The sequence below is a fragment of the Bradyrhizobium sp. sGM-13 genome (assembly GCF_018398875.1).
GTDB lineage: Bacteria > Pseudomonadota > Alphaproteobacteria > Rhizobiales > Xanthobacteraceae > Bradyrhizobium.
Map to the genome: position 1 here is coordinate 111,959 of NZ_JAGWDK010000006.1, position 57,671 is coordinate 169,629.

A 57,671-nucleotide genomic window follows, 5' to 3' on the forward strand; every position below is an offset into this window, starting at 1 on the left:
GCTTTCGGGCTTTTGATCTTGGTGGCGATGTCGGAATAACAGACCGCGCGGCCCATCGGGATCTTCAATAGCGTCTCCCACACCCGCACCTCGAAATCGGTGCCGATCAGCACCACGCGCAGCGGCTGGTCCGGCCGCCACAGCCGCGTGTCGAAGATGCGTTGCGCGAGGCCGACGGTGCCGTCATGGTCCTCGACATAGGTCGCATTCGGCCAGCGCCGCTTCATGTCGGCGAACGCTGTCGGCTCGTCGCCGGGGTCGGCGAAGGCGAGCCCCGCAAGGCCTCGCTCGCTCGCGATCACGATGGCCGTGCCGAATGGCGAAGCATGGAACCCGTAACTCAGCGTCATGCCGGCGCCGCCGTTCTTCCATTCGCCCGGCGACATCGCTTCATGGGTGACGAAGAGATCATGTAGCCGGCCCGGGCCGGACAGCCCCGAGTCGAGCGCGGCATCGAGCACGCTCGCGGAATCGCGCAACAAGCCCTTCGCATGGTCCAGAGTGAGCGCCTGCATAAACGCCTTCGGCGTCAGCCCCGCCCAGCGGCGGAATAGATGGTGCAGTTCGTCCGGCGTCACGGCGGCGGCATCCGCCATCGCCTCGATGGTCGGCTGCGTCCGCCACTGTTCCGAAATGAACGCGATGGCCCGGCGCACCGAGTCATAGTCGCGCAGCGCGGCGCTCTGGTGGCCCGGCTTGGCCAGGCGCTGGTCATGTATGGCTGATATCATCATGGGGTCTGATTTAGGGCGCATGCGGCCTCCAAAACCACCCGATTTCTGACAAGCACCTCAAGCCACCGGATTATAGGTCGGCCCGCGCTTGGCGACCTGTAGTGCGGCCAATAAGGCTTTGGCAAAGCTGGCTTTTTCGTCGGGTCCCAGAACTTGGCCGATCGACACCCGGTGGCCGCGGGTGACCAGGTAAAGCCGCTCGATGCCGAATTCCGGGTCGCCGGTCTGCTCTAATTGCACCCAGAGCGGATTGCACGACCATTCCATCAGATGGCCGCGATGGCTGACCCGCCGGACGCGCAACTCCGTTGGCGTCACCATGATGTCCTCGGTGGCATCAGCGCTGCGAAAATTGACCCGGAACGCCCAGTAGATCACCAGCACATCAAGGCCGAAAAAGCCGACCACTGGCCAGGCGCCCATCAGCATAAATGCGATGCCGGCGACAAAGCTCACGCCGCCGATGAAAATCATCAGCACCAAAAAGCCGGTGCGGTTCAGCGAGCGATGCGGCGTCACCCGCGCCGAAAACAGCGTCGGCTGATCAAGCGTCGGATCAAAGTCGTTGCTTGCGGTCATCGCGTATCAGTATATCCCCGATCATGGCCAAAATCATCCGCGCTTCCAACGCCAAGACCAATGTTCCGTCCGTGCCGAAGAAGCCGACGAAGAGGGGCGCCAAAGCGGTGCCCAAGGCGAAGAAATCGCCGAAGCCAAAACCCTGGACACCGGCCGAGATCCACGAGGCCTTCAGCCGATTTCGCAAGGCCAATCCGGAGCCGAAGGGCGAGCTCGAACATCTCAACCCTTACACGCTGCTGGTGGCGGTGGTGCTGTCGGCGCAGGCGACCGACGCCGGCGTCAACAAGGCGACGCGCGCGCTGTTTGCGGTGGCCGATACGCCGGAGAAGATGCTGGCGCTCGGCGAAGACAAGGTACGCGACTACATCAGGACCATCGGGCTCTATCGCAACAAGGCGAAAAACGTCATCGCGCTATCGCAAAAGCTGATTGATGAATTCGGCGGCGAGGTGCCGCGCACCCGCGCGGAAATCGAATCGCTGCCCGGCGCCGGGCGCAAGACCGCTAACGTCGTGCTTAACATGGCCTATGGCGAACACACCATGGCAGTCGATACGCATGTGTTCCGCGTCGGCAACCGTACTGGTCTCGCATCCGGCAACTCGCCGCTCGCGGTGGAGCTAGGGCTGGAAAAGGTGATCCCGCCGGAATTCATGCGGCACGCCCATCACTGGCTGATCCTGCACGGGCGCTATACCTGCCTCGCCCGCAAGCCGCGCTGCGAAGTATGCTTGATCAACGATCTGTGCCGGTGGCCGGAAAAGACGGTGTGAGTCCCTTCTCCCTCTCCCGCGAAGAGCGGGAGAGGGAGGAGATTACACCACCGGCATGCCCGGCTTGCGCGCGGGCTCGATCAACTCCGGCCGCGGGCCCGATAACCGCTTGTGCATGTGGACCATGAAGGCCATGCCGAATAGCGGCGTCGCCAGATTGACGATCGGGATCGACACAAACGCCGCGATGAATAGGCCCGCGGTGAACACGGTCGCCGCGTGGTCCTTGCGCATCGCCTTGGCTTCCGTCGGCGGGCGAAAGCGCATCGCGGCAAGTTCGAAATACTCGCGGCCCAAAAGCCACGCCGTTGCGATGAAGAAGATCAGGAAGCCCGCGCCTGCGAACAGCACGAAGGGCAACGCAATCAGGTAGACCAGAATGGTGAGCAGCGCCGTCTTGATGCCCTCGGGAATGGCGATGCCGAGCGGCAGCGCGTCGCCGGGACGCTCGGCTGGATAGTGCTCGCGCTCGACATGCTCGGCGACGTCATCGACGAACACGCTCGCAACCAGCGAGGTGACCGCCGGCATCAGGAAGATCCCGCCGAGCACGACGCCAAGGCCGGCCGCGATCGAGATGATCCAGGAAAGGATATTGAGCGACGTGTGGAAGCCCGGGCCGAGCATCGCCTCGGCCCAGACTTCGCCGTACTCAGCGAACCAGCTCAATGCGCGCTGCAAGCCGACGGCCAGCACCGTAATCAGCACCAGCGCCAGCCCGATCGAGCGCCACAGGATGGTGCGCATCGGCGGCGACAGGATCTGCGAAAGCGCCTTGACGGCGGCGTCCAACATGGCGGTTCTGCCTCTTGTGAAAAAGCCCTCGCGAGAGGTAGATAGCCGCAAGGGCTTCGGCAAGAGCCTGCCGGTGCCTGGGGGAGAGACTGCCATCAAAAACAGCGCCGCAAGAGGCTGCCATGACTCGTGTTGAGGAAATCTATCCCGACAACAAGATCGTGCTGCGCGAGGTCGGCTTGCGCGATGGGCTGCAGCTCGTGAAGACATTTCCGTCCACATCCGCCAAGCAGCGCTGGATTCGCGATGAGTATGCCGCGGGTGTGCGCCATTTCGAGGTCGGCTCGTTCCTGCCGGCAAAGACGTTTCCGCAATTCGCCGATGTGCGCGACATCATCGGGACCGTGGCGTCGCTGCCCGGCGCCTACGGCATCGCGCTGACGCTGAACGAGCGCGGCGTCAACGAGGCGCTGGCGTCTGGCGTGGCCGAAGTCGCTTCGGTGGTTCGGCTACTGAAGAACACAGCCAGGCCAACGCCAACCGGTCGCGGGTGTCAGCGATCGCCAACGTCAGGCGGCTCTGCGAATTGCGCGACGCCAGCGCGCACAGACCGGTGGTGAACGCCGCGATTTCGATGGCGCTGGGCTGTTCGATCGTAGGTCCCGTAGACCCTGCCGAAGTGCTGCGGCTGACGGAAAAGCTGTTCGAGGCCGGCGTCGACATGGTCGCGATCGCTGACACGGTCGGCTATGCCGGGCCGAATCAGGTCGGCGAACTGGTCGCGGGCGCGGTGAAGATCGCCGGAGGAAAGCCGATCTGTATTCACCTGCATGACACGCGCGGCATGGGAATCGCCAACGCTTCCGCCGCGCTCGATGCCGGCGCGCGCGTGCTCGATGGATCGCTCGGCGGCCTCGGTGGTTGCCCGTTCGCGCCGGGCGCGACCGGCAACGTGGTGTTCGAGGATCTGGTGTTTCTGTGCGAGAGCAAGGGATTTGCCACAGGCATCGATATTGAAAGGTTGATCGCGGTGCGCGGCATTCTGAAATCGGAAATGCCGGATGAGACGCTGTATGGCGGTCTGGCACGCGCCGGATTGCCGCGCGGGAAGGCGGCGTGATCTAGCGCCCACCCGCCGCAAGTATGGACCCCGGAACAGCATCGCATCCTGGGAAACGCATGACGCAGCTACAGCCGCGTCAACCGCAATCGCAGCGCGTTGCCGACGACGCTGACCGACGATAGCGCCATCGCCGCCGCCGCGATGATCGGTGACAGCAAGAGGCCGAACGCCGGATAGAGAATGCCGGCGGCGATCGGGATGCCGGCGGCGTTGTAGATGAAGGCGAAGAACAGGTTCTGCCTGATATTGCGCATGGTCGCCTGCGACAGCCGGCGGGCGCGGACAATGCCGCCGAGGTCGCCCTTCAGCAACGTGACGCCGGCGCTTTCCATCGCAACATCCGTTCCCGTGCCCATCGCAATGCCGACTTCGGCTGCGGCGAGCGCCGGCGCGTCGTTGACGCCGTCGCCGGCCATCGCAACGATCTTGCCGGCCTTCTGCAGTTTTGCGACCACCGCGCTCTTTTGATCGGGCAGTACTTCCGCCTCGACCTCGGTGATACCAAGGCTGCGTGCGACGGCGTTCGCCGTGGTTTTGTTGTCGCCGGTCAGCATGATGACCTTGATGCCGTCCGCCGCCAGTGCCTTCAGGGCGTCAGGTGTCGACGCCTTCACGGGATCGGCGATCGCTAACAATCCCGCAAGCTTGCCATCAACCGCCATGTTGATCACCGTCGCGCCGTCGCCGCGCAGACGTTCGCCCTGTTCGTTCAACGCGCTGGCATCGATGTCGAGGGACCGCAGGAAGTTGGCGTTGCCGAGCACGATGGTCTTGCCGTCGACCTTGCCGGTGGCGCCCTTGCCGGTCGGCGAATCGAATGCCTCGACCGTGCCGAGATCGAGATTGCGTTCTTTGGCCGCCCGCACGATGGCGTCGGCAAGCGGGTGTTCGCTGGCCCGCTCGACGCTCGCCGCCAGCCGCAGAATTTCTGCCTCTTCAAATCCCACGGCCGTCACGATGGTGACCACCTTCGGCTTGCCCTCGGTCAGCGTGCCCGTTTTGTCGACAACCAGCGTGTCGACCTTTTCCATGCGCTCCAGCGCCTCGGCGTTCTTGATCAGAACGCCGGCCTGGGCGCCGTGACCGACACCGACCATGATCGACATCGGCGTGGCGAGGCCGAGCGCGCAGGGGCAGGCGATGATGAGGACGCTGACGGCCGCGACTAGGCCAAATGCCATGCGCGGCTCCGGTCCGAACCAAGCCCAGGCGCCGAATGCGATCAGCGCCACGGCGATGACAACGGGCACGAACCAGCCGGAAACCTGATCGGCCAGCCGCTGGATCGGCGCACGGGAGCGCTGCGCATCCGCCACCATTTTCACGATCTGGGACAGCAGCGTATCGCGGCCAACCTTGTCGGCGCGCATGACGAAGCCGCCGGACTGGTTCAGCGTGCCGGCGATGACCTTGCTGCCAGGCTCCTTGGTGACCGGCATGGATTCGCCCGTCACTAGCGCTTCGTCGAGCGAGGAGCGGCCTTCGAGGATGATGCCGTCGACCGGCACCTTCTCGCCCGGCCGGACCCGCAGCTTGTCGCCCACCGCCAACGCGTCGATCTCGACCTCATGATCGGTGCCGTCGTCGCCGATGCGGCGCGCGGTCTTCGGCGCAAGCTGCAGCAGCGCCTTGATTGCGCCTGACGTCGCTTCGCGGGCGCGGAGTTCGAGCACCTGGCCCAGCAGCACCAGCACGGTGATAACCGCCGCCGCTTCGAAATAGATCGCGACCGCACCGCCATGGCCGCGGAAGGTGGCCGGGAAAATGCCGGGCGCAACGGTGCCGACCACGCTGTAGGCATAGGCTACGCCGGTGCCCATCGCGATCAGCGTGAACATATTGAGATGGCGCGTCACCAGCGACTGCCAGCCGCGTACGAAGAATGGCCAGCCGGCCCAGAGCACGACCGGGGTGGCGAATGCTAGCTGAATCCAGTTCGACAGCGTCTGGTCGACCCAGCCATGTCCGCCGACGAGGTGGCCGCCCATTTCGAGGACGACGGCCGGCAGGGAAAGCACGAGGCCGATCCAGAAGCGGCGCGTCATGTCGGCGAGTTCCGGATTGGGCGCCGTATCGAGGCTTGCTACCTCCGGCTCCAGCGCCATGCCGCAGATCGGGCAGCTTCCGGGGCCGACTTGGCGGATCTCCGGGTGCATCGGGCAGGTGTAGATCGTGCCCTCCGGCACGGCGGCCTTCGGTGCCTTGTCCTTCTCGAGATAAGCGATCGGATCGGCGACGAATTTGGTGCGGCAGCCGGCCGAGCAGAAATGAAAGGTCTCGCCGTAATGGTCGAAGCGGTGCTTGCTGATCGCGGGGTCGACGGTCATGCCGCAGACGGGATCGCGAACGGTAGCCGTACCGGCGGCTTGATGGCCGTGGTGGCTGTGACTGGCGTGGCCATGCCCGCCGCAGCAGGCGCGCCTGGAAGCGCCGTTTCGATCGGCGTTTTCATTGTTGTTCATCATCATCTCCGGCTTGAAACCTATACCCTGTAGGGGTATATAGGCCGCATGCGAAAAGACATCAAGGCATCCTGTCAGAAGCGTCTCAGCCGGATCGAGGGCCAGGTCCGCGGCCTGTCACGAATGGTTGATGAGGACCGTTACTGCATCGACATCGTCACCCAGATCTCCGCCGTCCGGGCCGCGCTGCGGCGTGTCGAGGAGGAGGTCTTGCGGGATCACGTGGCGCACTGCGTCGAGCACGCCATCACCAGCGGCAACAAGGCCGACCAGCGCGAAAAGATCGCTGAACTGATGGACGTGATCGGGCGCTCCGACCGGTAGCATCGTGGCAATGGTCTCGTGAGATGGGTCGGCGAGTATTGCTTCCGAGCCAACCGCGCGCCCTGATCCAGATCAGTGTCAGTCGTGCCGGTGCGTGTGCCTGCGCGCCCGCGGCTTCTTGTTCGAACCAGTCGGGATCATCACCACGCGGCCATAGCGTACGCCGCGTTCGGCGATGATGTGATCGGCCAGGTGCCGGACCTCGCCGCTTGCACCCTTGAGCGCCGTCACCTCCATGCAAGAAGCGTCGTCGAGATGCACATGCAGCGTCGCCAGCGACAGATCGTGATGGCCGTGGAAATTCTGCACCAGCCGCTTTGAGAGGTCGCGCGCGGCGTGATCGTAGACGTAGACCAGTGCGGCGACGCATTGGCCCGCCGGCGTGGCGTTCTCGGCGCTTTGCTGCAGGCCAGCGCGGGCGAGATCGCGGATGATCTCGGAACGGTTCTGATAGCCGCGCGCTTCCGCGGCCGCGTCGATCTCGGCGAGCAGTTCGTCTTCGATCGTGATCGTAATCCGTTGCATGGAAAATTCCGTTCTTGCTCCAGTATGACATTCCTATTGTATCGTCATACTGCGCTTGCTAGCGTGATGCGCCGGTTAAGTCGAACTGATGCGGTCGCGCGCCGATTGTAGCAGTTATCATGCAGGGGCATGAGCGTTGCGTCGATCTGCTTGGGGGGCATTTTCCGCCGCCGCATCACTGCTCGCGATGGTGTCGCCGGCGAACGCGCAGAACGTCGCTGCCGCAGAGGCCGACCGGCTTCCCGCTGTGACTATAGATCCTCCCGAAGCGCGGCCGCGCGACCGGGCCAAGCTGCCGCGCGCTCGCCAAGCCGCCCGAAATTCCTCCGCCGTTCAGCCGAGCGCACCTGTTCTGCTGCCGGTCAGTGGTGGCGTGACGTCCGGCTCCGCAACGGCGGGGCCGGCATACCTGCAACCGACTTCAGCCAGCGCCATGACGATCAGCGGCACGGAGCTGAACGCCCGGCCTTTTTCGCGCGTTGGCGAGGCGCTGGAGGTGGTGCCCGGGCTGATCGTTACCCAGCATTCCGGCGAGGGCAAAGCCAACCAGTATTTTCTGCGCGGCTTCAATCTCGATCACGGCACCGATCTCGCCATCAGCGTCGACGGCATGCCGGTCAACATGCCGAGCCACGGTCACGGCCAGGGCTATGCCGATATCAATTTTCTGATTCCGGAGCTGGTGCAGTCCGTCAGTGTCCGCAAGGGACCGTGCTTCGCCGACCAAGGCGACTTCGCGTCCGCGGGCGCTGTCGCCGTCGACTATTTCAATGGGCTGCCGAAGAACATCACTGAGCTGACGTTCGGCAGTTTTGGCCATCGCCGCGCGCTGGCAGCGGCGTCGACGGCGGTCGGGGCGGGCGCCTTGCTCAGCGCGTTCGAGGGCGTCGCACATAATGGTCCATGGGACGTACCCGACAATGTGCGCAAGCTCAATGGCGTGTTGCGCTACAGCCAGGGCACCGCGACCGACGGCTTTACGCTGTCGGCAATGGCCTATTCGAACGGCTGGAGTTCGACCGACCAGGTGGCGCAGCGCGCGATCGACCAGGGCGTGATCGGCCGGTTCGGAACGCTCGATCCGACCGATGGCGGCGTCTCGAGCCGGTTCTCGCTGTCGAGCAACTGGGCGCAGTCGAGCGAATACGGACAGAGCAAGGTCAACGCCTATGTGATCAACTCGTCGCTGCGGCTCTACAACAACTTCACCTATTTTCTCGACGATCCCGTCGATGGCGATCAGTTCAGCCAGATGGACGGACGCACGATCTATGGCCTTAACGCCAGCCACGCCCTCGATGCACGCGTGGGCGGGATCGAAACGCAGACCCGCATCGGATTGCAGACGCGCAGCGATGATATCCGTGTCGGCCTATTCAAGACGTTGCAGCGCGAGACGCTTTCGACTGTTCGCGAAGACAGCGTGAGGGAAGGCAATGTCGGCCTGTGGGCCGACACGACGGGGCGCTGGACCGATTGGCTGCGCACCACGGTCGGCATCCGCGAGGATTATTTTGCGGGAAGGGTGCTGAGCGATACGCCGCAAAATTCCGGTAACGCGCAGGCGTCGATGGCGAGCCCCAAGGCCGGATTCGTGCTGGGGCCATGGTATCGAACCGAGTTCTACGGCAATGCGGGCTACGGCCTGCACTCTAACGATATCAGAGGCGCAACCATCACCGTCGATCCGATCGACAAAGTGACGCCGCAAGATCGCGTGCCGCTGCTGGTGCGATCGAAGGGCGGCGAGATCGGCATCCGCACCAAAGCTATTGAAGGTCTCACCAGCTCGCTTGCGGTGTTCGTGCTGGATTTCGATTCCGAGCTGCTGTTCGTCGGCGATGCCGGCACCACCGAACCGAGCCGGCCCAGCCGGCGCGTCGGCGTGGAATGGACCAACCAATATCAAATGCTGCCGTGGATGCGGCTCGACTTCGATGTCGCCTACACCCGCGCCCGCTTCACCGATCCCGATTCCGCCGGCAACTTCATCCCGGGCGCGCCGGCATGGGTCGCGAGCGGCGGTCTGACATTTGGCGGCGAGGCCGGCTGGTTCGGCGCGCTGCGGGGACGCTATTTCGGCCCACGTCCCCTGATCGAGGACGACAGCGTCCGCTCGCAGTCATCGCTGATCTTCAATGCACGCGCGGGCTACAAGTTCGACAACGGCCTGCGGCTACAGCTCGACGTGCTCAATCTTTTCGACGCGAAGACCAACCAGATCGAGTACTACTACCTGTCGCGACTGCCGGGCGAGCCGATCGATGGCGTGGCGGATCGTCATGTGCATCCGGCGGAGCCATTGGCGGTGAGGCTGACGCTGGCAGGAAGATTTTAGACTGCAGGGTGGGCAAGGCGTCAGCGTGCCCACCATTCGTGACGCGGTGTAGGTCGCTGGTGGGCACGCTTCGCTTTGCCCACCCTACAAGTTCGTGCTTTTGCGCCACCGGCTCCGGCCTGCGCGGCCTCATGCGGCGCTCCGGCGGGCGGACCGGGACGTATTCGACGGCGAGATAATGTTCCGACACCGTGACGCGTTCGACCATCGTCGCAACAATCATTTCTTCAGCCGCAGCCGGAAGCGGCGTCTCTTCGTCAATCTCTTCAGGAACAAGCGGCGGCGACTTGACCTCTGGAAACACACCGAATTGGCCCGCTACCTCCGGGAGCGGCTTCTGCTTGTCGGCCCAGTGCAGGGCCGTGTAGTCGAAGCCGTGCACGATGGTGGGTTTGACGACTTCGAAATAGGGCGAGATGTCGAAATCGCGAGGCATGTAGAGCGAGGAATCACGGATATGCAGGATTTCGCGCCGGGCCTTTCGCGAGGCAGCGCGGGTAATCTTGGGCAGGATCGGATAGCGCACGGCGTCGAAGGCTTGCGCGATCAGCGCCGAGCAGATGATTTTGGTGGGATCGCCGGAGCCGAACGCGATCATGCGCCGCCGCCATCGCTGCGGTATCGGCAACGGAATTAGATAGCGCATCAAATCGACGATGTTCTTGGTGTCGTAGCCGAAGCCGATCCGGTTGATGGCGTAGCGGCACACCGTGGTGCGGTCCTCGTAGGACAGGCCGACCGGGCGGCAGATGCGGGTGTGATAGGGAAAATATTTCGACAGCGGCGCCGAGGTGACGCCCTCGCCGATATTGGCCTCGATCAGCACATGCGGCTCGCCGTCGGGCTCGGTGGCGCCGTCAACCGGACCGACATAGAGCGCGCCATGCGACCAGGTCGACTGCGTGAGGTATTTGATGATGCCGGAGATCCGGTTGTTGCCTTCGACGAGCAGCACATCGCCGGGCTCGATGACGCCGCGCAAATGTTCGGGGTCGCTGGGCGTGAACGGCTCATAGCCCGGGACTTCCTTCTGCAGGTAGCCCGCAATCAACTGGCCGATAGTGTCGAGCATTACGCCCATGAAACTCCCCCAGAGCGGCTTTTCTTCCGCTTTTTTTGTTTCCTTATCATGGTCGCAAGCCGTTTCAATTTAGTTCATGCGGGATGCCGGTCAATCATGATTGATTTACCATGAGTGTTGCTGCGTCACGTGAGATGCTGCACAGTTCGCTAGCTGTTCTCGCGTCCTTCAGGTCCCGGAAACCATGACATGACATTGACCCGCCGCGCCTTTTTGTCGGCGTCTGCAGGCCTGGCGGCGGTTCCGGGCCTTTTCGGTGCACGTGCGGGGGCCGCGCCCTTGCCGCGGGACGCCGACATCGTGGTGATCGGCGCAGGCGCGGCCGGCATTGCTGCGGCGCGACGGATCATGGCGGCGAACCGCAGGGTGATCGTGGTGGAGGCGGCAAGCCAGATCGGCGGCCGCTGTCAAACCGACGTTTCGACTTTCGACGTACCGTTCGACCGCGGCGCGCGCTGGATGCACAATCCCGAGACCAATCCGATGATCAAGCTGGCGCGGGCGGCCGGGCTCGAGATCACAAGCGCGCCATCGGGCCAGAAGATCCGCATCGGTCGCCGCAATGCCCGAGCCGGCGAGACCGAAGAGTTTCTGGCGGCGCTGGTGCGCGCCAACCGCGCCATCGACGACGCCGCGCGGCGGTTCGATGTTTCCTGTGCTTCCGTGCTGCCGAAGGATCTCGGCGTCTGGGCGGGCACGGCGGAATTCGTGCTGGGGGCCAGCTTCTCCGGCAAGGATCTGAACGACGTCTCGGTCGGCGACAAGTCGCGCGCGCAGGACCGCAACATCGCGATCGGCTGCCGCCAAGGACTGGGCACGCTAATCGCAAAACTCGGCGAGCAGGTGCCGGTGGCACTGTCGACGCCCGCCAATCGCATCGTCTGGAGCAACCGCGACGTTATGGTGGAAACACCTGCCGGAAAGATCGTCGCCCGCGCTGCCGTCGTCACGGTGTCGAGCAACGTGCTGGCGGCGGGCAATATCAAGTTTGCGCCCGAAATTCCGAAGCGCATGCTCGACGCCGCTTCGAAGCTCAGTCTCGGCAGCTACGACCGGATCGCCCTGCAGATGGCGGGCAATCCGCTCGGCCTCGCCCGTGACGATGTCATCATCGAGCAGAGCAACTCGACCAAGACGGCGCTGATATCAGCCAATATCGGCGGCTCGTCGCTCTGCACCCTCGATGTCGGCGGCTCGTTCGGCCGCGATCTTTCCGCGCAGGGCGAGAAGGCCATGGTGGCGTTTGCGGTGGAATGGCTGACGAAGCTGTACGGCAGCGAGGCGGCCGCCGCGGTGACGAAATCGAGCGCGACGCGCTGGAACGCCGCGCCGTTCACGCTCGGCGCGATGTCAGCGGCCGGTCCTGGCGGGCAGTCGTCACGAAAGGTTCTGACCGATCCGATTGGCTGCATGTATCTCGCGGGCGAGGCGACCCATGAAACGCTGTGGGGAACGATCGACGGCGCCTGGGAAAGCGGCGAACGCGCGGCAGAGGCGGCCCTGCGACGGATCGGTGCGTTGAAGGACTCCGAACCGGAGGCGCGGCCGGCGAAGCAGCGGCGGCGCGCACCATCTCCGAGCAACTGATGGCCCGTCCCAAAGCACTGATCTCCTGGTCGAGCGGCAAGGATTCAGCCTTTGCGCTGCATGAAGTGTTGCGCGCGGGAGAATTCGAGGTGGTCGGCGCGCTGACCACGGTGACCGAGACGTTCGGCCGCGTCTCGATCCATGGCGTGCGGCAGGAAATCTTGCAGGCGCAATGCGAGGCCGCCGGCCTGCCGCAGCGGATCGTGGTAATTCCCTATCCCTGTCCGAACGAGATCTACGAGGCGCGCATGGGTGAGGCGGTCGCGCAAGCGGTTGCCGATGGTGTCACGCATATGATCTTCGGCGATCTGTTCCTGGCTGACATCCGCGCCTATCGCGAACAGAAGCTGGCAGGCACCGGAATTACGCCGGTGTTTCCGCTCTGGCAGCGGCCAACGCCGGAACTCGCGCGAGCGATGATTGCAAGCGGGCTCGAAGCCCATATCGCGACCGTCGATCTGAAGAAGCTGTCGGCGGAATTTGCCGGTCGCAAATTCGACGCAACGCTGCTCGCCGACTTGCCGGACGGTATCGATCCCTGCGGCGAGAACGGCGAGTTTCACACCTGTGTCGTGGCAGGGCCGATGTTTTCGCGACGACTTGCGGTGATGACCGGAGAGTGCGTCCCGCGCGACGGATATGCGTATTGCGATCTGGTGATGGATAATGAATCCGTCGTCCCGGCCAAGCGAAGCGCGAGCCGGGACCCATAGCCACAGTTGCTAGTGCTGTAGCACGCTGGGGCTACATCCAATTCGAATCGCGAACGCCTGTGGTTATGGGTCCCTGCTTTCGCAGGGACGACGGTGACGTCACCGCAGCACTCCATCCAGCGCCGGCAGGCCGAAGACGACCGCGGCCGCGATCAGCGCGTAACTTCGAGCGGAATACGGCTTCGCTAGCCTTGCCGAACAGCGACGCGCCGAACCAGACGCCGATGCCGTAGACGGGGCCGACCACCAGCGCGAACTTGATCGCATCCATCGTGATCAGTCCGGTCGCCGCGTAACTCACGGCGGAGAAGAAATCCGAGGCGCCGAAGAACAGCACGATGTTGGCTCGGGCAATCACGGACGGAATCGGGCGGCCGAGCCAGTAGCCGACGATCGGTGGGCCGCCGGTCTGGGCAAGGCCACTGCAAAAGCCCGACAGCCCGCCGATGCCGATCGAGACCGCCACGTGGTCCTTGCCGCGGTAACGCCAGCCCGAGAGCAGCAGCAACAGCAATGCGAACACGAAGACGGAAATGATCCAGCGCGTCGTCACCGGCTCTAACCGGCTCAGGAAATAGGTGCCGAGCGGCACGCCGATCAGCGCACCCACCACTATGACCGCAGTCGCCTTGCGGTCAGCCTTCTCCCAGGCATTCGGCAGCAGCGGCGCGGCGGCGACGAAATCGATGATCAGCAGCAGCGCGGCAACCAGCCGCGGGTCGGCAATCGAGCTGGCCAGCGGCATGAAGATCAGCGCCGAGCCAAAGCCGGAAAAGCCCCGCGCCGTGCCCGACATCAAGGCGACGGCGCAAATCGCGATTGCGGCGTTGAGGCTGATGTCGGAAGGGATGAGCCCGAGAGGGTTCATCCCCGCAACGTGCCGCCGGTCTTCTTCGTCACCTCGGCCACAATCTTCGCCGCTACGGCGTCGATCTCCTGATCCGTCAGCGTCTTCTCGCGCGGCTGGATCGTCACGGCGATCGCGATCGACTTTTTGGCCGGGTCAATGCCCTTGCCTTCATAGACATCGAATACGGCTACGTCCGTGATCAGCTTCTTGTCCGCGCCTTGCGCCGCGCGCACGATGTCGCCGGCCTTGACGGCGCGATCGACGATGAAGGCAAAATCGCGCGATACCGGCTGGAACGCGGAGAGCTCTAGCAGCGGCTTGGCGCGGGTTGGCTTCTTCTTGGCGTCGGGAATGCGGTCAAGGATCACCTCGAATGCGATCATCGGGCCATCGGCGCCGAGCACCTCCAGCGCGCGCGGATGCAGCTCGCCGAAATAGCCGAGCACGTTCTGCGGCCCGATCTGGATCGTGCCGGAACGACCCGGATGCAGCCACGCAGGTCCCCCGGGAACGATCTGCAGCGCCTGCATTGGCGCGCCGGCCGCCGCGAGCACCGCGAACGCATCGGCCTTGGCGTCGAGCGCGTCTGCTGTGACCGAGCCGGACCAATGCCGGCCCATGCCGTTCGACGACGCAAAGCCGTGGCGCACGCCGGAGGCTGCAACCAGTTGATCTCCCGGCTTGTCGCCGGCAAAGACCTGTCCGACTTCGAACAGTGCCAGATCCGGAACACCGCGGTTGATATTCGCCTGCGCCGCCGTGGCCAGACCAGGCAGCAGGCTCGGCCGCATGTCGGACATATCCGCCGCGATCGGATTGGCCAGCGACAGCTCGGGGTGGCCGCGGCGGTTCGCCAGTGCATGGTCAGGCAAAGCGCTGGGCGGATCGCGATCGAACATCTCAGCATGCGGCTTGGAGATGAACGACCACGTCACGGCCTCCACCATGCCGCGTGTGGCCAGCGCGCGCTTGGCGCGGCGGGTGCGGGACTGAATCGTGGTCAGCACCGGCTTGCGCGCTTCGTCGCCGCGCTCGAACGGCGCCATCGGCACCTTGTCGACGCCGACGATGCGGACGATTTCCTCGACGATGTCGGCCTTGCCGTGCACGTCGGTGCGCCAGGAGGGAACGGCGACCTTCACGACCGGGCCGTTGCCGGCGACGATGAAGCCGAGATGGCCAAGGATGCGCCGCATCTCGACCAACGGCACCTCAATGCCAGCCAGGCGTTTGACCTCGCTCAGCGGAAAATCGATGATGCGGTCGTCGCCGAACGCATTGCCGACGACGAAAGTCTCCGACGGCGTGCCGCCGCAGAGCTCCATCACCATTTTGGTCGCAAGCTCGAGCCCCGGCACCATGAAGGCCGGATCGACGCCGCGCTCGAAGCGGTAGCGCGCATCCGAATTGATGCCGAGCTTGCGTCCGGTTTGCGCGATGTTGATCGCATTCCACAGCGCCGATTCGATCAGCACGTCTGATGTATTCTCGTCGCAGCCGGAAGTCTCGCCACCCATGATGCCGGCGAGCGATTCAACGCCATGCTCATCCGATATCACGCAGATCGTGGGATCGAGCGTGTAGGTGCGGCCGTCGAGCGCCAGCAGGCTCTCGCCTTCTTTGGCGCGGCGCACGGTGAGATTGCCGGTCACCTTCCTGGCGTCGAACACATGCAGCGGCCGGGCCCGGTCGTAGGTCATGAAGTTGGTGATGTCGACCAGTGCATTGATCGGCCGCAGCCCGATCGCGGTCAGCCGCTTCTGCAGCCATTCCGGCGAAGGACCGTTCTTGACGCCGCGCACCAGCCGCAGCGCGAAGCCCGGACACAGCATCGCATCTTCGACCGTCACTTTCACCGGGCAGGGGAATTCGCCCTTCACCGGCCTGATGCCGGGGTCGATCAGCTTGCCCATATCGGCGGCAGAAAGGTCGCGCGCGATGCCGTGCACACCGGTGCAGTCCTGCCGGTTCGGCGTGAGATTGATTTCGAGCACGGGATCGCCAAGCCCGGCCCATTCGGCATAGCCCTTGCCGATCGGTGCATCGGCCGGCAGCTCCATGATGCCGTCATGGTCTTCGGAAAGCTGCAGCTCCGCCGCTGAGCACAGCATGCCGCGGCTCTCGACGCCCCTGATGGTGCCGACGCCGAGCGTGATGTTCTTGCCCGGGATGAACGTGCCGGGCGGCGAGAATACGCTGATAAGCCCAGCGCGCGCATTCGGCGCGCCGCAGACCACCTGCACCGGGGCAGCACCATTGCCGGTATCGACCATGCAGACCCGCAGACGGTCGGCATTGGGATGCTGCTCGGCCGAGATCACCCGCGCGATAGAGAATGGCGCGAGCGCCTTCGCCTTGTCCTCGATGCTCTCGACCTCGAGCCCGATCATGGTGAGCTTGTCGGCAAGCTTTTCCAGCGGCTCGTCGGTGTCGAGATGTTCCTTCAACCAGGAGAGCGTGAATTTCATTGTACGTTCCTAGAAAACCTCGACCAGCCGGAAGCGTTCGCACATGAGCATCATGTCTTCGCGAAACTTGCCTTGCCGGCCGAAATAGGTGCGGTGTGCCTTGCGCCAATAGGCGAGGCTGCGGTCGCCTTCGCCTTCTTCGTACGCAAAGGCAGCATCGACTTCGCCGAAACGGCGGTAGGTGACTTCGGCGGTTTCGATCACGCAACGCGGCGTGCCGCGTCCATCGACCACGATCCAGCGTTCGCCCGGCGTCGACGTGTTCGGCTCGTCCTCGGTAGAGCAGGTCGCGGTCTTCACGCCCTTGATCACCAAGTCGAGCAGTTCGTCGGCAAGCTCCGGCCCATCGCCGAACGCGAAGGATCGCAAGTCCTGATATTTCGCAGGGACGGTACTCACGTGCTCAATCCCCCCGCGAGCGTCGGGACGTCGAGCGGCTTGAAGCCATAATGCGAGAGCCAGCGCACGTCGTTCTCGAACAATTGCCGGAGATCGGACATGCCGTATTTCAGCATCGCGATGCGGTCGATGCCCATCCCCCAGGCAAAGCCCTGATAGACATCAGGGTCGATGCCGCAGGCGCGCAGCACGTTCGGATGCACCATGCCGCAGCCAAGAATCTCCAGCCAGTCCTCGCCCTCGCCGAAGCGGATCTCGCCCTTGTCGCGGCGGCACTGAATGTCGACCTCGAGCGAGGGTTCGGTGAACGGGAAGAACGACGGGCGGAACCGCATGTTGATGTGGTCGACCTCAAAGAACGCCTTGCAGAACTCGTGCAGGATCCATTTGAGGTGGCCGAGATGCGAGCCCTTGTCTATCACGAGGCCTTCGACCTGGTGGAATTGCGGCGTATGGGTCGCGTCCGAATCGATACGATAGGTGCGGCCCGGGCAAACCACGCGGATCGGCGGCTTCTGCGACAACATCGTGCGCACCTGCACCGGCGAGGTGTGAGTCCGCAGCAGCATGCGCGAACCGTCTTCCTTCGGATTGAAGAAGAAGGTGTCATGCATCTCCCGCGCCGGATGGCCCTCGGGGAAGTTCAGTTTCGTGAAATTGTAATCGTCGGTCTCGATATCAGGACCTTCGGCGATCGCAAATCCCATGTCGGCGAAGATCGTGTTGACCTCCTCGAAGACCTGGCTCAGCGGATGGATGCGGCCCTGTTCGGCAGGCGTCTCGCGCAACGGCAAGGTGACGTCGATGGTCTCGGAGGCAAGCCGGGCATCGAGTGCGGCCGACTTCAGGATGTCGCGGCGCGCGGAGAGCGCCTGTGTAACCTTGTCCTTGGCGAGGTTGATCGCGGCGCCTTGCGTCTTGCGCTCGTCCGGCGACATCTTGCCGAGGGTGGCGAGCAGCGCCGAGATCGAGCCCTTCTTGCCGAGAGCAGCGACACGCACGGCTTCGAGTGCTGCTTCGTCGCCGGCGGCGGCGATCTGGCTGAGAATTTGGGATTCGAGTTGAGCTAGGTCGGACATGGCGACGGTACCTTTGGGCAACGCGCGCTCGCAGTCCAAACGGGACCCTCACCATCCGCGACTTGTCCGCCGAAGCTCAACGAGCGAAGGCGGAAAGCGGATGATCCAGTAACCCCCGGAATCAAAATGTCGGTCGGTGGTTACTGGATCCCCGCCCCGGTGCGCAATTGCGTACAAGGCGGGGCATGACACCGGAATTGCAAGAACGCCGCAGCGATTGCGAATTAGGCCGCCAGCGCGGCCTTGGCCTTCTCGGCAATCGCCTGGAACGCCGCCGGCTCGTTGATGGCGAGATCCGACAGCACCTTGCGATCCACCGTGATGCCCGACTTCGAGAGGCCGTTGATAAACACGCTGTAGGTCATGCCGTACGGGCGCACAGCCGCGTTCAGACGCTGGATCCAGAGCGCGCGGAAGGTGCGCTTCTTGCGCTTGCGGTCGCGAAACGCGTATTGCCCGGCCTTCTCGACGGCGGCCTTGGCAGCGCGGATGGTGTTCTTGCGGCGGCCGTAAAAACCCTTGGCGGCTTTGTAGACTTTCTTGTGCTTGGCGTGAGCGGTCACACCGCGTTTGACGCGAGACATGACTGGTATCCTTGATCAGATAAGATGACGGGATCGCCGCGCGGGCGCGGCTCGGCTGTAATGACGTGAACGCGATCAGGCGTTCGGCAAGAAGTACTTCTTGACGTTGTCGCCGTCGGTCTTGAACAGCACGCGGGTGCCACGGAGCTGACGAATCTGCTTCTTCGTCCGCTTGATCATGCCGTGGCGCTTGCCGCGCTGGGCGTGCATCACTTTGCCGGTGGCAGTCACCTTGAAGCGCTTTTTAGCGCCTGACTTGGTCTTCAGCTTGGGCATTTGGCTCTCCTGTGGCCGCAGAAAAACGCGCCCGAGGGGCGCTTTTGTGGCTTAAAATGCTCGTTAGAGCGTTGAAAGTGCTCAGGTTTTTCTCAAAAAGTGAGTCAACCCGCACGAACATCGACACGGCAGCCCTTGATCAGCCGGGCGATGAAGGTCGGGCTTATGGCAGAGGAAACGCCAAATGGCAACGATGAACCGCGGATCGCGGTGCAGTGACCAAGTCGCTGATATCATCAACATCCCGGCCCGGAGCGAGAGAAATGGCCCACTTTCAGCGATCGATTGCCCGTTTTGCCGCTTTTCCACGCCCGCGGAGCATGCGCTGGCTTCCGATATTGGCTGCATTCGCCGCGATAGCGACGGCGCCCGCCGCCGACGCCGCGACCAGGCGCAGGGCCACGGGAGCCTATGATGGCATCTGGAACGTGGTCTTCGCCACGACGCGGGGCAATTGCAGTTCCGGCTACAGCGTCCCCTTCACCGTGATAGGCGGCCGCGTCTCATCGGCTGGTGGTGGCAGGGTTTCGGGCTCGGTGAATCGCGCCGGGGCTGTTTCGGTTCGCGTTTCGGTTGGCGCTTCCAGGGCGAGCGGCGGTGGCCGGCTCGCCGGCGCCTACGGCGCCGGCGCATGGCGCGGTATTATCACCGGCGACTACTGCAGCGGCACCTGGCAGGCCACGCGGAGCTGACCCTCGGAAAAGGAAGCGGCCCGCCGGATCGTCCGACCGGCCGCCCTCAATTCCACTCACTCACATCAACGCGGCGCCAGCACCATCACGACCTGGCGTCCCTCGAATCTGGCGTCCTGCTCGACCTTGGCGAATTCGGCGACGTCGGCCTTCACCTTGTCCAGGAGCTTGGTGCCGATCTCCTGGTGCGCCATTTCGCGGCCACGGTAGCGCAAGGTGATCTTGACCTTGTCGCCTTCCTCGAAGAACCGCTGCATGGCGCGCATTTTCACGTCGTAATCGTGATCGTCGATCATCGGCCGCAGCTTGATCTCCTTGATCTCGACGATCTTCTGCTTCTTGCGCGCCTCGGCGGCTTTCTTCTGTGCCGAATACTTGAACTTCCCGTAGTCCATGATCTTACAGACGGGAGGATTATTGTTCGGCGAAATCTCGACAAGATCCATACCCGCCTCGAGCGCCATCTTGATGGCGACCACGGTCTCGACCGTTCCGTGGTTGGTGCCGTTCTGATCGATCAGCTGGATTTGCGCGTTGCGGATATCATCATTGGTGCGCGGCCCGTCTTTGGTTGCAGCGGGCGGGGCTCTGTTGGGACGGCGAATGGGTAACTCTCCAAAGTTGTGAAAGAAGGGCCGTAGTGTGAAGCAATACGCTCAAGACAGCAAGCGAACTCGCGGTCTGCGCCCGAAAACCGTCAAATGCGAGGCATTTCGGTCACGTCCGGCAAATATAGCGCGGAGGCCTGATCCGCAAGCGCCGGGCGGTCTCGTGCTTGACCGATAGAGCGTGCTCGCGGACAAAGCGGTAGGGCGAGAGTGACCGATCCAATGGCTGATTCAGCGACAAATTCAGCGCCAATCGACCAGGAACCGACCTTTATCGAGGTGGGAGAGGGCGCCGCGCGCCGCCGGATCGCTGTGCGCGCCCGTGCCGGCAGCGGCCCCGGACTATTCTGGCTCGGTGGCTTCAATTCCGACATGCGGGGGACCAAGGCGCTCGCGCTGGACGCGTGGGCTGCGGAACATGGCCGGACCTGTATTAGATTCGATTATTCCGGCCATGGCGAATCGGGCGGCGCTTTCATCGATGGCACCATCGGATGCTGGCTTGAAGAGAGCGTTGCGGTATTCGAGCAATTCTGCCGGGGCCCGCAGGTCGTGATCGGTTCATCGATGGGCGGCTGGCTGGCGCTGTTGCTGGCGCGCGCCATTGCCGAGCGTGAGGCGACGCAGGCGAACCTCGCCGGACTGGTGTTGATCGCGCCGGCGCCTGATTTCACCGAGCAATTGATGTGGAACAGCTTCTCCGACGAGGTCCGCGAGGAGATCCGGACTAAGGGCGTGTGGATGCGGCCGTCGGAGTATGGCGACGGCGCGCCCTATCCGATCACGCGCGCGCTGATCGAGGAGGGCCGCAACCATCTCCTGCTCGGCAGTGCCATCGACGTCGGATGCCCCGTGCGCATCCTGCAGGGCGCGCAGGATCCCGACGTGCCCTGGCAGCACGCCTTCGCGCTGGCGCACCGGTTGCCGGCCGAGGATGTGGTGTTGACCATGATCCAGGACGGCGACCACCGTCTGTCCCGCCCGCAAGACATCGCGCGGATCATCGCTGCGGTGGCGGAGATGGGGTGAGTTCTCACCGGTAGCTACGGTGTCATCGTCCGCGAAGGCGGACGATCCAGTACGCCGCGGCCTATCGATCAAAATCGCTTTCTCTGGAATACTGGATGCCCCGCCTTCGCGGGGCATGACGAGTTCGGGAGACAACACCGTGAACACCACAACCATGCTCCGCGCCTTCTGCGACGCCGTCGAGCAGCGCAACGGCAAGGCGTTCTCGGAACTGTTCACCGAGGACGGCGTCTATCACGACGTGTTCTACGGCGCGTTCGAGGGCCGGGCCAAAATCGCTGACATGATCGACGACTGGTTCTATCGCACAGCGACCGATTTTCGCTGGGACATGCACGATCCCGTCAGTGACGGCTACACGCTCTATGCGCGCTATACGTTCAGCTATCGCTCGACGCTGCCGGAGGCTGAGGGTGCGCGGGCGATGTTCGAGGGCGTCGCGGTCATGCGGCTGCGCGAGGGCATGATCATGGAATATCACGAGGTCGCCAACACCGCGCCGGCCTTCGTCGATCTCAAATTTGCGGCGGAGCGGATTGCCAAGATCGTGGCCAAGCAGGGCGCGGCGCTGAAGGCACGGCCGGAGATGAAACGGCATTTGGCGGAGTGACAACGCGCGCCGTGGCGGAGGTTAGGAAGCTTGCAGCCATTCCTGCCGAACGCTTTCATCGGCTTCACTCTTCGAAGCTCTCGCAGCCAGCGCGTCGAATTTCTCCCGCTTCATCAATTGCGACAGCGCCCAGACCGCTGCGCCGCGAACCAGCGGGCTTGCATCCTCGAGCAATCGCTCTGCTTCAGTCGCCAGCGCCGCATCCCCTGCATTGCCGATCGCGATCAGCACGTTGCGGACAAAGCGGTCGCGGCCGATGCGCTTGACCGGCGATTTCGAAAACAGAGCGCGAAATGCGGCGTCGTCGAGCCGCGCCAACTCTGCTAGCGCAGGCGCGCGCAATTCCGCGCGCGCGGCAAGTTTGGTTTCGCGGCCTTTTTGCGCGAATTTGTTCCACGGGCACACGGCGAGGCAATCGTCGCAGCCATAGATGCGGTTACCGATGCTTTTGCGGAATTCGCGCGGGATCGGGCCCTTGCTCTCGATCGTCAGATAGGAAATGCAGCGTCTTGCATCGAGCTTGTAAGGTGCAGGGAACGCAGCAGTCGGGCAGATCTCCTGGCAGGCATTGCATGAGCCGCAATGGTCGGTGTCGGCGGTGTCGCGCGGCAGCTCGGCAGCGGTGAAGATCGCGCCGAGAAACAGCCATGAGCCGAATTCGCGCGAGACGAGATTGGTGTGCTTGCCTTGCCAGCCTAGGCCCGCCGCCTGCGCCAGCGGCTTTTCCATCACCGCTGCAGTATCGATGAACACCTTTACGTCCTCGCCCGAAGCCGCGACCAGCCACCGCGCCAGCGTCTTCAGGCGTTTCTTGATCACGTCGTGATAGTCGTCGCCCTGGGCGTAGGCGGAGATTGCGCCGCGTGTGCGCTTTTCGAGGAGCGCGAGCGGATTGTCATCGGGTCCGTAATTGAACCCGAGCATGATGATCGACCGCACACCCGGCCACAGCACGCGCGGATCCATCCGCCGCTCGGGCTGAGCCGCAAGCCAGTCCATGTCGCCATGCGCGCCGTCATCGAGGAACTCGCGGAAATACTTTCCGGCATTGCCGAGCGCGCCGGGATCGGTGACGCCGATGCAATCGAAACCGAGCGTCGCGGCTTCGCGCACGAGCGCGGACTTTAGATCGGTGGCGGAGAGCTTGACGGCCTGGTTCAGAAGTCGAGGTCCACGTAGGTGCGTGACGCCGGAACGCCCGCCAGCCACTCGCTCAAGAGCGGGCGGAACGACGGGCGGGATTTCACCCGCGCGTACCACATCTTTGCCGCTTCGTCCTCGCTCCATGGCACATCGCCCAGATAATCGATCGCCGAAAGGTGCGCCGCGGCGGCGAGATCCGCGTAGCTCAGCCGGTCGCCGGCGAGGAAATTGCGCGTCTGCGCCAGCCAGCCGATATAGGCCAGATGATAGCGCACATTGGCCTTGGCTGCGCGGATCACGTCGGCCGCCGGCGCGCCGCCGCCATTCTCCTCGCTCATGAAACGCTTATAGATGCGTTCGGTTACCAGCGGGTTCGAGGCCTCCTCGAAGAATTTTTCGTTGAACCACGCCATCAGCCGCCGCACCTCGACGCGCTCCGCCATCGACGCCGGCAACAGCCGCCGCTCGCCCGCCTCCAGGCCGTGCGTCTCGTCGAGATATTCGGCGATGACGCCTGCGCCGGGAATCGGCGGAAAGCCGTCAGCCATCAACACCGGTGTGGTGCCCGCGGGATTGAGCACGAGAAACCCTTCACGCCGCTCCCAGGCTCGCTCTTCCACCAGGCGCAGGTCCAGGCCGTGTTCGCCCAGCACCAGGCGAATGAAGCGCGAATGCGGACAGAACGGATGATGATAGAGCGTGTACATGAAATCCTTGAACAATTCGCGGCGACGCTCAAGGAACCCGAGCGGTCAAGCCGCGTCATGCGATTCGCGACGCTAGAGCCTATTCGGTTCTGCCTGAAATCAGAACCGAATAGGCTCCAGCCTTTGTTTTGACGCGTTTTGTTTGCGCGAACCGGGATTCAGTTCGCCCGAAAACGCTATAGCCAAGCCGGCGCAAGAGGCAACTGTCTTTGGCGTTTTTTTGCGATTGCGGCATCGGGATGAATAGGCGAGAAGGACCCGGCCTTTCCAGTCAAAACGGACCCCCATCATGATGTCGGATGTAGTGAAGGCGGTGGTTCTCGGCATCATCGAGGGCGTCACGGAATTCCTGCCGGTTTCGTCGACCGGCCATATGCTGGTCGCGCAACGGTTCTTTGGGCTTGGTGAGGGCGCGTTCTGGCAGAGCTTTGTCGTGCTGATTCAACTCGGTGCGATCCTCGCCATCGTCATGCTCTATTTCGTCAAATTGTCGCGCGTCGCGCTTGGCATGTTCACCAACTCCGACGACCGGCGTTTCGTGATCGGCGTATTGCTGGCGTTTCTGCCTGCGGTGGTCATCGGCCTGGTTGCCGGCAAGTACATCAAGGAGTTTCTCTTCAATCCGTGGGTGGTGTGCTTCACCCTGATCGTCGGCGGCGCAATTCTGTTGTGGGTCGATCAACTCTATCTCAAGCCGACACAGCATGACGCCACACGCTATCCGCTGCTGATGTATCTGTGGATCGGCATTGCGCAATGCGTGGCGATGATTCCCGGCGTCTCGCGCTCCGGCGCCAGCATCGTGGCGGCGATGCTGCTCGGCGGCGACAAGCGATCGGCCGCGGAGTTTTCGTTCTTTCTCGCGATCCCGACCATGGTCGGCGCATTCGGCTATGATTTCTACAAGAACCGCGCCGAGATGACGACCGATCACATTGGTATCGTCGCGATCGGCTTCGTGGTCTCGTTTATCACTGCGGCGATCGTGGTGAAGACGTTCCTCACCTATGTCACCCGCCACGGGTTTACGTTCTTTGCGTGGTGGCGCGTCGCCATCGGCATGCTCGGCCTGATCGCGCTGGCGCTGGGGAAGTAGGTCTCGAATTGTAGGGTGGGCAAAGGCGCTCTTGCGCCGTGCCCACCATCCAGCATTGCGCTCGCGATGGTGGGCACGCTTCGCTTTGCCCACCCTACGAAAAAACTACGCGCTCTTCCTTTGAAACTGCCCGGCGGCGCGGAAGCGCCAGAGATATTGCGGGGCGATCGCTTCCATCGCTTGCGGCGTAATGCCGAGCCCCTGCAGCGTCAGACCAGCCGCCTTCGCTTCGTCCGACACGACATTGTCGACTTGCAGCATCGCCACCTGGTCCGGCGTCAGCTTCAACGGACCCGGCGCGAATTGCAGGAAGTGCGACTTTAGCCTCGCCAGTCCCCACGGCAGCGAAACCAGCATGCGCTTGCGGTCGGTGATCTTGAGGATGATTTCCATGATCTCGCGCATGGTCAGCACATCAGGCCCGCCGAGCTCGTAGGTCGCGCCCGGCTTGGTCTTGCCCTCGGCGGCGTCGGCGACCGCGTCGGCGACGTCGGCGACATAGGCCGGCTGCACCCGCGTCTCGCCGCCGCCGATCAGCGGCAGGAACGGCGATATCCGGGCAAGCGACGCAAAGCGGTTGGTGAATTGATCCTCGGGCCCGAACAACAACGACGGCCGCAGGATCGTGGCCGATGGCGCCGCCGCCAGCACGGCCTTCTCGCCAGCCGCCTTGGAGCGGAAGTAGGCCGAGGGCGAATTCTCGTCGGCGCCGATCGCCGATACATGCACCATCTGCGCGCCGATGGCGGCGGCGGCCTTGGCGATGGTTTCGGCGCCTTTGGTCTGCACCGCGTCGAAGGTCTGCGCGCCGCTCTCGGCCAGGGTGCCGACCAGGTTGACCACGGTTTCGGAACCGCGCATCACCGCCTCCACCGAAGCCGGGTAGCGCAGATTGGCCTGCACGGGGTGGATCTGGCCAACGCGGCCGAGCGGCTGCAGGTGCCCGGCCAGTTCGGGCCGCCGTACCGCCACCCGAATCCGATAGCCGCGCTTGGCCAGCGCCCGGACCACGTTTCGCCCCAGAAAGCCCGATCCACCAAACACCGTGATGAGCGTTTCCAGGTTCGCTGCCGCGTGCAGTGCCATCGGGGTCAATTCCTGCCGGTCAAATTCGAAGATATCGGTGGGATTTAGCGGATTCGCGATACGCCAACACGGCTCCGCTGTACAGCGGATTTCGGATGGCATTGAAGCGATTTGACAAGCGCGTGACCGATCCTTACTAACCCGCCCGGGCCCAGGTGGCGGAATTGGTAGACGCGCTGGCTTCAGGTGCCAGTGGCTTCACGGCCGTGAAGGTTCGAGTCCTTTCCTGGGCACCATCGCTTCGTTAGGCGATTGTTTCCACACAAGTAACGCAAAATCAGACGCTTAGGGCTACCGGCTTGGTACAAAAGGCTGGTACAAATGCCCCTCAGCATGTCTCGCCCGTGGAAGCATCCCGACAGCGGTGTCTATTGGTTTCGCAGGGCCGTTCCCGCGGACTTGCGCGCGCTCGTTGGCAAGCGCGAAGAGAAGCGCAGCCTGCAGACAAAGGACCCATCGATCGCGCGGCGGCGGCATGCCGACGCGTTGGCTGAGGTCGAGGCCCGGTGGTCCAATCTGCGCGGCGGGGGCCGCACGCTGAGCGAACGTGAGGCCCACGAGCTGGCTGCCGTCTCGCATGATCGCTGGCTGGAACTCTACAAGAACAACCCAAGCGAACAAACCACCTGGCGGGTCGATCTCGGCGATCGCCTCTGGCGGTCCCCGGCGGCTCTCGCGGGCCCGCTGGCGTCAAAATTTCTGTCTGAGTACGATCCCGACGTCGCAAAGCTCCGCGATATGGAGAATTGGTGCCGCGCCGGTGCCAAGGATTGCCTTGCGGCGCGTGGATTGGTGGTCGACCAAGAGAGCGAACTGGTTCTCGCCAAGGCGCTTAGTTTTGCCATCCAGCGTGCCAGCCTGACGCTTGCGGGTTACGCGAAGGGTGAATTCGGCGTCGGCCCGCGGGTTGGAGGGGCTGGAGGGGTGTGGCAAGGCAATTCTTCGGTTGTGCCCGACACGGGCTTGCCGGTGCCGCTCGCCGAACTCGCCAAGGGGTGGTCCGCCGAGCGCAAACCCGCCCAAAAGACGCTTTACGAATGGAGCCGTGTGCTACGCCAGCTCGAAGCCTTTCTGGGCCACGATAACGCCGGCAGAATCTTGAGCGAAGATCTGATTGCCTGGAAAGGCTCGATGGTTGAGGCCGGCTTGCGGCCGAAGACGATCCAGAACGCGAAATTGGCGCCGGTAAGGGCGATCCTGCAGTGGGGCGTCGACAACCGCCGGCTCGCGAAAAATCCAGCCGATCATGTCACGATCGAGGTCAAGGCGATCGCGACCGAGAAAAAGCGCAGCTTTACGGATGATGAAGCCCGCGTGATTTTAGCGGCATCCTTGCGGGAGAAGGATTCGGTCCGCCGCTGGGTGCCATGGCTGGGTGCCTATTCCGGCGCACGGGTATCCGAACTTTGCCAGTTGCGCGTCGAGGATGTGGTCGAGATCGACGGTATCCGGTGCATGAAGTTCGACCCTGAGGCGGGTCCGCTCAAGAACAGCAGCTCGGAACGTACGATTCCGCTTCATCCAGCGCTGATCGACAGCGGGTTTTTGAAGTTCGTCGCAAGCGTCGGAGCGGGCCCGCTCTTTCCCCATCTCCAGCCCGATAAATTTGGCAAGCGGGGTGGAAACGGCACCAAGGTCATTGGCCGATTTGTGCGATCGCTCGGCATCACCGACCTGCGCCTCTCACCAAGCCATTCCTGGCGCCACCGAATCAAAACGCTGGGACGCCGGCACGGGTTGGCGAAAGACCTCCTTGAGGCAATCACCGGTCACGGGCAAAAAAGCGTGGCTGACAGCTATGGGGAATTTCCGATGGAAGCCTTGTTTCGCGAGTTGAAGAAAATTCCCGCCCTCGATCTCAAGGCTACAAAAACTCCGGACCAGAGGTGAAGCCAAGCTACACGAACCTCACGATTAACAGTCTGATTTGAAACGGGTTTTGTGGGTGAACCCCTATCGCCATGACTCCCAGGCGTCGTTTTCATTTGACAGCAGCCGCAAGGTGGTGCTGTACTGTCCTCAGTCCCAGGACAGAGGACGGCTCGCATGAATGGGATTAAAAGCCAAGATATCGTGGTTTTGCTGAAGCTCGTAAGCCTTCAGGAGGAAGAGGAAAAGGGTTCGGGGGCGCTCCAATGGAGCTTCCCGAGTGAAGCACCGTATTCAGTGCGCGGGCTTGAGTCGCTCCTGGGCATCAGCAAGACCGAGATCAACGCCTCAATAAAGCGCAGCGTTTCAACAGGGCTGGCCATCAAAGACCGTGATTCCGGTCGGCCTAAGCCCAATCGCCGCAATCTTCATAGCTTCATCGTCCATGGCCTGAAGTTTGTTTTTCCTGCAAAGCCCGGCGCTATGACGCGTGGTATTCCTACCGCGTTCGCCGCGCCAATGCTCAAAGGCCAGCTGGTCAGCGGCGGAGAGTACATTTACGTCTGGCCGGCCGCCGAGGGACGTGACATGGGGCAGTCTGTACAGCCATTGTTCAAGAGCGTTCCCGAAGCCGTGCAGAGAGATGAGCGGCTGTATGAATATTTGGCTCTCGTGGACGCGATCCGGCTCGGAAATCAAAGAGAAGTTGGGCTTGCCGGAGATAGGCTTTCCGAAAGGTTGCTGAAGAAATGACCGTCAGAGGCCAACTTCTTCAGATGCTGCAGACCGTTGCGGAGGCGCTCGGAGACGATTTTCGCGAGCGGCTTGTATTCGTGGGCGGTTGCACGACCGCCCTTTTCATCACTGATGAAGTTACACTTGAAGGCGTAAGGGCCACGGACGATGTGGACCTTATTGTCGACCTCGCCGGATATTCGGATTGGGCGGAGCTGCAGGTGCAGCTCCGTGAAAAAGGGTTTTCGGAGTCACACGACGATACGGTCATCTGCCGGATGCGGCTCGGCGAACTTAAAGTCGATTTTATGCCCGATGATGCCGACATTCTCGGGTTCAGTAACCGTTGGTATGCGAAGGGAATCGCAACTGCGGTAACCTGTCCGCTAACCGACACCCTCGACATACGGCGCCTGACGCCGGAGTTGTTTATAGGCACGAAGTTGGAGGCCTATCTCGGTCGCGGCGAAGGCGATCTCTTCACGAGCCGCGATCTGGAGGACATCCTCCTGATTGTCGATGGCCGCCCGGAAATCGTTGCGGAAGTCTTGGCGGCGGACGATGACATCCGGCAGTTCATTGCAGAACAGTTCGCAGCTTTGCTCGATAATCCCGAATTCGATTATTTTCTCGAAGGCAATATTCGGGGACCGGAAGGGCGTGTTGACATCGTTCGCAAGCGTTTCATCGCCTTGAGCGGCGGCGGTGATTAGAATGGCGATCAATGTCAGTTGGCACAGCCAGACCGGCACGCGCACCAGCGATAATCGCGATTGCGGCGGCATTGGAATACGAGCCGATGAAGCGCTGTGCGTCGTTCTCGACGGATCGACGACCGCTCCCGACAGCGGCATACTTGCACGGCAGATCATACGCGACATGGTTGATTGGTACGTCGCTTCTGACGAGGAAATAAATTCGGAGAGCTTGACCGTGCAGCTGAGACAGCTTCACGGAACTTTGTCCCGGCTGCATCCCCGAGCTTCAGCCAGCTACATGATTATGCATATACAGGATGACGCGCTTCTCGTCATGCATGCCGGTGATTGTCTGTTGGGACGACGGGACAAAACGGATGAAATCGAGTGGTTAAGCCAGCCTCACACGCTCGCTAACGCCACGGGACATGTGCCGGTTGCGACAATAGCCGGGCTTACGACACGGCATCGACTGACCCGGAGTTTTCGCGCCCGGGAGTTTTTGGCCCCTGATGCGATGGAGTTGAATTTTGAGAAAGAGTTCGTCGTGGCGACAGACGGATTCTGGGCAGAGCTCGGTACGCAAGATCAAGCTCGCTTCCTGGAAGGTCAGAAGATAGCCATGCCGGTCGATGGAGATGATTGCAGTGCGCTCCGAATTTGGCTTCTCGATACAGAGCGGGATACCCGCGTACGATATGACGAAAAGAGCACTCATGGTTTTTACGCGAAAATACGGTCGTGAAGCGCGGCCGATTTCAGGTCGCTCAGTCCTGGCTGCCGCCATAGTACATGTCGCGTTTGGGACGCTTCAACAGATCTGGCCTGGCTCTCCAAACCCCTATTAGGTTGAGTCTGTGCGTGATTGAGCTCTGGAATAACGCGATGATGAATACTTTGCTGGCACTCTCCGACCATGACCTGGACGGAGAATTGAAGAATCCGAATGCGCTCCGTCTCTATCCATCACGTGGAACGAGCGATGCCGAAGGCATCGAGATTCTTTGGGCTCCGTTTGACTTCGTAAACCGGAATGCCCGGATCGTAATCGTTGGAGTAACGCCGGGGCCGAACCAGGCGCGGCGCAGCTACAAGTCTGTGCGGGTGGCTGTCGCTAAAGGTGACGATCCCCAGGCAGACCTTGAAAGGATAAAGGCCGAGTCATCGTTCCGCGGCGATATAATCGAACCGAATTTGAAGTCACTCTTGGAGCATAGTGGCCTGGCCGAACGCGCCGGTATCGCGGACATCGACTATCTTTGGACCAAAGAGGCGTCCAAGGTGCATTTTACATCGACCATCCGATACCCGACCTTCATCAAGGGTAAGATGTTCAACAACCAAATCGATTCTCTCGAGCATCCGGAACTCAGGAAGTACGTGGAAACCCGTCTTGCCGAGGAGCTCGCGAGCGTACCAACCGATGCCGATATCGTGGCGCTTGGCCAAAAAGGCCCCAAGATCGTCCGCCATGCAGCCAAAGCTGCGGGGATCGATCCTGGACGGGTTGTGGCACTCCCTCATCCGTCAGGCAGTGCGACCGGCGCAGTGCGCGATTTTCTATCGAAACAGAAGACGAAAAGCGTCCGGCCCTGCCGCTGCATGCTTTGTGATCGCACCCGCATCCCCAAGGGATGGGATTTATCCAACCGTTTTCAGGTCCACGACCTCGTTCACGGAGAAAGCGGCGAGCGGAAGACGGGTTAGGTTAGTGCCGTCTCAATTAAAGCGCACCCTGTGATTACCGTCTCACGAGGGCTATTACCCTCAGTTCCGGCATGGGAGCGACCCTGCTAACCGAAGGCCGATTGGAGAGCCGTCAGGCGCTTCGCGGACCGCTAAGACTGGTAGGACCCACTAAATTATAACGTTATTTCAATGACATAAGGGTTCGCAGTTTTATTCTGAATGGCGCGCCAGTGATCTCAATGTGTTATTGATCATTTCGCAGTTTCAGTCCGAGCCTTCTTCAACTTTTCTCCAATAGGAATTGGGGCTTCTTATCTCCAATAGGAGATTGGGGCGCGGTATCGGTGATTCAATCTCCGGTCGTGAGAAGGATCCGCCGCGAGGGCGGGGGCTTTTCAGAGGGATGAAGGAGTCAAGTGCATCCGGCTGCTCTCAAGCTCGCCTCCTCAACGGGTGGGCGCATCTGGTACACCGATGAAGTCGCCTCGTAAAAACTCGATTGAAGTCATCCACGTGGCAAAACCGATCTGCGCAATCGGTTCACCCGTTCGGCGGCCCCATCTAAGAGAGACCCACATGGGTCGCTAGGATACGGTGTTCACTTATGTCGATACTAAGACTCAGGTTGCTAGTTGGTTTTCTTGGCGAGCGAGCACAGTTTGGATGGTGGCCGACCGCATTCTATGAGCCGTCGGGCCGACTGTTCCTTGAGCCTATCTTTTCGAAAACACCGCAGGTCGCCCAATATCATGGGGTAGTAGAGGCTGCCCGCCGTCTCCACGACGAACACCTGAATGTGGGGACCTATCACCTTTTCCGCCTTCCGGAGGAAATGGAGCAGGATCTCCATATACTGGTGCAAAGCGGGTCCAAGGAATCGTCGCCTGCGGATCTCTATCGAGATAAGCAGACCGCACTCGACGCCCTCACCAACATGATTGGCTCTGCAAAGAAGGAGGGTGTGGGGCCTGTATCAATCGGAAGTGTGGGGGATATTGCCGACCATCTGACAGAAATTGCCTCGATTTATCGTTCGGCCTTTTTGTCCAACACCCAATCTTTCCCCTACCTAGTGAGATAGCTGTGGCCGAGGCGGCTCTTTACACGACTCAATTGCAGGCAGGCTTGGGTCTCGTTAACGAGACCAAAGCGCTGCTGGAATTGTGGTCGCCGGGTATGTCGGCGTCACAGCTACATCAGTTGGCCCTGGACTCCGGAAGGTTTCCTACTGTCACCGCTCGACGTCTACGCAATATTATCGCTGAATGCTTTGCTCCTCGCTACCTGATTGCTAATGGAACTCCGGCTGAACATCTGAAGCAAGTCTTGGGTGCCGTCACCGGATCGGACCTGGCTCAGCTCATGCTAATATTTGCAGGACGGGCTAACCCAATCTTGAGCGATTTTATTCGTGATGTTTATTGGGCCAGGTACGCTGGTGGCTACGCCGAAATTTCCAATGAAGATGCGCGGGCTTTTGTGGAACGTGCTATCGACGACGGAAAGATGGCGAAGCGCTGGTCTGAGTCTACGGTCAGACGGGTTTCCGCCTATTTGACCGGGTGCTGTGCGGACTATGGCTTGCTTGAGCGTGGGTCGCGATCGAGCCGTCGAATACTGCCGCTTCGGATCTCGTACCCCGCTTCAGCGTATCTTGCTTACGATCTTCATTTCGCGGGCGTTGGAGACAATGCACTGCTGACCCATCCCGATTGGCAACTATTTGGATTAGCCCGAGAGGATGTGCTTGAGGAGCTCAAGAAACTCTCCCTCAAGGGGCATCTCATAATCCAGGTGGCGGGCGAAGTCGTTCGGATCAGTTGGAAACAACCGAGCATGGAGGTGCTTTGCGATGTCCTCTCTCAGGGCTGATTTTGACGAACTGCGCGAGCGCATCCGGCATGGGCGCGAGCTCGGCCACGCCAGTTTCGAACCTATTTACTACCTGATCTTTTCGCCAGATCAGATCCTGGAGGCGAAGCGTCAAACGCCTGCGTGGGTGGCGAAGCTTCATCAAGAGGGTTGGGGCGTTCACACATTTTCGATCGCCGAGAACCTCTGGGATCTCCTTCAGCGCGATCCATTCTGGTCGCTCTGTCTCATGGAGGACAAAGCCTCGCCCCTCGACTGGGCGCGCACCAATAAGGCGTTGGCCGACATTGTCACGACAGGCGGCGGCCTGCTTCGCCGCATGGAGGAAGCGCTTAAGCCGCTCGAAGCTAAGCCGAATGCTCTCCTGTTGGTGACGGACCTGGAGGCGCTCCATCCGTTTCTGCGGATTGGAGCGATCGAAAGTCAGCTCCAAGGACAATTCCATGTACCGACTGTTTTCCTCTATCCCGGCGTTCGAACAGGAAAAACCCGTTTGAAGTTTCTGGGTTTCTACCCGGAAGATGGGAATTACCGGTCGGTCCATGTTGGCGGTTAGAGAACTAATAAGCGGCTGGGAGACAACGCTATGAACATTCGGCAATTGTTTGATCCGTCCAAGGATATTTACAGGACGATCGAAAAGGTTATCACCTATAGCGCTGCGCAAGAAGAGCGCCTGAAGGCTGAGATCTCCGAATATGTCGTGACCGAGAGCATCGAGGAGCAGTTCCGCAAGCTTCTCGATCGCATGCAGCTCGCCATGGAGGCGGGCGGAGAGAACGAGGTCGGCGTCTGGGTGTCAGGGTTCTACGGCTCGGGCAAGAGCTCGTTCACCAAGTATCTTGGCCTCGCCTTCGACAACCAGCGCACGATCGACGGAACCCCGTTCATCAAGCACCTGCAGGACCGCCTGCATAAGCCCCAAACGAAGGCGTTGCTCAGCACGGTCGCGCAACGCTTCCCTGCAGCGGTTGTCTTGCTCGACTTGGCCAGTGAGATGCTGGCGGGCGCAACTATGGAAGAGGTTTCCACGGTCCTCTATTTCAAGGTCCTCCAGTGGGCCGGTTATTCGCGGAACCTTAAGGTTGCTGCTTTCGAGCGAATGATCGAAAAGGACAATCGCACCGAAGAACTGCATCGGCGTGTCGCAGCGGCCTTGCCGGGCGCATCCTGGGATCGCGTTCAAAACAATCCGCTTGCGATCGATGGGCTCATCCCAAAGATCGCGCATGAGATGTATCCGGGACTGTTCCCCGAGGCCAAGTCCTTCTCGTCAAGCACGGAGGGCTTCTTTCAGTTCGAGGATCAACGCGTCCAGGAGATGATCGACATTGTTCGCGAGAAGAGCGGCAAGCAGAACATCATCTTTATCGTCGACGAGGTCGGGCAGTATGTCGCGTCACGCGACAACTTGATCCTCAATCTCGACGGCTTGGCCAAGAACCTCAAACGACTGGGTGACGGGAAGGTCTGGATCATATCCACGGCGCAGCAGACCCTGACCGAGGATGACCCGCGGGCGGCCCTGAATTCGGATAAGCTTTATAAGCTCAAGGATCGGTTTCCGATCCAGATCGACCTCGAATCCAGTGATATCAAGGAGATCTGTTATCGCCGGTTGCTCGAGAAATCACCGGCCGGCGAGGAGCAACTGGGAGAGCGGTTTGATACCCACGGCCAGGCGCTTCGGCACAACACCAAGCTGCAGGACGCGAAGTATTACGACGCGGACTTCAGCCGTGAGACGTTCACTAACCTCTATCCTTTCCTTCCGGCTCATTTTGATATCCTTCTGCACCTCCTGGGCGCCTTGGCGAAGTCGACCGGCGGCATTGGCCTGCGGTCGGCCATCAAGGTGGTCCAAGACGTGCTCAAGGGAGAGGGTGGGTCGACGGCGATGGCCGACCAACCTGTTGGCTGGCTCGCGACTACCGTTACGCTCTACGACGAGCTGGAGAAGGACATTCGGCGCGCGTTCCCATCGATCCATCAAGCTGTCGGGAAGGTCCTCATTCGGTTTCCGGACACGCAGCGACATCAGGACATCGCGAAAACCGTTGCCGTCTTGCAGATACTAGGCAATTTGCCGGTGACCCTGCAGAACGTCGCTAGCCTGATGCATCCGTCGGTTACCGCCCCGTCTCAGCTCGAAGAGGTACAAAAGTCGGTCGAGGAAATGCTCGGCGACGTGCACGTGCCGCTGGGCGAGAAGGATGGCAGCCTCGTTTTTCTGAGCGAGAAGCTTCGGGATATCGAGCAGGAGCGCGGTGCGCTGGCCTTGCGTTCGGTGGACGTTAGGCGCGCCTTCAATGACGCCCTGCGCGAGGTTTTCGATCCGCTGCCGCGGGTCAATCTGCATGGGACCTTGGCCGTTGCATCAGGCCTCAAGGCGCAAACGGGCAGTGCGGTGACCAGCCTTGCTGGCGATCAGAATCCTATCCAGACGGTCGTCGAGTTGGTGCCTGCGGCAGACTACGACGCCGCGCGCAATCGCATGCTCGACGACTCGCGCAGCCGTACAGGGCGAAACGCCATCGGCCTGCTGGCTCGGGCGAATCCCGAACTGGACGACGTTGCCAACGAGATTTACCGCAGCCAGCGCATCGCCGAACTTCATCGCAATGAACCCGACCAAGAGGTCCGGGATTATTGCGGGGCGCAGCTTGATCGGGCATCTAAGCTTGCCGTTCAGCTTCAGAGCAAGATCAAGCAGACCCTGCAGGGCGGATCGTTCGTTTTTCGCGGGCAGGCCACAGCGGTGTCCGCCCTCAATGTTGATTTGTTGGAAGCAGCAAAGAAGCTCCTCACCGACGTCGCCGAGCAAGTCTTTGACCGCTACGCAGAGGCGCCAGTCCGAGTCGCGACAGACACTGCCGAAAAATTGCTCAAGGTCGCTAATCCTGCGGCCATAAGCAGCAGTCTAGATCCGCTTGGTCTAGTGCAAATAGTCGCTGGTCGTGCCTCTTTTCGCTCCGACCATAAGGCCATGATCAGCATACGCGACTACATCGACAAGCGTGGCACGGTCGATGGCAAGCGACTGCTCGACGACTTCAGCAGCGATCCCTTTGGATGGTCGCCCGACACCGCCCGCTACATCCTCGCCGCCATGCTGATGGCGGGGGAAATCAAGCTCAAGGTCTCTGGACGTGAGGTTACCGCGGCGGGGCAGCAGGCGATCGACGCCCTGAAGACCAACAACTCGTTCAAGCCAATTGGCGTGGCGCTGCGCGACGAGCGCCCGTCTATCGAGATGCTCGGACGGGCCGCCGAGCGGTTGACGGAACTGGTCGGCGAAACGGTCATTCCCCTTGAACAGGAAATCAGCAAGGCGGCCGCGAAGCATTTCCCTCGCTTCCAGCACGACTATGGTTCGCTGTCGGAAAAGCTGAGCGGTTTGGGCCTTGGCGGCGCCGATCGGAGTCGGACTCTGAATAAGGACATCGCCGATGTCCTGTTCACCGACGCGTCCGATGCTCCGCAACGGTTGGGGGCGGAGGACTCCGCCATCTATGACAACGTGAAATGGGCGTTCGAAGCAAAGCGGGCGCTGGACAACGGCCTCGACGCGACCGTGCGCGAGCTCCAGTCCCATCGCCACGAGATTGAGGAGCTGCCCAACACGGGCGCCCCTGGGGAACTCCGAAAGGAACTGGGTGAAGATCTGGGGAACTTGTCCGAGCGCTTGAAGAAAGAAGAATTTTTCAAGCATGCCGCCGACCTCAGTTCGCTTCTCACGCACATCAAGGGCCGAGTACGGGACGCGGTGATCTCCCTCTCGGACCAGCAGAAGCTGCGATTGAAGGAGAGCGTCGAGGACCTGCAGCGCGTGCCTGAATGGGCTGGGCTCACGCAGGAAGAACGCGGCAATGCTGCCACGCGGTTAGAGGCGCTGGCGCTGACGGTTTCGGAGAACCTAATTGGACTCAAGAAACTGCTGGCCCGCGACTATGACATCAGCAGCACGATCGACGACCTCAAACGATCGATCACCCGACAGCATCAGGAGAGGCAGCGCCAGGAGTTCGACGAGGAAGCAGCAAAGATCAAAGTTGAGAAAACCGCGAAGCTGTCGCGGTCGATCTCGGTCCCAGCAAAACTCGCCTCGGCCGGCGAACTGGACGCGCTGATTTTTCAGCTCAATGAGCTGAAAGCGCAGCTGTTGCTTTATGATGAAATCGATGTGTCGCTCGTCCTCGGCGGAGATGCGTGACGATGGCGTTTGATCAGATCACCCGCAACCGGCTGCAGCGCTTCGTTACCGAGGCGCGACGTACGCTAGAGGAGGAATTCACCCGTCAGTTGCAAAATGACTACGGGATGGACCCGGTCTCCGGGACCGTGGCGCCGTTCGAGAGCCTCCGGCATATCAACGACCAGCAGCGCGAGAGCGCCCGCATCCTGCGCGATACGCTGGCCCACTATTGCGCGAGCTCGGATACTGACGCCAAGTCCGGGTTGGACCGCATCGTGCGTGAGCAGGCTTTCACGGTGCTCAACCGCTTGGCGGCCTTGCGGATGGCCGAGGCGCGCGGGCTGCTGATCGAGTCCGTCGGCAACGGCTATCAGGCCAAGGGTTTCCAGCTCTATTCCCGACTGGCCGGCGCGGCCCTGGGCGAAACCGGTGACGCCTACCGCGTCTACCTGCACAGCATCTTCGACGAGCTGTCCCAGGATCTGCCCGGGCTTTTCGACCGCTTTTCGCCGCAGGGGCGCCTGTTCCCGCGCGAGGCGGCTTTGATCCAGGTCCTCGAACTCATCAACCACGGCGAGATCGATCCGCTCTGGGCCGAAGATGAGACGATCGGTTGGATCTACCAATATTTCAATTCCAAGGAAGAGCGCAAAGCGATGCGCGACGCCTCCCAGGCGCCACGCAACAGTCGCGAACTTGCGGTGCGCAACCAGTTTTTCACGCCGCGCTATGTGGTGGAGTTCCTGGTCGACAACACGCTGGGCCAGCTCTGGTTCAACTGGACCGGCGGGCAGACATGCCTGCACGACCGCTGCCAATATTTGCTCGTCAAACCCGATGAACAGCCCGAGCCAGCGAAACGGCTGCGCGATCCGCGCACAGTCAAGCTGATCGATCCGGCCTGCGGCTCGATGCACTTCGGACTCTACGCTCTCGACCTGTTCCTGGAGATCTACCGTGAGGCCTGGGATTGGGAGCAGGCGCACGGCCCTGGCTGCCTAGATACGGAGACTGGTGGCAGCCTCGATCTGAAGCCGCTGTCTCAGACTTATGCCGACCAGGCGGCTTTCTTGCACGACATGCCGCGGCTGATCATCGAGCACAACATCTACGGCGTCGATATCGATCCGCGCGCGGCGCAGATCGCCTCCCTGGCGCTGTGGCTGCGGGCGCAGAGGGCCTGGCATGAAGCGGGCGTGAAGGCCAAGGACCGGCCGCGAGTCGGACGTGGGAATGTCGTGGCGGCGGTGGCGCCGCCGGCCGAAGTGGAGTTGCGCAAGCGTTTCATGGAAGGGCTTGATCCGCTGGATGCCGACCTGTTCGAGAGGACGCTGTTTCTGCTGAAGGGGCTGCCGGAGCTCGGCGTGCTGCTCCATGTAGAAAAGGAGCTACCAAGCCTGATTCGGAACGTCTTCGGCGAGCATGGTGCGTTGTTCAAGGACGCGGACATAGCTCAGTGGCAGAAGGCTGAAACGCGGTTGCATGAGGCGCTGACCGAATTCGCTAGTGCAGCGCGGTCCACCTACCAGGGGAGGCTTTTCGCCCAGGATGCCTTGCAGGGGCTGCGGATCATCGAACTGACGCGAGAGGTTATGGACGTGGTTGTAATGAACCCGCCATTCGGCGCGTTGGCCGCGGTCACAAAGGACCAACTCGTGAAGACCTATCCTCGTAGCAAGAACGACCTGCTCTCCATCTTCGTTGAGCGCGGTCTGGAGCTATTGCGAGGCGGTGGCCGCCTGGGCGCGATCACTTCGCGCACCTGCTTTTTTCTCAGCAGCTTTCAGAAATGGCGCGAGGAGATCGTGCTGGGCATCTCCCGACCTGAGGTCATGGCCGATCTGGGGTTTGGCGTGATGGATGATGCCGCAGTTGAAGCTGCCGCCTATGTGCTGGAGAAGCAGGCATGACGACCTTCCTGCGTTTACTTGCGGACAAGGACAAAGCCAGCAGCTTGCTGGCGACATGCAAGGCCTTACGTACCAATTCTGATAGTGCGGGGCTGTTCGAGGTTTCGCCTGAGTCATTTCGTGCGGTGCCCGGGGCTCCGTTTGCGTATTGGGTAAGTGAGGCGGTGCGTCAGGTTTTTGCCAACCTGCCAGCATTGGAAAACGAGGAGAATGTTGCCCGACAAGGTGGAGTCAATGGCGACGACTTTCGTTGGCTCAGACTATGGCTGGAGCAATCCAATCAGCCAGATGGAAAATGCACATATGTTCCTGTAGCCAAAGGCGGAGCCTTTGGCACCTTCTATGGCGATCTTCACTTGGTCGCACGTTGGAACGTGGATTTACGAACTTTTCATTCTTTTAATGGACTTCCGCATCGACCATCGCTCTTGCCAGCCTCTGCAGAGTTTTATTTCCGGCCCGGCCTCACATGGCCACGGCGTACGAATGGCCTCAGCTTTCGCATGATGCCTAGGGGCTGCATTTTTGCCGACAAAGGGCCGGCTGTCTTTGTAGCGGGCGATAAGTCCGAAGCATTGTTATCCCTTTGCGCAATCGTTAACAGCAAAGCCTTTGGTCTGCTGGTTTCAGTGCAATTGGCGCGTACCGAGCTGGCGCAATCCTTCGAAGTTGGATTGATCCAACAAACCCCAGTTCCCGAAATTAGCACTGAACAGCAGGTGACTCTGTCTGCACTTGCCCGGCGCGCTTGGACTCTCAAGCAAAGGCTCGATACCGTAGAGGAAACCTCTCATGCCTTCCTGCTTCCTTCGGCCCTACGCGCCCGTCTAGGTGACTACGACCCACCGGCCATCGAGGAGGAACTGGTGCGCATACAGGCCGAGATCAACGCCATCGCCTTCGACCTCTATGGCTTTAGCGGGGCCGACCGCGTCGCTGCGCACGCGGGCAATGGCCCGCTGACGGAGCGCGAGATCGAGGCCAGCGAAACGGTCGAGGATGACGCCGAGGACGAAGACAGCGCCGCCGCGATCGACCAAAGCGCGGGGCTGCTGAGCTGGGCCGTGGGTGTGCCTTTTGCCCGCTTCGACTGGCGTTTGGCGACGGGTGAGCGCAGCATCCCTCCTGAGCCGGAACCCTTTGACCCACTGCCGACAAGAAGCCCCGGCATGCTGCCCGAGGGCGCGGCTCCGTTCCACACCCATCCGGGCATCCTGGTGGACGACTCCGGTCATCCGCACGACCTCGCCCGGCTGGTGGAAGAAGTGCTCGCCCGTGTCGAAGCCCCCGTGCCATCGGATGTACGCCGCTGGCTGCAACGCGATTTTTTTCCCTTCCACCTGCAGCGCTATTCGAAGAGCCGCCGCAAGGCGCCCATCTATTGGCCGCTCTCAACTGCATCTGGCAGCTATACGCTCTGGCTCTATTACCCGAGTTTGACAAGCCAGACGCTCTACACCGCGGTCAACGACTTTATCGAGCCGAAGCTGAAGCAGGTCGGCCAGGAGGTTGCCACGCTGCGCAACAAGGGCGGGGCGCGCACACGCGAAGACGAGAAGAGCTTCGAGGCGCTGCAGTCTCTGGACCTCGAGCTGATCGAGCTGCGTGATGTCCTGCTACAGATTGCACCGACCTATCGCCTGAACCACGATGACGGCATTCAGATCACCGCAGCACCGCTTTGGCCGCTCTTCCGCCACAAGCCCTGGCAGAAATTGCTGAAGGACACTTGGGCAAAACTAGCGAAGGGCGATTACGACTGGACGCATCTCGCCATGGCCAACTGGCCCGACCGGGTGCGAGAGAAGTGCAAGACCGACAAGTCTCTCGCCATGGCTCATGGCCTGGAGGAGCTCTACGTCGAACCTGAACCGAAGAATGCGAAGAAACGCCGGGGGGCAAAATGAGCATTATGCAGCAATCGAGCAAGGCGCAGGACAGGACCCTGGGCGTCTGGTTCCAGCAAATCCAGCAGGGGCAGATCAAACTGCCCCGTTTCCAGCGTCTCGAAGCGTGGGACCGCGGACGTGTGACCAGCTTCCTCAACACGATCATCAATAACCTGCCTGTGGGGGTCACGCTGGCGCTAGAAGTCGCCGGCAAGGGAAAGTTCATTTCACGCTACATCAGTAGCGCGGAGCCTGCCGTGCCCGGTACCGTGACCCAGCATCTCCTCGATGGCCAACAACGGCTGACCGCGTTCTGGCGGTCGGTGCACAACAACTACGAATGGGAGGCTTATTTCATCGACTTGCCAGAGTTCGATCGGATCGGGGAGGCATCGGGCGAAACGGCGATTCGCTGCATTCCGAGATGGGTGAACAAGAACAAACTGCGCATGCCGCGGTGGGCCGAGGATCCCGCCCAGTGCCTCGAACGTGGCCTGGTTCCGCTCTCGCTCCTTCGGCCCGAGGACATCTCGGGCGAGATCGAGGGCTGGGTGAAGATGGCGTCCTTGCCGTTAAAGCCAAAGCCCGATGAAGCGGATGCGTTCACTAAGCTCGAGGACTACAGCGCGTTCCAGGACCGGCTCAAATCGAAGATCTCTGCTTTGCGCGAGCGGGTCAAATTCTTCAATCTTCCGTACCTGTCTCTGCCTGCTGAAACGGAGAAGGAGGTGGCACTGCAGGTGTTCATCAACATGAACACCAATAGCAGGCCTTTGTCGCTTTACGATATAATCGTCGCTGAGGTCGAGAGTGTAAACGAAGAATCGCTTCATCAACGCGAAGCAAGCCTGCATGAGAAGTGTCCTCACGCAGCCAGGTACGGGGAGCTTCGTGATCTGATCTTGTCGACCTCGGCCCTCTTGCAAGACCAACTGCCTAACAATCGGGGCATGATCGACATGGACAAAAAGGTGCTTGTCGACAACTGGCCGAAACTGGAGCGCGGGTTGGAGCGCATGGCCGCTTTCTTGGCTGGCCAAGGCGTTTTCGACCAGGCCCGCCTGCCGACCAACGCGGTCCTAGCGGTCATCGCAGCCAGTTACGAATTCATCCCCGACGATGGAGATTTTCTTGCCAAGGCGGAGAGATTGCTTCGCCGCTACCTATGGTCGGCGTTTTTCACCGATCGATACGAGAACACAGCGGCGACACGCGCTTTTGCCGACTTCAAGGCAATCAAGGCCCTCCTGCAACGGCCACAATTCACGAATGAGGAAGAGCTCACAGTTCCTGTGTTGAACCGGTCAGAGTACCCGCTCGCCAATGCCGACTCTCTGATGGCCGCAGGATGGCCCAAAGCGATGGGCATCGAGGCTCGTGGTATTTTGGCGATCACTACATATCTGGGTGCCTACGATTTTGCGGACAACAAGAGGGCCTACTACGAGAGCGTTCAAGATCGCGAATATCATCACATATTTCCCGACGCGCTCCTTAGCGAGGTGGAGATCAACAGTTCTCTGGCATTGAATTGCGCCCTCATTACCTGGAAGACTAACCGCGCTATCGGTCGGAAAGATCCGCTCGCCTATCTTCAGGAAAGGGTCGCGTGGGCGGATGCCGGGGTCGTGGCGGACCGATTGAAATCTCACTTAATATCCTTCGATTTGCTATCGAATGCTCACTATGCGGATCTACAGGGCGCCGCACTAAAGGAAAAACTCTCGAAAGATTTCGACGACTTCCTGCGGGATCGCGCCAACCTAGTCGTCGCGGCAATGGAGTCTTTGGCGGCGGGAGCCAGTCCGTCGATCGAGGCATTGTGGTCGTCCCGCCAAACAGCCAACGGCAGTGTAGCGGCATGAGTATCGCTGATTTCATCCGCGACGCCGTCCTGCGCCCGCGCTTGCGCGAGGCTGGCTGCATGGTCGTCTATGACCCGGACCGCCGCTATCACAGCATTTGCACCGGTTTGGATGATGACCACACGCGCGTGATCGATGCGTCGGAAAGCAGCATCGAAAGCCGCCTGGCCGCAATCATGGCGTTGCGCGAGTGCGCTCGTCCCAAAAGCGACCTGGACGCGGTTCTGATCTATGTGCCCAAGATGCGTCCAGTGACCGATGAAGAGAAGCAAGTAGATCCATTCTCGATCTATGCAGAGAGCGGCGCGGTATTCCCCCGAGACGATGGCGACGAATATCTGAGCCTTTGCCTGCGGGCGAAGCCCGACCACGGGACCGATGTTCGCCGCGTGTTCGCGGGTTCTCCGAACGGGCCTGCCTTCTCAGTCATTAACGCGATCGGCGGCGGCACCAGCTGGCCGCAACTACGATCAGCGCTGAAGGTCGAATCCGGGCGCGAGATCTTGGCCGCTCTGTTGGCGCCGAGCGCACGGCAGGCGGAAGCGCTCACTGACGGTTGGATTCAGGAGGCCCGCGATTTCTTACAGGCGACACTCGGGATGAGCGTCAAGACGCGGGGCAAAACCTGGAACGCACTCGCCGACGAGCTTTGGCGGTTCGTGCTGTTCAGCGAATTCGTGTTCGATCTGCCGGTGGCATTGCCGGACGCGCTGAAGGGCGTGCCGCATGCGCCCGCCGAGGCGAAGCCAATCGTTGAGGATGTCTGCGATCGCCTGCGCAGCAACCCGAGCACCCGTAACTCGTACATCGAACGGGCCGAGGCGATCGAAGCCGAACTGGATCTGCCGGGTCAGTGCAGTTCGATTGAGGACCTGGGCGAACGCGACACGTTCCCATTCGAGGAGCGAACCTTCCTCAAGGCTGCAATTAAGGGGATTTCGGCCAACGACACTGACGTCACCCGTCGCGTGCTGGCGCGCCAGAAGAACTCAGTGTGGCTGGGGAAGGGCGAGAGCCAGGCTCAGTGGGAGCTGATTCGCGCCGGTCTCAGCCTCGTAGAGGCCTGCGACGACTATGAGCGTCTGCTGCCCGACCATGCGCGCTCCCAGGCCGATCTGCTGGATTTCTACCTAGGCAGCCTGCGGGAAGCGGATCGGTTTCAGCGCGAGTTCGAGCAAGCGGTCGGAGACTTTCTGGATCCGCATGGCCTGATGCAGGAAGTCATCGACCATGCGCGGGCGCGCTATCGTCGCCTCGCCGAGAAGGTGCAGACGGTCTTCGTCAAGCATATCGAAACGACCGGATGGCCTCCGCAGGGGCGCCTGGCCAATTCGGATGTCTTTGATCGCCTGCTGGCGGATCGCTTGAGAGAAGGCGGCCGACGGGTGGCCTATCTGATGGTTGACGCGCTGCGCTATGAACTCGGCGTGGTGTTGGAGAAGATGCTGGCGGAAGACGGGCCGGTCGAGCTGCAGGCAGCCTACGCCCAACTTCCGACGATCACGGTCGTGGGAATGGCAAGCCTCCTGCCCGGCGCTCGGACTGAATTGACGCTCGGCCTGGAGGCGGACTCGCTGGCGCCCAAGCTGGGCGGTGCGCGTGTCGGCAACGTCAGCCAGCGCATGGAGATTCTGCGGAAGCGCTTCGGCGACCGTTTCCAGGAGATGTTGCTCAACGACTTCGTTCGCGGCAAGCCGAGAATCTCCGAGAGGGTTGATCTCCTCGTTCTGCGGTCCACCGAGATCGACAGCCAACTGGAGAGCAACCCCGAGACCACCCTCGGCTTGATCCCGGGGACACTGAAGCTCGTCCGCGTTGCGCTCTATAAACTTCGCGGCATGGGTTTCAAGGAAGCGATCATCGTGACCGACCACGGCTTCTTCCTGAATGCCCAGGCCAAAGCCGGCGATGTGTGCATCAAACCCCAGGGCAATTGGCCGGTTATTGCGCACGATCGGATGATGTTGGGTGACGGCAACGCTGACACGCACAGTGCGGTCGTCGGCGCCGAGAAACTCGGCGTTCGGGGCGATTTCACACAGATCGCAATGCCTCGCAGCATGGCGCCTTACCGAGCGGGACACCTCTATTTCCACGGCGGCGCCTCTCTCGCCGAAGCGGTCGTGCCCGTGCTCGTGGCGCGCTTGGACACGGATGAGCATGCCGTGGTCGGCAAGGTGACCGTGGAGCTTTCCTACAAGAACGGCGCCAAACGCATTACGACGCGCGTTCCGGTGATCGATATCCGGGTGCAATCCGACGACATGTTCTCGCAGGACGTGAGCGTCGAGGTGCTGATCGAGGCGCAAGACGCCAAAGGCAATGTCGTTGGTGAACCGCGGCCTGGTGGCGATGTGAACCCCGCAACGCGCACCCTCACCCTCATGCCCGGTCAGAGCAAGCAGATCGCCTTGCGCATGGATCCGGAATTCGAAGGGAAGTTTTCCGTCAAAGCGCTCAATCCCACGACCTTAGCGAGCTTCAGCCTCCTCGCTCTCGAAACGGACTATACGGTATGATCCAATTGGATGACCTCGATCGGCAACTGACATCGGCATTCGACGGCAAGGTCGTCCGCAAGGACCTGCTGCATCGGATCAAAAAGGGCACGAACGTACCGACGTTCGTGCTGGAGTTCCTTCTCGCACGATTCTGCGCCAGCGACGACCAGGCCGAGATCGACGCGGGGATGGAGGCCGTACTGGCTACGCTGCAGGACAATTACGTCCGTCCTGACGAGGCGAACGCAGCCCAGTCTATGGTCGCGACCAAGGGCAAGCACCGGTTCATCGATAAAGTGCATGTCCGATTTGTCGAGAAGGAAAAGCGCCACTGGGCGTCTCTCGAGAACTTCAATTCCCAGCGCATCGCTGTCGGTGAGAAATTCTACCGCGACAACGATCGCCTCCTCGAAGGCGGGATTTGGGCCGAGGTGACGCTGGCGCACAACGCTATCGAAGAAGACGACTACGCCTTCTACATTGAAGATTTGCGCCCGATTCAGCTCTCTCGCTTTGACTTCGAGCAGTATGCGGAAGGACGAAGAGCCTTCACACGGGATCAGTGGCTCGACTCGATCATGCGTTCAGTCGGCCTGGAGCCGGCCAAGCTCTCCAAGCGGGTAAAGCTGCATTATATCGCGCGCTTGGCGCCTCTGGTTGAGCCGAATTACAACTATATTGAGCTTGGCCCACGCGGCACGGGAAAGTCTTATTTCTTCAGCGAGTTTTCCCCCTACGCGACCCTGATCTCTGGCGGTCAGGCGACGAAGGCGACGCTATTCTACAATAATGCGCGCCGAAAGGTTGGGCTTGTCGGATATTGGGACACGGTCGCATTCGACGAGGTGGGCGGCATCAAGGTTCGCGATCCAGACACCATCCAGATCATGAAGGACTTCATGGCCAACGGTCGCTTCTCGCGCGGGGCGGAGGTTATCGCCGACGCAAGCTTGAGCTTTGTCGGCAACATCGACCTTTCGGTCGATCAGGTCGTAAACTCGACCGAATACGATCTTTTCCAGCCGCTTCCCCCCGAGCTGGACCTGGCGGTGATGGACCGGTTTGCCGCCTACATCCCGGGCTGGGAGATGCCCAAGAACAGCAGCGAGTTTCTGACAAACCGCTACGGCTTCATCACCGACTATCTCGCTGAGGCCTTCCACTACCAATTCAAACATACGAACCGCTACGAAGAGGTCAGCCGCCGGATCCGGCTCGGCAATGCCATCGAAGGGCGAGATGAGAAGGGCATCAAGAAGACGGTCGCGGCCTTCTTGAAGATCCTTCATCCGGACGGCGCCGCCACCGATCAGGAGTTTGAGGAATACGTCGCCTACGCCACAGAATGTCGGCGTCGCGTGAAGGAGCAAATGAACAAGCGAAAGCCCGACGACGAGTTTGCGCGCATCAACCTCTCGTTCATCACGGCGACCGGAGAAGAAGTCGTCGTGTTCTGCGCAGAGTCCAAAGACGCGCTCGCGACGCAGCAACCGGCGCGCCGGCGGCTCAAAGAGGCTGAAACGGAGAGTGCGACCAAGCCAGGGACAGAGCGGGCGGACCCTGCCACATCCAGGCAGTCAGCTGCTCCTGCCCAGCCTTCCGTCGGCGGCCATGAGGTCGAGCTCGAGCCGGTTCCTTCAGAGCCGCAGGAGCGGCATTTCACGATTTTGTACGGCGACACCGGGTACAGCTACGAGTCGATCATGGGGCCGTATCTGCGAGGCGCTAGGGAAGTCACGATCGAGGACCCGTATATTCGCCTGTCTCATCAGATTCAGAATTTTGTCCGCTTCTGTGAGACCTGTCTAAAATCTGGGACGACTAAGGCGATCAATCTGATCACCGGTTACGACGATAAGACGCAGCTCGCCGATATTTCTGAGAAGATCGACAGCCTCAAGCAGAGCCTTTTGGAATCGGATGTCGTGCTCGATGTGAAGTTGAACCCCAACATGCACGACCGGGAGATCCGCCTCGACAATGGCTGGGTCATAAAGATCGGGAGGGGGCTCGATTTCTATCAAAGGCCCGGAAGCTGGTTTGAAGTCGGAGCAAACGATCTAAGCCTGCGCAAATGCCTTGAGACAAAGGTCGATATCTTCCGTATTGAGCCAGTCGGTCCATTGCCTAAACGGCTTAGATAGTCCCAAACTGCTTGTGCGCAGCTAAATCCAAAGTCGAAATTTCGGCCGGGAGTTGAAGCTTTTCTGCGGGAGGGGATGGTGAAAGAGCCGGTTAAACGTTCGAGCGCGCGTTCGCGAGCCGACGCTCTGGGGCAAAGGACCTGCAGGTACCTTCGAAATGACGGGTATGACGCCTTTCAGAAAGGTGACGTGAAGCGGATCGGAATTGTCAACGGTGCATATGAGAGGGCCATTCGGACTATAACGATCATGTCGGGGGTTTCACAGTCGGACCGCGAACGGCTTATTAAGGATCTGAAGCACGCCTACGAATCGGCCAGAAACGGCATCAGGCTTGGCGTAATGATAACGCCCATCAATGGGGCGAATGGAGCGCTACTGCAGGTCTCTGGGCAAAGCGTAATGGTAAGAAGCCGCAACGCCACGCCGACTCCGCCGGCAAATCCTGCGAGTTCGCAACCTGAAAAGCGAAACAGCACAGGGGGTCGGATCCTAAGAAAGATTACTTAAATGCACCGCAACCTGGGCAGTTCGATGAGCCGTTGTTCCCGAGTAACGAGCGGACGGTGTTCGTTCACATGGAAAGCCGAATCACTTCCGGTGCCAACTGCACGGACCTTCCGCGCCCCGAGTTAGGGGACTTCAATGCAAACGTTTTTGTCGAATGCTTCAATTGAAGCTTCGTATTAGTGTGACTCGAGGAGTCACTCTCGTCGGCGCAGCGACCCCACATTTTGCCGTCGCTGACAGATGCTCTCTCGAATTCGGCCTCACCTCTCGGTTCAAGCGCCGACCATTTCTAGATGGTCTAATCTAATGCTAAGCTCTTGAGTAGGAATGGCTTGTCAACCTCGGGCGGCAGCAGCGACATGTGGAAGTTTTCGAAGAAGCGAGCCAGCTTGGAGTAGGACATCCAGCTGTCCTCCGAAGAAGAGGAGTTAAGCTGACCGCGGCCCTTGAGGGTTGTCGCCAGCCAGTGTTCCGCCGTTTTCGATCAACTTCTGGTCAGCGTCAGCCTGGCCAGGCATGCCGACTGAATGGACTGCTATCGTCAAGTCAGCGTCTGCGATACGGGTCACGCCCGCCGCGAACACGAGAACGCACGCTGACGCGCAAGTCGCTCGATATGGAATCTGGGCGGCCAGACCTGCTCGATGGACGATATCCGCAATCTTCATCGCGGCCAGGACCGAGCCTCCCGGCGAACTGAGATGCACTTCAATCGTTCCATCGCGTCGAAGTCTTGAATGTGACGAGAGGAATTGCGCGTCGTCGCCGGGATCGAGGCGACCGCTGATAACGATCGCCTGATCATTGGGGATCTCAAACTTTCCGGCTTCTGCGGGCAATGCCAGCCACGTCGTGGCAAGTGTGGCGACAAGCAAGGTGTGCCTCATTTCTGTTCCGATTTCGGGTGCGGCGGCTCATCGTCGGTTCTCAATGGGAGCCGCCCTGCCACCACTGGCATTTCTGGAAGCGAGCCGCCTGCTCGGCAGGAGCTACTGCTGCAGCAAAGGAGATAACGCGATTGCTGGCTATGTGCTGTCGGGTATCTGTTCCCTCGCCAGCCTTCTGTAGATAGTAACAGTACTGTTCCGAGGGGCTCTTCGAGTCGCCGCTTGCAAACTTCCATCCGCTCGTGACTTCACCATCACCGTGCGGCAAGGTCTTGAATACAGTGACGGTCGTTTTGATTGCCTGGTTCTCCTCAGGCTTTAGTGTCGGCAAGACGATCTGTGGCTGTGTCTGAGCCGGGATCGTACCCGTGACAGCGACGACAGAGCCGTCAGCTAGTTTGACCGTAGAACCATCCTGTAGCTTCACGGTCGCGTTCTCGGCAAGTTTGAGCTCGCCATCGGCCTTCACGGTACCTTCGACCTTTAGGGCTGGCATGCTCGCTAGCGCGGCTTTGAGTATCTCCGGATCGACGCTCTGGTTGTGCGCCCACAGAATTGCCGCCGCCCCGAGCGACAACGCGAGACCGGCGGCGCCAATCCCGATGGCCCTGCTTTTGAACGCCGCGGATTTCGCCTCGCCGATGAGGCTTGCTGCCAGGTTGACGTCGATGGGTGACGTGGATCGGATGATCTGTTCCATGATTTCCTCTTAAGTCGGTTGCTCAGGCGTGCCGTGTGCGAGGGGTTGTCGTTCCTTGCGACGCCAGCCTCTCCATCCAGCTTTGCAGGGTCGGTGTGATCACCACGGCGTTCGGGCTGTCATCGCCTCGACGCGGATCATCGTTGGTGGTGAATCGTGTGAAGGAGCCGTAGACCGCCAGGCTCGCGACGATTGCGGTTGCGAATGCGGCGAGCAGGACGAACACGAGGAGGACGACGTGCACCTCTTTTTCGGTGACGTCATGCGGTGACTTGAGAAAGATCATCGCCGCATAGGAATGCATTTGGCTTTCTGCAACCGTCGCCATGCGCTGGTTGTTTCCCGCCGTCACGGCTTCGTCGGCCTGCGCTATCTGGATCTCGAGGTCACGAAGACCGGAGGCGCCCCGTACAAGCTCCGTAGATAGTTTGTCGCGCTCCTCTTGAGCCTTGAGGTATTGCGACTGCATGGTCGCGCCGGACCACGGAGGCGTCGTCGTAACAGGGCGTTGGCCGGTTACCTGCCCATGGCGATTGTAAATCGGTACCCATTTCGTCACCGGCTTCGGGGGCGTACCAAACTGCTTGAGCGTGTCCCGCAACCCTGCCAGCTCGGAATCGAACCGGACCAATCGGACCTTTCGATCGGCATCCTCAGATACAGGGCCCTTGCGTCTCACCTCGAGAGTGGTCTTGTTGGCCTGTGCCTTGTTGAGCGTCATCGTCGCCTCTGCAACCTCGCGCAGGCGACTGGCAAAGAGCTGCTCGTAAACGATGCTCAGGCTTTTCGTCGTAACCAGGATCGAAAGCAAAGCGCCGAAGAGCATGAAACCCCGCACGACGCGGCGACGATGGATTGCGCCGAGATAGACCAATCCAGTCCTAACAAGTTCACAGGTCGCCATGGCCAGCGCACCGGCCATTGCGGCAAGCCAGAATGCTGATTTTCCAAACAGTATGGGCGCCTCGCCCGTGTCCCCCCGCTCGGCGATTGACCAGTTCACCACCAGGATCGCGCCAATGATGATGAGCTCCGCAACAAAGGCAGAGGCCAGCGTTTTCCTGTTAATGGTCACGCGTCGCCACTTTTTCGGCTGAACGGGCATCGGTTTGGTGTCGTTGGCAGGCTCCGGCGGAGCCAGCGGGACCACTTTGAGAGCCTCGTCCCTGTGCAGAGCTTTCATGGAAATCTTCCCCTCGAGTTGACTTTCTGTCCTCGTTAGACTAGTAACTATACGCGTCTAGTTACGATGTCAATCTAGTTTTGATACCCATTGGAGGAAAGTATGACGAAGGAGCTCAAACACGTCCGTTGGGGCGTGGAACGACGCCTTGAGTTCATCGAATTCCGGTTGCTCTGGGAGGGGGGCGTGAACCGGGCGGATCTGATCGACACCTTCGGTATTTCGGTGCCGCAAGCCTCCAAAGATCTTTCGCTCTATCAGGAGCAGGCGCCAGGCAATGTGGTCTACGATAAGAGCGCCAAGCGCTATGTCGCATCGGAAGATTTTAAGCCGCTCTATCTCGACAGCGATCCGGACGCCTATTTCTCGAGGCTCCGATCGCTCACCGAGGGCTCCGCGGATGCGGCGGAGTCGTGGCTAGCCGAACCGCCCGAGGCGGACGTGACGCTCACGCCCAAGCGAGATGTCGATCGCCATGTGTTGAGGATGATACTCGCCGCCATCCGCAACAAGCAGTCGGTCGAGATCCACTACCAGTCGATGAACAAGGCAAGACCCGATCCGAGCTGGCGACGGATTACTCCACACGCGTTGGGCTACGACGGCCTGCGATGGCACGTTCGCGCCTTCTCCCATGACGAAGGCAGTTACCGGGATTTTCTGCTCCCGCGAGCGCTCCAGGTTCGAGCTCCGGGCGAGCCGGGAGGATCCGCCGAAAACGATCAACTTTGGCGTCAGCATTTCAAGCTTGAGATCGCCCCGCATCCAGCCTTGACGCCGAGCCAGAAGAAAGTCGTCGCCAAGGACTACGGGATGACTGGCGGGAAAAGGGTCCTCTCCGTCCGCTACGCGATGCTCTTCTATGTACTGAAGAGGCTAAACCTATTGAACGACCCGGGAAAAGAAGACCCTCGACAGCAGCACATCGTTGCGCTGAACAAGGATGAGGTGCGGGAGGCGCTCGAGCTTGCGGATTCAGCGCAGCAGGGATCCAAAGGTTCGGCGCGGATGGCCAAAATTGGATAGTCGGTCTTGTCGGCGGATGCAATTCGGAATTGGTGAGCGCCGACTGATCGTGCAGTCGGGGGGAATAGGTGACGGGTGAATATATCATGATGGTGCGCGTGCTTTTGATGGTTGCGATCGCCGCGATGTTTGCGGCCACGTCTGCGCGAGCTGAAAGACTGGTCGGGCAAGCGAGTGTTATTGACGGCGATACGCTTGAAATCCACGGTCAACGTATTCGTATCTCAGGTATTGACGCACCCGAGAGCACCCAGCTCTGCGGCGATGCCGATGGCCGTAACTATCGATGCGGTACCGAAGCCGCAAATTCACTGGCGAAATTTATCGACGATCGTATCGTCGGCTGTTCTCAGATCGATCGGGATCGCTACAACCGCGTGGTGGCAATCTGTGACGTGGACGGTGTTGAGCTTGGCAGTTGGCTGGTGCAACAAGGACATGCATTGGATTGGCCGCGCTACTCCAAAGGCCGGCATGCCGAGGCCCAGCGCGAAGCGGAGTGGGCCAAGCGGGGGCTTTGGTTAGGTAGCCATGTCGAACCGTGGTTGTTTCGGTCGTGTGTGCGATCGGGCAGACGACCCACTGAGTGTTCGGACGCGGCTCAGTAGTCCCGAGTTTCATCGTCGTCGATTGATGGCAATCGATGTTTCCTCAAATGCGCACATGTATATAGTTTATATATTGACATTATAATGATATCCATATAATTTCTATACGGATGGATGTTGATGCCTGCTGAGTGCTGCCGATGTGACGCTGATCGGGTCCGGCGCGACTAATGAGGGGTACCATGAGCGAACCGACAATTGCATGTCCGTCCTGTTCGACGGAGATTAGGCTCACCGAGTCGCTTGCTGCTCCGCTCATTAAGGCGACGCGCGAAGAATACGAGGCGAAGCTTACTCGCAAGGAGGCTGACGTTTCCAAGCGTGAGGCCGCCTTGCGGACGGGGCTGGAGCAGATTGAGGAAGCCAGGCGGTCGATTGATGACCAAGTCGCGGAAAGGCTGAAAGCGGCAAGGACAGCCATAGCCGCTGAAGAAGCGAAGAGAGCTCAGGCAGCCGCGGCAGCCGATCTCGAATCGAGATCAAGAGAAGTCGCCGACCTACACGCTCTCTTGGAGCAGCGGGATGCGAAGCTGCAAGAAGCGCAAAAGGCGCAAGCGGAGTTGCTGCGTAAGCAGCGCGAGCTGGATGACGCGAAGCGCGAACTCGATCTCACGGTTGAAAAGCGAGTCCAGGAGTCAGTCAACGAAGTCCGGCTGAAGGCAAAGACGGAGGCTGAAGACGGCCTGAAGCTCAAGGTCTCGGAGAAGGAACAGCAAATTGCGTCGATGCAACGCCAGATCGATGATTTGAAGCGTAAGGCAGAGCAAGGGTCGCAACAATTGCAGGGGGAAGTCCTGGAGCTCCAGCTTGAATCATCGCTTCGATCACAATTCCCGTGGGACACCATCGATCCGGTTTGCAAGGGGGAGTTCGGCGGGGATGTAACGCAGCGTGTACATGGGCCGCTCGGACAAGCTTGCGGATCAATCCTCTGGGAAACCAAGAGAACAAAAAACTGGACAGACGGCTGGCTCGCCAAACTGCGCGCTGACCAGCGCGCTTCCGGCGCCGAGATAGCCATCCTTGTTTCCAGCGCTCTTCCGAAGGAGATTGAAACCTTCGGCCAGATCGACGGCATCTGGATCACAGATATTCGGTTCGCTATTCCGCTTGCCGCCGCGCTTCGCCAGTCATTGATCGAAATCTCCTGCGTTAGGCATGCTCAGGAAGGGCAGGAGACGAAGATGCAGCTCGTCTATCAGTACCTTACCGGCCCGAGGTTCAAGCATCGGGTTGAAGCCATCGTCGAGAAGTTTTCCGACATGCAGGCCGACCTCGACAGAGAGCGCAAGTCAATGATGCGCCTTTGGGCAAAGCGCGAGGCGCAAATCCATGGTGTCATCGAGTCCACCGTCGGAATGTACGGCGACTTGCAGGGCATAGCGGGTAAGGCCCTTCAGGAGATCGAGGGCCTTCAAATTCCATTGCTGGAGGGGACCGTTCAACAAGACGGCTTCTGAGCCGTCTTGAATTTATGACGAAATTTATATGGCGATAGATTGCGTTTAATACTTAAGACTTGAGCTTATCCGCAACTCTGAGGAGAGGATAACTTGATCGAAGCGATAAGAGCAGCCACTGCCGCATTGGCTCAATTCCTGGAGCTAAAAATGCCCACCCTGTCGCCAGACTGGTGGGAAAAACACGTCGTGGATCGGCTGAGCTTTCAGCAGCAACGCGCCGTAGAGGAGCGCGGATACAAGACGCTGCGTCAGCTCGACTTTGCCGCATTGCTGCGCGTGCTTGATCAGAACTGGTACGAGTTTTCGAACACTATGCGCCTCCCTCGTGAGGGCAGGAGTTGGGTCAGAGAATTGCAGACCGTGCGAAACAAGTGGGCGCATTTAACTTCGGAGGCCATGCCGGCCAGCGAAGTGTATCGCGATGCCGACACTCTCGGCCGCTTTCTCGGAATGATCGACGCGGATTCAGCTTCACTTGAGGCCGCCGAGTCGGTCAAGGCAACTGCGCTGGCGGCGATGACTCCGAACCGGAACGCTCAAGCCGCGAAGGCGGCTGAAGAGCCTTTGCACGCTGTACCAGGCTCTACAGACATTATTCCGGCTCCGGTGTTGTCGAGCTTTAAGGTGGGCGATCTCGTTGCCCTGCGATCAAATCCAAGCGCTCATGTGCCGGTTCTGGAGGTGCTCACTGGCGGACCAGAATGTCGATATAGAGTCTTTGAGAACAACACGAGGGCAACCTATTACGAAAGCCAGTTGCAGGCGATTGCGGCGCAGACGGATGAGCGCGAAGCGCTCCCCGTGCAAAACCTTCACGCGCATCTGATCGGCCTGCAAATTCTGTCGCCCTCGACGGCGAATCTCTTCTCGCTCCGTTCCGGACGGGTGCAGTTTGTGCCATATCAGTACCGTCCGGTTCTCAAGCTCATCCGCGCAGATCGGCCTCGCCTGTTGATTGCCGACGAGGTCGGCGTCGGAAAGACAATCGAGGCGGGCCTCATCATCAAGGAACTGCGGGCACGGATGGACATCAACTCCGTACTTGTCATCTGCCCCAAGGCCCTGGTCGCCGAGCGAAAATGGTACGCTGAGATGAAGCGGTTTGACGAGCATTTCACCGCGCTCGACGGGTCGCTGCTTCGACATTGCCTGAAGGAAACTGACCTTGAAGGCGAATGGCCCGAACAGTATGCGAAGGCCATACTGCCTTTTTCCTTGTTCGATTCTGACCTTGTCTTAGGCCAAGGTGGACGGGCGAGGAAACAGGACCTGGGGCTTCTCAACCTCAATCCGCCGCCACAATTCGATCTGGTGATCGTCGATGAGGCACATCACATCCGCAACAGCGAAACCTTTCTTCACCAAGGCGTGCGGTTCTTTTGCGATAACGCCAAGGCGGTGGTGCTGTTGACGGCTACCCCTGTCCAGCTGGGCAGCCAGGATCTTTTTACTCTACTTAACGTGCTGCGGCCCGACCTGGTGATCGACCATGCCAGCTTTGAGCAGATGGCCGAGCCGAACCGGCATATCAACACAGCCGTCCAGCATTGCCGGATGGCCAAACCGAACTGGCAACAGGAGGCGCGGAACTGTCTTGCCGAGGTTGCACAAACCGAATGGGGCCGGATTTTCCTTCGCGAGGCGCCGGCGTTTCAAGCGGCCTACGATAAGCTTCAGGACAGCGGCCTCGGGGACGCGGAGCGGGTCGCGCTCACCCGTTCCATCGAAGAGCTCTATACCTTTAGTCCGCTCATCAACCGAACACGCCGCCGGGACATAGGCGAGTTCACAACCCGCAAACCGGAAACCGCGGCGATCGATTTCACAGCCGAGCAAAGCCGCCTTCATGACGGCCTGCTCGACGTGATCGCGCGTATACTCGGCCGTTGCCACGGGCAGCAGAACGTCAAGTTCATGATGACAACGATTCGCCGGCAGGCGGCGAGCTGTCTATACGGGCTTGCACCGATGCTCTCCGAAATCCTTGCCGGCAAACTGGACCGCCTCGAAGCGATGGAGGCGAGCGACAGCGATGCCGATATCGACCTCGATTTCATCAGCCAGGTCCGCGAAGATATTGAAGACCTGATCGATCAAGCGCGCAATCTCGATCCCCGAGATGAGAAGGTCGAGGCATTTATCAAGACGCTTACCGAAAAGAACCGCCTTCCCAATAACAAGGCGCTTGTTTTCAGCACCTTCCGCCACACGCTTCGTTACCTTGCCGAGCACACCCAGAAGGCCGGCCTGCGCTACGGCCTTGTTCATGGCGACGTCCCCGATGATGAGCGGGCCGATCTGCGCCGCCGCTTCGCCTTGCCGAAGGAAGACAGCGAAGCGCTGGACATTCTGCTCTCTTCCGAAGTGGGCTGCGAAGGCCTCGACTTCCAGTTCTGCGACTTTCTCGTCAATTACGACCTGCCGTGGAATCCCATGAAGATCGAGCAGAGGATCGGCCGCATCGACCGTTATGGCCAAAAGAGCGAAGCGATCGCGATCATCAACTTTATCACGCCGGGAACGGTCGATGCCGACATCTATCAGCGGTGCCTGTGGCGCATCGGTGTGTTCCAGCACGCGGTGGGCGGCAGCGAGGAGATTCTGGGCACAATCACGCAGGAACTGCATGACATCGCCGAGAGCTTCACGCTCACGCCCGAAGAGCGCGCCCAGCGGCTTCAGCAGCTCGCGGACAACGGAATCCGCCACATCCGCGAGGAGCAGGAGCTCGAATCAAAGCAGTCAGAGCTGTTCGGCCTGAATGTTCCCAATCAGTCCTGGCGCGATGACATTGCAGCCGCAGAGACTTACTGGTTGTCGCCTGCCGCGATCCAGCGCTGCGTTGCGAGCTATCTGGCCGCGCGCCTTGGCGGCGACGGGGAGTACATTCTGGGCGAAAAGCCGCTCAAGACCTTGCGGCTTAGTCAGGAAGCGCGAAACAAATTGCTGGACGACTACAAGCGGTTGCCGCGCTCAATCGACCCGATTGCGCGCGAATGGGAGAAATGGCTTAAGGGTGCGCAGCCGCTATTATCCGTAACCTTCGAACAGGAAGCCGCTGCCGAAAACCCGAAAGCCGTTCACTTAACCGTTGTGCATCCATTGGTCCGCCAGGCTGCGGGCTACCTGGACCTTTCCGAGACCAAGTACTGTGCTCTCACGGCGCAAAGCGATGCGGTGGGACCCGGAACGTATCATTTTGCCCTGTATCGGTGGACGAAGCTTGGCATCAAACCGGACGAATCTCTCGTCGCTGTAGCGGACGACCCGCAGCTTGAAGCAGCACTGTTCAACCTGTTGCAGTCCGCAAGCGAGACCGGCACCGCGCCGCTGCCGGATGCGGTGGCATGCGATAGACTGGACGTGCGTCACCACGCGAAGTGGTCCGAAGCCCAGGCCAACCACATGGCGCAGAACCGGGAACTGGCCGACCACCGCGTTCAGAGCCTAACAGCCAGCCATCGCGCGCGCTGCAAGACGATCGAGGATCAGATTGCGCGGGCGACCAATGAAAAAATCCGTTTGATGAAGGAGAGCGAGCTGGCGCGCGCCAATGCCGATTTTAACCGCCGTATCGAGGAACTCAATCTTGCGGCGGGAATCGGAGACATTCGGACGGCGCCGGTAGTATTCGGGACGATAGCGGTGACCAAGGAAGCCTCAGCATGACCGTCGTAGAGCAAGCGATGGAGGTTATCGGCCAAGAGCAGGACCTCATTGAAGAGGTGCGCCGCGACAGGGAAGACCTTGCGCGGGTTTTGAAGAAGCACACGGGAATCCGGAAGATCGTCGAAGACCTTTATCCGGACAGTGCGCATTTCATTTACGAACTCTTGCAGAATGCTGAGGACACAGGTGCCACCGACGCCAATTTCATACTGTCCGACACGAGCCTGATCTTTGAGCACAATGGTCGTCCTTTTGAGAAGAAGGACATTTACGGGATCACCGATATCGGAGAGGGAACGAAGGTCCAAGACGACGATAAAATCGGCCGGTTCGGTGTCGGCTTTAAGGCCGTGTTTGCCTACTCTGAAACGCCCCACATCTGGTCGCCCACGTTTTCCTTCAAGATCGAAAACCTCGTACTGCCAACGGCGATTAAGCACAGCCACGAGCTCGGAGCCAAGACTCGCTTCGAATTTCCTTTCAACAATTCCAAGAAGCCAAAGGAGAAGGCCTACGCTGACGTCGAAGACGGTCTTCGCAACTTGGCTGAGACTGCCCTTCTTTTTCTGTCCCATTTGCAATCTGTGGGATGGAAGACCGGCGCAGGCGTATCGGGTCAGATTCTGCGTATTCACCATTCCGACAATCACATTG

Annotated in this window: 46 protein-coding genes, 1 tRNA gene and 2 pseudogenes (2 of these 49 running past the window's edge); 30 read left to right on the forward strand and 19 right to left on the reverse strand. The window is 60.6% G+C overall.

The annotated features are described in order from the left end of the window. Together KJQ96_RS11125 and KJQ96_RS11130 are read right to left on the reverse strand one after the other, a co-directional pair. Positions 1-734, reverse strand: partial view of a bifunctional helix-turn-helix domain-containing protein/methylated-DNA--[protein]-cysteine S-methyltransferase gene (locus tag KJQ96_RS11125; protein ID WP_213286838.1) — the 5' portion only. The gene continues 163 nt to the left of window position 1, outside the view; the window shows 734 of its 897 coding nt (coding positions 1-734); the start codon lies at positions 732-734; its stop codon lies beyond the left edge, outside the window. Positions 735-791: 57 nt separating this feature from the next. Continuing rightward, the gene (locus KJQ96_RS11130; protein WP_213286668.1) at positions 792-1,313 is read right to left on the reverse strand and encodes a DUF2244 domain-containing protein; all 522 of its coding nucleotides are present in this window, start codon (positions 1,311-1,313) and stop codon (positions 792-794) included. A gap of 23 nt (positions 1,314-1,336) precedes the next feature. Between KJQ96_RS11130 and nth the strand changes: the two genes are divergently transcribed. Continuing rightward, a complete protein-coding gene (gene nth / locus KJQ96_RS11135) occupies positions 1,337-2,089 on the forward strand; it encodes an endonuclease III (protein ID WP_213286669.1) in 753 nt (250 codons plus the stop codon). A gap of 42 nt (positions 2,090-2,131) precedes the next feature. Here the strand turns inward: nth and KJQ96_RS11140 are convergent, their stop codons facing one another. Then, entirely contained in the window at positions 2,132-2,884 is a 753-nt protein-coding gene (locus KJQ96_RS11140) for a sulfate transporter family protein (protein ID WP_213286670.1), read from the reverse strand. A gap of 313 nt (positions 2,885-3,197) precedes the next feature. On the opposite strand from KJQ96_RS11140, the gene KJQ96_RS11145 reads away from it, so the two are divergent. Beyond that, positions 3,198-3,944: a hypothetical protein gene (locus KJQ96_RS11145; protein ID WP_213286839.1), complete on the forward strand. Its 747-nt coding sequence runs from the start codon at positions 3,198-3,200 to the stop codon at positions 3,942-3,944. A gap of 68 nt (positions 3,945-4,012) precedes the next feature. Here the strand turns inward: KJQ96_RS11145 and KJQ96_RS11150 are convergent, their stop codons facing one another. Next, the gene (locus tag KJQ96_RS11150) at positions 4,013-6,409 is read right to left on the reverse strand and encodes a heavy metal translocating P-type ATPase (RefSeq protein ID WP_213286671.1); all 2,397 of its coding nucleotides are present in this window, start codon (positions 6,407-6,409) and stop codon (positions 4,013-4,015) included. A gap of 48 nt (positions 6,410-6,457) precedes the next feature. On the opposite strand from KJQ96_RS11150, the gene KJQ96_RS11155 reads away from it, so the two are divergent. Then, positions 6,458-6,733: a metal-sensitive transcriptional regulator gene (locus tag KJQ96_RS11155; protein WP_057844804.1), complete on the forward strand. Its 276-nt coding sequence runs from the start codon at positions 6,458-6,460 to the stop codon at positions 6,731-6,733. A 78-nt stretch (positions 6,734-6,811) separates the two neighbouring features. Here KJQ96_RS11155 and nikR read toward each other — a convergent pair whose 3' ends face one another. Beyond that, the gene (gene nikR / locus KJQ96_RS11160) at positions 6,812-7,258 is read right to left on the reverse strand and encodes a nickel-responsive transcriptional regulator NikR (RefSeq protein WP_213286672.1); all 447 of its coding nucleotides are present in this window, start codon (positions 7,256-7,258) and stop codon (positions 6,812-6,814) included. 187 nt (positions 7,259-7,445) lie between these two features. Between nikR and KJQ96_RS11165 the strand changes: the two genes are divergently transcribed. After that, entirely contained in the window at positions 7,446-9,596 is a 2,151-nt protein-coding gene (locus KJQ96_RS11165; protein ID WP_213286840.1) for a TonB-dependent receptor, read from the forward strand. Positions 9,597-9,839: 243 nt separating this feature from the next. Here KJQ96_RS11165 and KJQ96_RS11170 read toward each other — a convergent pair. After that, positions 9,840-10,677: pseudogene (locus KJQ96_RS11170) on the reverse strand (YiiX/YebB-like N1pC/P60 family cysteine hydrolase); the annotation flags it as partial. A 189-nt stretch (positions 10,678-10,866) separates the two neighbouring features. On the opposite strand from KJQ96_RS11170, the gene KJQ96_RS11175 reads away from it, so the two are divergent. Together KJQ96_RS11175 and KJQ96_RS11180 are read left to right on the forward strand one after the other, a co-directional pair. Further along, complete coding sequence (locus tag KJQ96_RS11175) at positions 10,867-12,264, forward strand: NAD(P)/FAD-dependent oxidoreductase (protein ID WP_213286673.1); 1,398 nt, start codon at positions 10,867-10,869, stop codon at positions 12,262-12,264. Continuing rightward, positions 12,264-12,977: an adenine nucleotide alpha hydrolase gene (locus KJQ96_RS11180; protein ID WP_213286674.1), complete on the forward strand. Its 714-nt coding sequence runs from the start codon at positions 12,264-12,266 to the stop codon at positions 12,975-12,977. The genes KJQ96_RS11175 and KJQ96_RS11180 overlap by 1 nt, the downstream gene beginning before the upstream one ends. Before the next feature lie 99 nt (positions 12,978-13,076). On the opposite strand, the pseudogene KJQ96_RS11185 reads toward KJQ96_RS11180, so the two are convergent. The 6 genes and pseudogenes from KJQ96_RS11185 to rpmI all read right to left on the reverse strand — a co-directional run bounded on the left by KJQ96_RS11185 (position 13,077) and on the right by rpmI (position 18,633). Next, positions 13,077-13,845, reverse strand: a pseudogene (locus tag KJQ96_RS11185) (sulfite exporter TauE/SafE family protein). Continuing rightward, positions 13,842-16,295 carry a phenylalanine--tRNA ligase subunit beta gene (gene pheT / locus KJQ96_RS11190; protein WP_213286675.1) on the reverse strand — a complete coding sequence of 818 codons (2,454 nt, stop codon included), beginning with the start codon at positions 16,293-16,295 and terminating at the stop codon, positions 13,842-13,844. The pseudogene KJQ96_RS11185 and the gene pheT overlap by 4 nt, the downstream one beginning before the upstream one ends. A 9-nt stretch (positions 16,296-16,304) precedes the next feature. Then, positions 16,305-16,694 (reverse strand): ASCH domain-containing protein, encoded by a 390-nt coding sequence (locus KJQ96_RS11195; protein WP_213286676.1) that lies wholly within the window; start codon positions 16,692-16,694, stop codon positions 16,305-16,307. Then, positions 16,691-17,773, reverse strand: a complete 1,083-nt coding sequence (gene pheS, locus KJQ96_RS11200) for a phenylalanine--tRNA ligase subunit alpha (protein ID WP_213286677.1) — start codon at positions 17,771-17,773, stop codon at positions 16,691-16,693. The genes KJQ96_RS11195 and pheS overlap by 4 nt, the downstream gene beginning before the upstream one ends. A gap of 224 nt (positions 17,774-17,997) precedes the next feature. After that, positions 17,998-18,357 carry a 50S ribosomal protein L20 gene (gene rplT, locus KJQ96_RS11205; RefSeq protein ID WP_028347928.1) on the reverse strand — a complete coding sequence of 120 codons (360 nt, stop codon included), beginning with the start codon at positions 18,355-18,357 and terminating at the stop codon, positions 17,998-18,000. Positions 18,358-18,432: 75 nt separating this feature from the next. Further along, positions 18,433-18,633, reverse strand: coding sequence for a 50S ribosomal protein L35 (rpmI, locus tag KJQ96_RS11210; protein ID WP_008539890.1), 201 nt, complete (start codon positions 18,631-18,633; stop codon positions 18,433-18,435). A 263-nt stretch (positions 18,634-18,896) separates the two neighbouring features. On the opposite strand from rpmI, the gene KJQ96_RS11215 reads away from it, so the two are divergent. Continuing rightward, positions 18,897-19,325 (forward strand): hypothetical protein, encoded by a 429-nt coding sequence (locus KJQ96_RS11215; RefSeq protein WP_213286678.1) that lies wholly within the window; start codon positions 18,897-18,899, stop codon positions 19,323-19,325. 65 nt (positions 19,326-19,390) lie between these two features. Here KJQ96_RS11215 and infC read toward each other — a convergent pair whose 3' ends face one another. Then, positions 19,391-19,930, reverse strand: a complete 540-nt coding sequence (gene infC / locus KJQ96_RS11220) for a translation initiation factor IF-3 (protein WP_028347926.1) — start codon at positions 19,928-19,930, stop codon at positions 19,391-19,393. Positions 19,931-20,155: 225 nt separating this feature from the next. Here infC and KJQ96_RS11225 point away from each other — a divergent pair, with 225 nt between their 5' ends. Further along, positions 20,156-20,962: a carboxylesterase gene (locus KJQ96_RS11225; protein ID WP_213286679.1), complete on the forward strand. Its 807-nt coding sequence runs from the start codon at positions 20,156-20,158 to the stop codon at positions 20,960-20,962. A gap of 139 nt (positions 20,963-21,101) precedes the next feature. Then, positions 21,102-21,572, forward strand: coding sequence for a nuclear transport factor 2 family protein (locus tag KJQ96_RS11230; protein ID WP_213286680.1), 471 nt, complete (start codon positions 21,102-21,104; stop codon positions 21,570-21,572). 21 nt (positions 21,573-21,593) lie between these two features. On the opposite strand, the gene queG is transcribed toward KJQ96_RS11230, so the two are convergent. Continuing rightward, entirely contained in the window at positions 21,594-22,781 is a 1,188-nt protein-coding gene (queG, locus tag KJQ96_RS11235; protein ID WP_213286681.1) for a tRNA epoxyqueuosine(34) reductase QueG, read from the reverse strand. Beyond that, a complete protein-coding gene (locus KJQ96_RS11240) occupies positions 22,730-23,422 on the reverse strand; it encodes a glutathione S-transferase family protein (RefSeq protein WP_028347923.1) in 693 nt (230 codons plus the stop codon). The genes queG and KJQ96_RS11240 overlap by 52 nt, the downstream gene beginning before the upstream one ends. 289 nt (positions 23,423-23,711) lie before the next feature. Here KJQ96_RS11240 and KJQ96_RS11245 point away from each other — a divergent pair, with 289 nt between their 5' ends. Next, the gene (locus KJQ96_RS11245; RefSeq protein ID WP_213286682.1) at positions 23,712-24,518 is read left to right on the forward strand and encodes an undecaprenyl-diphosphate phosphatase; all 807 of its coding nucleotides are present in this window, start codon (positions 23,712-23,714) and stop codon (positions 24,516-24,518) included. 105 nt (positions 24,519-24,623) lie between these two features. Here the strand turns inward: KJQ96_RS11245 and KJQ96_RS11250 are convergent, their stop codons facing one another. Next, positions 24,624-25,604 carry a complex I NDUFA9 subunit family protein gene (locus tag KJQ96_RS11250; RefSeq protein ID WP_213286683.1) on the reverse strand — a complete coding sequence of 327 codons (981 nt, stop codon included), beginning with the start codon at positions 25,602-25,604 and terminating at the stop codon, positions 24,624-24,626. A 149-nt stretch (positions 25,605-25,753) separates the two neighbouring features. Here KJQ96_RS11250 and KJQ96_RS11255 point away from each other — a divergent pair. The 15 genes from KJQ96_RS11255 to brxL all read left to right on the forward strand — a co-directional run bounded on the left by KJQ96_RS11255 (position 25,754) and on the right by brxL (position 46,971). Then, positions 25,754-25,840 (forward strand) — tRNA-Leu (locus KJQ96_RS11255). A gap of 85 nt (positions 25,841-25,925) precedes the next feature. Next, entirely contained in the window at positions 25,926-27,494 is a 1,569-nt protein-coding gene (locus KJQ96_RS11260; RefSeq protein WP_213286684.1) for a DUF6538 domain-containing protein, read from the forward strand. A 165-nt stretch (positions 27,495-27,659) separates the two neighbouring features. Then, positions 27,660-28,226, forward strand: coding sequence for a hypothetical protein (locus KJQ96_RS11265; RefSeq protein ID WP_213286841.1), 567 nt, complete (start codon positions 27,660-27,662; stop codon positions 28,224-28,226). After that, positions 28,223-28,921, forward strand: coding sequence for a hypothetical protein (locus KJQ96_RS11270; RefSeq protein WP_213286685.1), 699 nt, complete (start codon positions 28,223-28,225; stop codon positions 28,919-28,921). The genes KJQ96_RS11265 and KJQ96_RS11270 overlap by 4 nt, the downstream gene beginning before the upstream one ends. 1 nt (position 28,922) lies before the next feature. Then, on the forward strand, positions 28,923-29,651 hold the full coding sequence (locus KJQ96_RS11275) for a hypothetical protein (protein WP_213286686.1): 729 nt from the start codon (positions 28,923-28,925) through the stop codon (positions 29,649-29,651). A 116-nt stretch (positions 29,652-29,767) separates the two neighbouring features. Continuing rightward, positions 29,768-30,613 (forward strand): hypothetical protein, encoded by an 846-nt coding sequence (locus tag KJQ96_RS11280; protein ID WP_213286687.1) that lies wholly within the window; start codon positions 29,768-29,770, stop codon positions 30,611-30,613. Positions 30,614-31,199: 586 nt separating this feature from the next. Beyond that, positions 31,200-31,676 carry a BrxE family protein gene (locus KJQ96_RS11285; protein ID WP_213286688.1) on the forward strand — a complete coding sequence of 159 codons (477 nt, stop codon included), beginning with the start codon at positions 31,200-31,202 and terminating at the stop codon, positions 31,674-31,676. Positions 31,677-31,678: 2 nt separating this feature from the next. After that, complete coding sequence (locus tag KJQ96_RS11290) at positions 31,679-32,467, forward strand: DUF1819 family protein (protein WP_213286689.1); 789 nt, start codon at positions 31,679-31,681, stop codon at positions 32,465-32,467. Beyond that, positions 32,448-33,023: a BREX protein BrxB domain-containing protein gene (locus tag KJQ96_RS11295; RefSeq protein WP_213286690.1), complete on the forward strand. Its 576-nt coding sequence runs from the start codon at positions 32,448-32,450 to the stop codon at positions 33,021-33,023. Before KJQ96_RS11290 ends, KJQ96_RS11295 begins: the two co-directional genes overlap by 20 nt. 30 nt (positions 33,024-33,053) lie before the next feature. Continuing rightward, a complete protein-coding gene (gene brxC, locus KJQ96_RS11300) occupies positions 33,054-36,680 on the forward strand; it encodes a BREX system P-loop protein BrxC (protein ID WP_213286691.1) in 3,627 nt (1,208 codons plus the stop codon). 2 nt (positions 36,681-36,682) lie between these two features. Continuing rightward, entirely contained in the window at positions 36,683-38,572 is a 1,890-nt protein-coding gene (locus KJQ96_RS11305) for an Eco57I restriction-modification methylase domain-containing protein (RefSeq protein WP_213286692.1), read from the forward strand. Next, positions 38,569-40,479, forward strand: a complete 1,911-nt coding sequence (locus tag KJQ96_RS11310; RefSeq protein WP_213286693.1) for a hypothetical protein — start codon at positions 38,569-38,571, stop codon at positions 40,477-40,479. The genes KJQ96_RS11305 and KJQ96_RS11310 overlap by 4 nt, the downstream gene beginning before the upstream one ends. Beyond that, the gene (locus KJQ96_RS11315) at positions 40,476-42,326 is read left to right on the forward strand and encodes a DUF262 domain-containing protein (protein WP_213286694.1); all 1,851 of its coding nucleotides are present in this window, start codon (positions 40,476-40,478) and stop codon (positions 42,324-42,326) included. Before KJQ96_RS11310 ends, KJQ96_RS11315 begins: the two co-directional genes overlap by 4 nt. Continuing rightward, positions 42,323-44,845, forward strand: a complete 2,523-nt coding sequence (locus KJQ96_RS11320; RefSeq protein WP_213286695.1) for a PglZ domain-containing protein — start codon at positions 42,323-42,325, stop codon at positions 44,843-44,845. Before KJQ96_RS11315 ends, KJQ96_RS11320 begins: the two co-directional genes overlap by 4 nt. Then, positions 44,842-46,971 (forward strand): BREX system Lon protease-like protein BrxL, encoded by a 2,130-nt coding sequence (gene brxL, locus KJQ96_RS11325; protein ID WP_213286696.1) that lies wholly within the window; start codon positions 44,842-44,844, stop codon positions 46,969-46,971. Before KJQ96_RS11320 ends, brxL begins: the two co-directional genes overlap by 4 nt. A 938-nt stretch (positions 46,972-47,909) precedes the next feature. Here the strand turns inward: brxL and KJQ96_RS11330 are convergent. Genes KJQ96_RS11330 through KJQ96_RS11340 form a run of 3 tightly spaced genes read right to left on the reverse strand, consistent with a single transcriptional unit; the run spans position 47,910 to position 50,251 of the window. Beyond that, on the reverse strand, positions 47,910-48,368 hold the full coding sequence (locus KJQ96_RS11330) for an ATP-dependent Clp protease proteolytic subunit (protein ID WP_213286697.1): 459 nt from the start codon (positions 48,366-48,368) through the stop codon (positions 47,910-47,912). Positions 48,369-48,408: 40 nt separating this feature from the next. Continuing rightward, positions 48,409-49,068 (reverse strand): hypothetical protein, encoded by a 660-nt coding sequence (locus tag KJQ96_RS11335; protein WP_213286698.1) that lies wholly within the window; start codon positions 49,066-49,068, stop codon positions 48,409-48,411. 22 nt (positions 49,069-49,090) lie between these two features. Further along, the gene (locus KJQ96_RS11340; RefSeq protein ID WP_213286699.1) at positions 49,091-50,251 is read right to left on the reverse strand and encodes a hypothetical protein; all 1,161 of its coding nucleotides are present in this window, start codon (positions 50,249-50,251) and stop codon (positions 49,091-49,093) included. A gap of 102 nt (positions 50,252-50,353) precedes the next feature. On the opposite strand from KJQ96_RS11340, the gene KJQ96_RS11345 reads away from it, so the two are divergent. From KJQ96_RS11345 to KJQ96_RS11365, 5 genes are all read left to right on the forward strand, one after another. Next, the gene (locus KJQ96_RS11345) at positions 50,354-51,277 is read left to right on the forward strand and encodes a YafY family protein (protein WP_213286700.1); all 924 of its coding nucleotides are present in this window, start codon (positions 50,354-50,356) and stop codon (positions 51,275-51,277) included. A gap of 86 nt (positions 51,278-51,363) precedes the next feature. Beyond that, complete coding sequence (locus tag KJQ96_RS11350; protein WP_309142400.1) at positions 51,364-51,885, forward strand: thermonuclease family protein; 522 nt, start codon at positions 51,364-51,366, stop codon at positions 51,883-51,885. 182 nt (positions 51,886-52,067) lie between these two features. Next, positions 52,068-53,345 (forward strand): DUF2130 domain-containing protein, encoded by a 1,278-nt coding sequence (locus KJQ96_RS11355; protein ID WP_213286701.1) that lies wholly within the window; start codon positions 52,068-52,070, stop codon positions 53,343-53,345. Positions 53,346-53,438: 93 nt separating this feature from the next. Beyond that, entirely contained in the window at positions 53,439-57,017 is a 3,579-nt protein-coding gene (locus KJQ96_RS11360; protein WP_249733947.1) for a DEAD/DEAH box helicase, read from the forward strand. After that, on the forward strand, positions 57,014-57,671 hold the start of the coding sequence (locus KJQ96_RS11365) for a sacsin N-terminal ATP-binding-like domain-containing protein (RefSeq protein WP_213286702.1). It continues 2,504 nt past the right edge of the window; the window shows 658 of its 3,162 coding nt (coding positions 1-658); the start codon lies at positions 57,014-57,016; its stop codon lies beyond the right edge, outside the window. Before KJQ96_RS11360 ends, KJQ96_RS11365 begins: the two co-directional genes overlap by 4 nt.

Excerpts from the sequence above, each read along its gene's own strand:
- nikR (WP_213286672.1), bottom strand. The coding sequence starts at position 7,258 with ATGCAACGGATTACGATCACGATCGAAGACGAACTGCTCGCCGAGATC.
- KJQ96_RS11140 (WP_213286670.1), bottom strand. The coding sequence starts at position 2,884 with ATGTTGGACGCCGCCGTCAAGGCGCTTTCGCAGATCCTGTCGCCGCCG.
- KJQ96_RS11335 (WP_213286698.1), bottom strand. The coding sequence starts at position 49,068 with ATGGAACAGATCATCCGATCCACGTCACCCATCGACGTCAACCTGGCA.
- rplT (WP_028347928.1), bottom strand. The coding sequence starts at position 18,357 with ATGTCTCGCGTCAAACGCGGTGTGACCGCTCACGCCAAGCACAAGAAA.
- KJQ96_RS11340 (WP_213286699.1), bottom strand. The coding sequence starts at position 50,251 with ATGAAAGCTCTGCACAGGGACGAGGCTCTCAAAGTGGTCCCGCTGGCT.
- KJQ96_RS11180 (WP_213286674.1), top strand. The coding sequence starts at position 12,264 with ATGGCCCGTCCCAAAGCACTGATCTCCTGGTCGAGCGGCAAGGATTCA.
- KJQ96_RS11315 (WP_213286694.1), top strand. The coding sequence starts at position 40,476 with ATGAGCATTATGCAGCAATCGAGCAAGGCGCAGGACAGGACCCTGGGC.
- KJQ96_RS11275 (WP_213286686.1), top strand. The coding sequence starts at position 28,923 with ATGGCGATCAATGTCAGTTGGCACAGCCAGACCGGCACGCGCACCAGC.
- KJQ96_RS11345 (WP_213286700.1), top strand. The coding sequence starts at position 50,354 with ATGACGAAGGAGCTCAAACACGTCCGTTGGGGCGTGGAACGACGCCTT.
- KJQ96_RS11130 (WP_213286668.1), bottom strand. The coding sequence starts at position 1,313 with ATGACCGCAAGCAACGACTTTGATCCGACGCTTGATCAGCCGACGCTG.
- KJQ96_RS11250 (WP_213286683.1), bottom strand. The coding sequence starts at position 25,604 with ATGGCACTGCACGCGGCAGCGAACCTGGAAACGCTCATCACGGTGTTT.
- rpmI (WP_008539890.1), bottom strand. The coding sequence starts at position 18,633 with ATGCCCAAGCTGAAGACCAAGTCAGGCGCTAAAAAGCGCTTCAAGGTG.
- KJQ96_RS11245 (WP_213286682.1), top strand. The coding sequence starts at position 23,712 with ATGATGTCGGATGTAGTGAAGGCGGTGGTTCTCGGCATCATCGAGGGC.
- KJQ96_RS11305 (WP_213286692.1), top strand. The coding sequence starts at position 36,683 with ATGGCGTTTGATCAGATCACCCGCAACCGGCTGCAGCGCTTCGTTACC.
- KJQ96_RS11165 (WP_213286840.1), top strand. The coding sequence starts at position 7,446 with ATGGTGTCGCCGGCGAACGCGCAGAACGTCGCTGCCGCAGAGGCCGAC.
- KJQ96_RS11155 (WP_057844804.1), top strand. The coding sequence starts at position 6,458 with ATGCGAAAAGACATCAAGGCATCCTGTCAGAAGCGTCTCAGCCGGATC.
- brxL (WP_213286696.1), top strand. The coding sequence starts at position 44,842 with ATGATCCAATTGGATGACCTCGATCGGCAACTGACATCGGCATTCGAC.
- KJQ96_RS11355 (WP_213286701.1), top strand. The coding sequence starts at position 52,068 with ATGAGCGAACCGACAATTGCATGTCCGTCCTGTTCGACGGAGATTAGG.
- KJQ96_RS11295 (WP_213286690.1), top strand. The coding sequence starts at position 32,448 with ATGTCCTCTCTCAGGGCTGATTTTGACGAACTGCGCGAGCGCATCCGG.
- KJQ96_RS11215 (WP_213286678.1), top strand. The coding sequence starts at position 18,897 with ATGGCCCACTTTCAGCGATCGATTGCCCGTTTTGCCGCTTTTCCACGC.
- KJQ96_RS11260 (WP_213286684.1), top strand. The coding sequence starts at position 25,926 with ATGCCCCTCAGCATGTCTCGCCCGTGGAAGCATCCCGACAGCGGTGTC.
- KJQ96_RS11175 (WP_213286673.1), top strand. The coding sequence starts at position 10,867 with ATGACATTGACCCGCCGCGCCTTTTTGTCGGCGTCTGCAGGCCTGGCG.
- brxC (WP_213286691.1), top strand. The coding sequence starts at position 33,054 with ATGAACATTCGGCAATTGTTTGATCCGTCCAAGGATATTTACAGGACG.
- KJQ96_RS11350 (WP_309142400.1), top strand. The coding sequence starts at position 51,364 with ATGATGGTGCGCGTGCTTTTGATGGTTGCGATCGCCGCGATGTTTGCG.
- pheS (WP_213286677.1), bottom strand. The coding sequence starts at position 17,773 with ATGTCCGACCTAGCTCAACTCGAATCCCAAATTCTCAGCCAGATCGCC.
- KJQ96_RS11270 (WP_213286685.1), top strand. The coding sequence starts at position 28,223 with ATGACCGTCAGAGGCCAACTTCTTCAGATGCTGCAGACCGTTGCGGAG.
- KJQ96_RS11225 (WP_213286679.1), top strand. The coding sequence starts at position 20,156 with ATGGCTGATTCAGCGACAAATTCAGCGCCAATCGACCAGGAACCGACC.
- nth (WP_213286669.1), top strand. The coding sequence starts at position 1,337 with ATGGCCAAAATCATCCGCGCTTCCAACGCCAAGACCAATGTTCCGTCC.
- KJQ96_RS11240 (WP_028347923.1), bottom strand. The coding sequence starts at position 23,422 with ATGTACACGCTCTATCATCATCCGTTCTGTCCGCATTCGCGCTTCATT.
- KJQ96_RS11330 (WP_213286697.1), bottom strand. The coding sequence starts at position 48,368 with ATGAGGCACACCTTGCTTGTCGCCACACTTGCCACGACGTGGCTGGCA.
- pheT (WP_213286675.1), bottom strand. The coding sequence starts at position 16,295 with ATGAAATTCACGCTCTCCTGGTTGAAGGAACATCTCGACACCGACGAG.
- KJQ96_RS11310 (WP_213286693.1), top strand. The coding sequence starts at position 38,569 with ATGACGACCTTCCTGCGTTTACTTGCGGACAAGGACAAAGCCAGCAGC.
- KJQ96_RS11150 (WP_213286671.1), bottom strand. The coding sequence starts at position 6,409 with ATGAACAACAATGAAAACGCCGATCGAAACGGCGCTTCCAGGCGCGCC.
- KJQ96_RS11285 (WP_213286688.1), top strand. The coding sequence starts at position 31,200 with ATGTCGATACTAAGACTCAGGTTGCTAGTTGGTTTTCTTGGCGAGCGA.
- KJQ96_RS11320 (WP_213286695.1), top strand. The coding sequence starts at position 42,323 with ATGAGTATCGCTGATTTCATCCGCGACGCCGTCCTGCGCCCGCGCTTG.